63 protein-coding genes, 3 tRNA genes and 4 pseudogenes (1 of these 70 cut by a window edge) are annotated in these 54,762 nt (G+C 49.9%); 38 read left to right on the top strand and 32 right to left on the bottom strand.

Annotation, left to right across the window (positions count from 1 at the left end; genetic code table 11):
* Positions 1-235 precede the first annotated feature (235 nt).
* A complete protein-coding gene (gene pipB / locus F4V61_RS04505) occupies positions 236-1,237 on the bottom strand; it encodes an SPI-2 type III secretion system effector PipB (RefSeq protein WP_080161214.1) in 1,002 nt (333 codons plus the stop codon).
* Between the two features lie 635 nt (positions 1,238-1,872).
* Between pipB and cspE the strand changes: the two genes are divergently transcribed.
* The 3 genes from cspE to F4V61_RS22760 all read left to right on the top strand — a co-directional run bounded on the left by cspE (position 1,873) and on the right by F4V61_RS22760 (position 2,773).
* Positions 1,873-2,085, top strand: a complete 213-nt coding sequence (gene cspE / locus F4V61_RS04500) for a transcription antiterminator/RNA stability regulator CspE (RefSeq protein WP_000208505.1) — start codon at positions 1,873-1,875, stop codon at positions 2,083-2,085.
* A gap of 10 nt (positions 2,086-2,095) precedes the next feature.
* A complete protein-coding gene (locus F4V61_RS04495; RefSeq protein WP_072159185.1) occupies positions 2,096-2,284 on the top strand; it encodes a cold-shock protein in 189 nt (62 codons plus the stop codon).
* A 300-nt stretch (positions 2,285-2,584) separates the two neighbouring features.
* Complete coding sequence (locus F4V61_RS22760; RefSeq protein WP_079828200.1) at positions 2,585-2,773, top strand: helix-turn-helix domain-containing protein; 189 nt, start codon at positions 2,585-2,587, stop codon at positions 2,771-2,773.
* Here the strand turns inward: F4V61_RS22760 and F4V61_RS04485 are convergent.
* Positions 2,742-3,602, bottom strand: a pseudogene (locus F4V61_RS04485) (porin); the annotation flags it as partial. The gene F4V61_RS22760 and the pseudogene F4V61_RS04485 sit on opposite strands and share 32 nt — an antisense overlap.
* A gap of 597 nt (positions 3,603-4,199) precedes the next feature.
* Between F4V61_RS04485 and drpB the strand changes: the two are divergent.
* The 4 genes and pseudogenes from drpB (at position 4,200) to F4V61_RS04465 (ending at position 7,237) form a co-directional block, all read left to right on the top strand.
* Positions 4,200-4,511: a cell division protein DrpB gene (drpB, locus tag F4V61_RS04480; RefSeq protein ID WP_072159169.1), complete on the top strand. Its 312-nt coding sequence runs from the start codon at positions 4,200-4,202 to the stop codon at positions 4,509-4,511.
* Between the two features lie 79 nt (positions 4,512-4,590).
* Positions 4,591-5,282: pseudogene (locus tag F4V61_RS04475) on the top strand (phosphohydrolase).
* 73 nt (positions 5,283-5,355) lie between these two features.
* The gene (locus tag F4V61_RS04470; protein WP_079828203.1) at positions 5,356-6,786 is read left to right on the top strand and encodes a DNA cytosine methyltransferase; all 1,431 of its coding nucleotides are present in this window, start codon (positions 5,356-5,358) and stop codon (positions 6,784-6,786) included.
* On the top strand, positions 6,767-7,237 hold the full coding sequence (locus tag F4V61_RS04465) for a very short patch repair endonuclease (protein ID WP_000786010.1): 471 nt from the start codon (positions 6,767-6,769) through the stop codon (positions 7,235-7,237). Before F4V61_RS04470 ends, F4V61_RS04465 begins: the two co-directional genes overlap by 20 nt.
* Here the strand turns inward: F4V61_RS04465 and yedA are convergent.
* On the bottom strand, positions 7,226-8,146 hold the full coding sequence (gene yedA / locus F4V61_RS04460) for a drug/metabolite exporter YedA (RefSeq protein ID WP_079781879.1): 921 nt from the start codon (positions 8,144-8,146) through the stop codon (positions 7,226-7,228). The two genes, F4V61_RS04465 and yedA, sit on opposite strands and share 12 nt — an antisense overlap.
* Positions 8,147-8,315: 169 nt before the next feature.
* Between yedA and F4V61_RS04455 the strand changes: the two genes are divergently transcribed.
* The 3 genes from F4V61_RS04455 to dgcQ all read left to right on the top strand — a co-directional run bounded on the left by F4V61_RS04455 (position 8,316) and on the right by dgcQ (position 11,372).
* On the top strand, positions 8,316-9,233 hold the full coding sequence (locus tag F4V61_RS04455; RefSeq protein WP_103143130.1) for a DUF808 domain-containing protein: 918 nt from the start codon (positions 8,316-8,318) through the stop codon (positions 9,231-9,233).
* A 76-nt stretch (positions 9,234-9,309) separates the two neighbouring features.
* Positions 9,310-9,495, top strand: a complete 186-nt coding sequence (locus F4V61_RS04450; protein WP_000232161.1) for a YodC family protein — start codon at positions 9,310-9,312, stop codon at positions 9,493-9,495.
* 164 nt (positions 9,496-9,659) lie between these two features.
* Entirely contained in the window at positions 9,660-11,372 is a 1,713-nt protein-coding gene (gene dgcQ, locus F4V61_RS04445; protein ID WP_058819313.1) for a cellulose biosynthesis regulator diguanylate cyclase DgcQ, read from the top strand.
* Here the strand turns inward: dgcQ and F4V61_RS04440 are convergent.
* A complete protein-coding gene (locus F4V61_RS04440) occupies positions 11,351-12,166 on the bottom strand; it encodes a mannosyl-3-phosphoglycerate phosphatase-related protein (protein WP_000948780.1) in 816 nt (271 codons plus the stop codon). The genes dgcQ and F4V61_RS04440 overlap by 22 nt on opposite strands.
* Before the next feature lie 308 nt (positions 12,167-12,474).
* Complete coding sequence (gene yodD / locus F4V61_RS04435) at positions 12,475-12,702, bottom strand: YodD family peroxide/acid resistance protein (protein ID WP_000844801.1); 228 nt, start codon at positions 12,700-12,702, stop codon at positions 12,475-12,477.
* A gap of 128 nt (positions 12,703-12,830) precedes the next feature.
* Here yodD and dsrB point away from each other — a divergent pair, with 128 nt between their 5' ends.
* A complete protein-coding gene (dsrB, locus tag F4V61_RS04430; RefSeq protein WP_000867214.1) occupies positions 12,831-13,025 on the top strand; it encodes a protein DsrB in 195 nt (64 codons plus the stop codon).
* 38 nt (positions 13,026-13,063) lie between these two features.
* Here dsrB and rcsA read toward each other — a convergent pair whose 3' ends face one another.
* The 14 genes from rcsA to fliF all read right to left on the bottom strand — a co-directional run bounded on the left by rcsA (position 13,064) and on the right by fliF (position 24,561).
* The gene (gene rcsA / locus F4V61_RS04425) at positions 13,064-13,687 is read right to left on the bottom strand and encodes a transcriptional regulator RcsA (protein WP_080161213.1); all 624 of its coding nucleotides are present in this window, start codon (positions 13,685-13,687) and stop codon (positions 13,064-13,066) included.
* Positions 13,688-13,969: 282 nt separating this feature from the next.
* A complete protein-coding gene (fliR, locus tag F4V61_RS04420; protein WP_058345050.1) occupies positions 13,970-14,764 on the bottom strand; it encodes a flagellar biosynthetic protein FliR in 795 nt (264 codons plus the stop codon).
* Positions 14,765-14,772: 8 nt separating this feature from the next.
* On the bottom strand, positions 14,773-15,042 hold the full coding sequence (fliQ, locus tag F4V61_RS04415) for a flagellar biosynthesis protein FliQ (RefSeq protein ID WP_058345049.1): 270 nt from the start codon (positions 15,040-15,042) through the stop codon (positions 14,773-14,775).
* A gap of 9 nt (positions 15,043-15,051) precedes the next feature.
* On the bottom strand, positions 15,052-15,789 hold the full coding sequence (fliP, locus tag F4V61_RS04410; RefSeq protein WP_001253411.1) for a flagellar type III secretion system pore protein FliP: 738 nt from the start codon (positions 15,787-15,789) through the stop codon (positions 15,052-15,054).
* A complete protein-coding gene (gene fliO, locus F4V61_RS04405; protein WP_000978517.1) occupies positions 15,789-16,166 on the bottom strand; it encodes a flagellar biosynthetic protein FliO in 378 nt (125 codons plus the stop codon). Before fliO ends, fliP begins: the two co-directional genes overlap by 1 nt.
* Positions 16,166-16,579 carry a flagellar motor switch protein FliN gene (fliN, locus tag F4V61_RS04400; protein ID WP_001282114.1) on the bottom strand — a complete coding sequence of 138 codons (414 nt, stop codon included), beginning with the start codon at positions 16,577-16,579 and terminating at the stop codon, positions 16,166-16,168. The genes fliO and fliN overlap by 1 nt, the downstream gene beginning before the upstream one ends.
* Complete coding sequence (gene fliM / locus F4V61_RS04395) at positions 16,576-17,580, bottom strand: flagellar motor switch protein FliM (RefSeq protein WP_000502809.1); 1,005 nt, start codon at positions 17,578-17,580, stop codon at positions 16,576-16,578. Before fliM ends, fliN begins: the two co-directional genes overlap by 4 nt.
* A 4-nt stretch (positions 17,581-17,584) precedes the next feature.
* Positions 17,585-18,052 (bottom strand): flagellar basal body-associated protein FliL, encoded by a 468-nt coding sequence (gene fliL, locus F4V61_RS04390; protein ID WP_058819310.1) that lies wholly within the window; start codon positions 18,050-18,052, stop codon positions 17,585-17,587.
* A 104-nt stretch (positions 18,053-18,156) separates the two neighbouring features.
* A complete protein-coding gene (gene fliK, locus F4V61_RS04385; RefSeq protein ID WP_080161212.1) occupies positions 18,157-19,359 on the bottom strand; it encodes a flagellar hook length control protein FliK in 1,203 nt (400 codons plus the stop codon).
* Complete coding sequence (fliJ, locus tag F4V61_RS04380) at positions 19,356-19,799, bottom strand: flagellar export protein FliJ (protein ID WP_058345045.1); 444 nt, start codon at positions 19,797-19,799, stop codon at positions 19,356-19,358. The genes fliK and fliJ overlap by 4 nt, the downstream gene beginning before the upstream one ends.
* Positions 19,800-19,820: 21 nt before the next feature.
* A complete protein-coding gene (gene fliI / locus F4V61_RS04375) occupies positions 19,821-21,191 on the bottom strand; it encodes a flagellar protein export ATPase FliI (RefSeq protein WP_000213255.1) in 1,371 nt (456 codons plus the stop codon).
* Complete coding sequence (fliH, locus tag F4V61_RS04370; protein WP_058819308.1) at positions 21,191-21,898, bottom strand: flagellar assembly protein FliH; 708 nt, start codon at positions 21,896-21,898, stop codon at positions 21,191-21,193. Before fliH ends, fliI begins: the two co-directional genes overlap by 1 nt.
* Positions 21,891-22,886, bottom strand: coding sequence for a flagellar motor switch protein FliG (gene fliG, locus F4V61_RS04365; RefSeq protein ID WP_000067734.1), 996 nt, complete (start codon positions 22,884-22,886; stop codon positions 21,891-21,893). Before fliG ends, fliH begins: the two co-directional genes overlap by 8 nt.
* Positions 22,879-24,561, bottom strand: coding sequence for a flagellar basal-body MS-ring/collar protein FliF (fliF, locus tag F4V61_RS04360; RefSeq protein WP_038395707.1), 1,683 nt, complete (start codon positions 24,559-24,561; stop codon positions 22,879-22,881). Before fliF ends, fliG begins: the two co-directional genes overlap by 8 nt.
* 216 nt (positions 24,562-24,777) lie before the next feature.
* Between fliF and fliE the strand changes: the two genes are divergently transcribed.
* Positions 24,778-25,092, top strand: a complete 315-nt coding sequence (gene fliE / locus F4V61_RS04355) for a flagellar hook-basal body complex protein FliE (protein WP_038395709.1) — start codon at positions 24,778-24,780, stop codon at positions 25,090-25,092.
* A gap of 156 nt (positions 25,093-25,248) precedes the next feature.
* On the opposite strand, the gene F4V61_RS04350 is transcribed toward fliE, so the two are convergent.
* From F4V61_RS04350 to yedE, 3 genes are all read right to left on the bottom strand, one after another.
* Complete coding sequence (locus F4V61_RS04350; protein WP_080161211.1) at positions 25,249-25,602, bottom strand: hypothetical protein; 354 nt, start codon at positions 25,600-25,602, stop codon at positions 25,249-25,251.
* A 300-nt stretch (positions 25,603-25,902) separates the two neighbouring features.
* A complete protein-coding gene (yedF, locus tag F4V61_RS04345; protein ID WP_000790504.1) occupies positions 25,903-26,136 on the bottom strand; it encodes a sulfurtransferase-like selenium metabolism protein YedF in 234 nt (77 codons plus the stop codon).
* Entirely contained in the window at positions 26,133-27,338 is a 1,206-nt protein-coding gene (gene yedE, locus F4V61_RS04340) for a selenium metabolism membrane protein YedE/FdhT (protein ID WP_079829456.1), read from the bottom strand. The genes yedF and yedE overlap by 4 nt, the downstream gene beginning before the upstream one ends.
* A gap of 185 nt (positions 27,339-27,523) precedes the next feature.
* On the opposite strand from yedE, the gene yedD reads away from it, so the two are divergent.
* Positions 27,524-27,937 carry a lipoprotein YedD gene (gene yedD / locus F4V61_RS04335; protein ID WP_038395715.1) on the top strand — a complete coding sequence of 138 codons (414 nt, stop codon included), beginning with the start codon at positions 27,524-27,526 and terminating at the stop codon, positions 27,935-27,937.
* A 160-nt stretch (positions 27,938-28,097) separates the two neighbouring features.
* Here the strand turns inward: yedD and F4V61_RS04330 are convergent.
* The 4 genes and pseudogenes from F4V61_RS04330 to fliD all read right to left on the bottom strand — a co-directional run.
* Positions 28,098-28,542, bottom strand: a pseudogene (locus tag F4V61_RS04330) (alpha-amylase); the annotation flags it as partial.
* Between the two features lie 120 nt (positions 28,543-28,662).
* Entirely contained in the window at positions 28,663-29,031 is a 369-nt protein-coding gene (gene fliT / locus F4V61_RS04325) for a flagella biosynthesis regulatory protein FliT (RefSeq protein WP_000204901.1), read from the bottom strand.
* Positions 29,031-29,438, bottom strand: coding sequence for a flagellar export chaperone FliS (fliS, locus tag F4V61_RS04320; protein ID WP_000287766.1), 408 nt, complete (start codon positions 29,436-29,438; stop codon positions 29,031-29,033). The genes fliT and fliS overlap by 1 nt, the downstream gene beginning before the upstream one ends.
* A gap of 14 nt (positions 29,439-29,452) precedes the next feature.
* Positions 29,453-30,856, bottom strand: a complete 1,404-nt coding sequence (fliD, locus tag F4V61_RS04315; RefSeq protein WP_000146084.1) for a flagellar filament capping protein FliD — start codon at positions 30,854-30,856, stop codon at positions 29,453-29,455.
* Positions 30,857-31,111: 255 nt separating this feature from the next.
* Between fliD and F4V61_RS04310 the strand changes: the two genes are divergently transcribed.
* The 9 genes from F4V61_RS04310 to sdiA all read left to right on the top strand — a co-directional run bounded on the left by F4V61_RS04310 (position 31,112) and on the right by sdiA (position 39,675).
* A complete protein-coding gene (locus tag F4V61_RS04310) occupies positions 31,112-32,386 on the top strand; it encodes a flagellin FliC (protein WP_000079812.1) in 1,275 nt (424 codons plus the stop codon).
* Positions 32,387-32,464: 78 nt separating this feature from the next.
* Entirely contained in the window at positions 32,465-33,670 is a 1,206-nt protein-coding gene (fliB, locus tag F4V61_RS04305) for a flagellin lysine-N-methylase (RefSeq protein WP_000659249.1), read from the top strand.
* Positions 33,671-33,866: 196 nt separating this feature from the next.
* A complete protein-coding gene (locus tag F4V61_RS04300; RefSeq protein ID WP_024131838.1) occupies positions 33,867-34,586 on the top strand; it encodes an RNA polymerase sigma factor FliA in 720 nt (239 codons plus the stop codon).
* Positions 34,587-34,644: 58 nt separating this feature from the next.
* Positions 34,645-35,196, top strand: coding sequence for a flagella biosynthesis regulatory protein FliZ (gene fliZ / locus F4V61_RS04295; RefSeq protein WP_000218084.1), 552 nt, complete (start codon positions 34,645-34,647; stop codon positions 35,194-35,196).
* A gap of 146 nt (positions 35,197-35,342) precedes the next feature.
* Positions 35,343-36,143, top strand: a complete 801-nt coding sequence (tcyJ, locus tag F4V61_RS04290) for a cystine ABC transporter substrate-binding protein (protein WP_079828226.1) — start codon at positions 35,343-35,345, stop codon at positions 36,141-36,143.
* A gap of 153 nt (positions 36,144-36,296) precedes the next feature.
* Positions 36,297-37,283 (top strand): D-cysteine desulfhydrase, encoded by a 987-nt coding sequence (dcyD, locus tag F4V61_RS04285; RefSeq protein WP_001128183.1) that lies wholly within the window; start codon positions 36,297-36,299, stop codon positions 37,281-37,283.
* Positions 37,284-37,303: 20 nt separating this feature from the next.
* Complete coding sequence (gene tcyL / locus F4V61_RS04280) at positions 37,304-37,972, top strand: cystine ABC transporter permease (protein WP_001158236.1); 669 nt, start codon at positions 37,304-37,306, stop codon at positions 37,970-37,972.
* Positions 37,969-38,721 carry an L-cystine ABC transporter ATP-binding protein TcyN gene (gene tcyN / locus F4V61_RS04275; protein WP_058345035.1) on the top strand — a complete coding sequence of 251 codons (753 nt, stop codon included), beginning with the start codon at positions 37,969-37,971 and terminating at the stop codon, positions 38,719-38,721. The genes tcyL and tcyN overlap by 4 nt, the downstream gene beginning before the upstream one ends.
* Positions 38,722-38,952: 231 nt before the next feature.
* Complete coding sequence (gene sdiA / locus F4V61_RS04270; RefSeq protein ID WP_024131839.1) at positions 38,953-39,675, top strand: transcriptional regulator SdiA; 723 nt, start codon at positions 38,953-38,955, stop codon at positions 39,673-39,675.
* Positions 39,676-39,741: 66 nt separating this feature from the next.
* Here the strand turns inward: sdiA and F4V61_RS04265 are convergent, their stop codons facing one another.
* Positions 39,742-39,966 (bottom strand): DUF2594 family protein, encoded by a 225-nt coding sequence (locus F4V61_RS04265; RefSeq protein WP_000106485.1) that lies wholly within the window; start codon positions 39,964-39,966, stop codon positions 39,742-39,744.
* Positions 39,967-39,985: 19 nt separating this feature from the next.
* Positions 39,986-40,072 (bottom strand): hypothetical protein, encoded by an 87-nt coding sequence (locus tag F4V61_RS22755; protein ID WP_430624691.1) that lies wholly within the window; start codon positions 40,070-40,072, stop codon positions 39,986-39,988.
* A gap of 356 nt (positions 40,073-40,428) precedes the next feature.
* On the opposite strand from F4V61_RS22755, the gene uvrY reads away from it, so the two are divergent.
* The 10 genes from uvrY to F4V61_RS04210 all read left to right on the top strand — a co-directional run bounded on the left by uvrY (position 40,429) and on the right by F4V61_RS04210 (position 47,843).
* Positions 40,429-41,085, top strand: a complete 657-nt coding sequence (gene uvrY / locus F4V61_RS04255; protein ID WP_000611322.1) for a UvrY/SirA/GacA family response regulator transcription factor — start codon at positions 40,429-40,431, stop codon at positions 41,083-41,085.
* The gene (gene uvrC, locus F4V61_RS04250) at positions 41,082-42,914 is read left to right on the top strand and encodes an excinuclease ABC subunit UvrC (protein WP_080161210.1); all 1,833 of its coding nucleotides are present in this window, start codon (positions 41,082-41,084) and stop codon (positions 42,912-42,914) included. The genes uvrY and uvrC overlap by 4 nt, the downstream gene beginning before the upstream one ends.
* Positions 42,915-42,970: 56 nt before the next feature.
* Positions 42,971-43,519 (top strand): CDP-diacylglycerol--glycerol-3-phosphate 3-phosphatidyltransferase, encoded by a 549-nt coding sequence (gene pgsA / locus F4V61_RS04245; RefSeq protein WP_001160193.1) that lies wholly within the window; start codon positions 42,971-42,973, stop codon positions 43,517-43,519.
* Between the two features lie 151 nt (positions 43,520-43,670).
* Positions 43,671-43,746 (top strand) — tRNA-Gly (locus F4V61_RS04240).
* A 52-nt stretch (positions 43,747-43,798) separates the two neighbouring features.
* Positions 43,799-43,872, top strand: a tRNA-Cys gene (locus F4V61_RS04235).
* A 13-nt stretch (positions 43,873-43,885) separates the two neighbouring features.
* Positions 43,886-43,972 (top strand) — tRNA-Leu (locus F4V61_RS04230).
* 276 nt (positions 43,973-44,248) lie between these two features.
* The gene (locus tag F4V61_RS22285; RefSeq protein ID WP_012210045.1) at positions 44,249-44,554 is read left to right on the top strand and encodes a hypothetical protein; all 306 of its coding nucleotides are present in this window, start codon (positions 44,249-44,251) and stop codon (positions 44,552-44,554) included.
* 214 nt (positions 44,555-44,768) lie between these two features.
* Positions 44,769-46,208 (top strand): SH3 domain-containing C40 family peptidase, encoded by a 1,440-nt coding sequence (locus F4V61_RS04220; protein WP_170243767.1) that lies wholly within the window; start codon positions 44,769-44,771, stop codon positions 46,206-46,208.
* A 202-nt stretch (positions 46,209-46,410) separates the two neighbouring features.
* The gene (locus F4V61_RS04215) at positions 46,411-46,737 is read left to right on the top strand and encodes a hypothetical protein (protein ID WP_038395733.1); all 327 of its coding nucleotides are present in this window, start codon (positions 46,411-46,413) and stop codon (positions 46,735-46,737) included.
* Between the two features lie 440 nt (positions 46,738-47,177).
* A complete protein-coding gene (locus F4V61_RS04210; protein ID WP_000781530.1) occupies positions 47,178-47,843 on the top strand; it encodes a YecA family protein in 666 nt (221 codons plus the stop codon).
* 74 nt (positions 47,844-47,917) lie between these two features.
* Here the strand turns inward: F4V61_RS04210 and tyrP are convergent, their stop codons facing one another.
* Positions 47,918-49,129, bottom strand: coding sequence for a tyrosine transporter TyrP (tyrP, locus tag F4V61_RS04205; protein WP_024131842.1), 1,212 nt, complete (start codon positions 49,127-49,129; stop codon positions 47,918-47,920).
* Positions 49,130-49,355: 226 nt separating this feature from the next.
* On the opposite strand from tyrP, the gene F4V61_RS04200 reads away from it, so the two are divergent.
* Positions 49,356-49,595: a YecH family metal-binding protein gene (locus tag F4V61_RS04200; protein ID WP_058819298.1), complete on the top strand. Its 240-nt coding sequence runs from the start codon at positions 49,356-49,358 to the stop codon at positions 49,593-49,595.
* Between the two features lie 44 nt (positions 49,596-49,639).
* On the opposite strand, the gene ftnA is transcribed toward F4V61_RS04200, so the two are convergent.
* Together ftnA and F4V61_RS04190 are read right to left on the bottom strand one after the other, a co-directional pair.
* Positions 49,640-50,137 carry a non-heme ferritin gene (ftnA, locus tag F4V61_RS04195; protein ID WP_038395737.1) on the bottom strand — a complete coding sequence of 166 codons (498 nt, stop codon included), beginning with the start codon at positions 50,135-50,137 and terminating at the stop codon, positions 49,640-49,642.
* A gap of 348 nt (positions 50,138-50,485) precedes the next feature.
* A complete protein-coding gene (locus tag F4V61_RS04190) occupies positions 50,486-50,821 on the bottom strand; it encodes a YecR-like lipofamily protein (RefSeq protein ID WP_058819297.1) in 336 nt (111 codons plus the stop codon).
* A 255-nt stretch (positions 50,822-51,076) separates the two neighbouring features.
* Here F4V61_RS04190 and F4V61_RS04185 point away from each other — a divergent pair, with 255 nt between their 5' ends.
* Together F4V61_RS04185 and F4V61_RS04180 are read left to right on the top strand one after the other, a co-directional pair.
* Complete coding sequence (locus tag F4V61_RS04185) at positions 51,077-51,715, top strand: RpiB/LacA/LacB family sugar-phosphate isomerase (RefSeq protein ID WP_000684801.1); 639 nt, start codon at positions 51,077-51,079, stop codon at positions 51,713-51,715.
* A gap of 167 nt (positions 51,716-51,882) precedes the next feature.
* Positions 51,883-52,134 carry a DUF2766 family protein gene (locus tag F4V61_RS04180; RefSeq protein ID WP_000019958.1) on the top strand — a complete coding sequence of 84 codons (252 nt, stop codon included), beginning with the start codon at positions 51,883-51,885 and terminating at the stop codon, positions 52,132-52,134.
* Between the two features lie 86 nt (positions 52,135-52,220).
* Here the strand turns inward: F4V61_RS04180 and F4V61_RS04175 are convergent, their stop codons facing one another.
* Entirely contained in the window at positions 52,221-52,724 is a 504-nt protein-coding gene (locus F4V61_RS04175) for a non-heme ferritin-like protein (protein WP_000741711.1), read from the bottom strand.
* Positions 52,725-53,270: 546 nt separating this feature from the next.
* Here F4V61_RS04175 and F4V61_RS04170 point away from each other — a divergent pair.
* From F4V61_RS04170 to otsB, 3 genes and pseudogenes are all read left to right on the top strand, one after another.
* A complete protein-coding gene (locus F4V61_RS04170) occupies positions 53,271-53,828 on the top strand; it encodes a DJ-1/PfpI family protein (protein WP_000754787.1) in 558 nt (185 codons plus the stop codon).
* 82 nt (positions 53,829-53,910) lie between these two features.
* A pseudogene (gene araH / locus F4V61_RS04165) lies at positions 53,911-54,189 on the top strand (L-arabinose ABC transporter permease AraH); the annotation flags it as partial.
* A gap of 162 nt (positions 54,190-54,351) precedes the next feature.
* Positions 54,352-54,762 carry the 5' portion of a trehalose-phosphatase gene (gene otsB, locus F4V61_RS04160; protein WP_000840118.1) on the top strand. It continues 393 nt past the right edge of the window, so only the first 411 of its 804 coding nucleotides appear in the window; its start codon is at positions 54,352-54,354; its stop codon lies beyond the right edge, outside the window.

Here is a 54,762-nt window from a genome sequence, read left to right as displayed (position 1 = left end):
CGGTACCCCTCCGGGATATTTTCAGTCAAAGATCTTACTCTGCTGCTCGCTTATATCAATAAGGTAAAAATACGCTGAAAATGTTATTTATAATGAACCTTAAGTGTTGGATATTTATTTAATAAAAGAAAAAGTATTTTTCTGTTTCAATACTCTTCGCTTATAAAATCCTTTGCAAGGAAATAATGAATAATATGTTTATATTATCATGGAGTGCTTCTGAAGTCATCGGCTATCACACCCAACCCGACTGGTAGGTTGGAGGAGAATACTGGATATCAGGAGAATCTTGAACGCCTCTCGAGTTAGTAGCTTCCAGTTGTTTTCTGAAAATTGTAAAAGGATTCTCATCATCATCAACAAAAGCAGCAGAGGCAGAGGGAGCAGTATCTCTTGCATCTTTTATATTGATGCCAGTTAAATTTGTATTGGTTAAGGTTGCACGGGACATGTTAGCACCATGAAGGGTGGTATACTCTAGCACTGCGTTAGTCAGGTTTGCGCCAATCATAGTTGCGCCCGTCAGGGTTGTCTGTTTCACCCGTGCGCGAGTCAGGTCTGTGTCATTCAGGTTTGCGTCGGTCATGTTTGCGAAACTTATAGTTGCACTGGATAGGTTTGCGCCACAGAAAGTTGCATTACATAAAAATACACTATCCAATTTTGCTCCACAAAGCTTTGCCCCAGTGAAATTTGCACCAGAAGCATCCATTTCTGACAAATCTTCACCCTGTAGATCTTTATACGACAGGTCTACTCCACACAGGTTCATAAATCCATCCGGGGTTAAAAGTGCATTCTCCACCTTCAGAGGTATATTATGTGCCTGCATCAGTACAAGCATTCGGCATATATTCCAAAATTCCTTGCTATAAACCTGACCTGTTACAGTCTTCCCATTTTTGGTTACTTCAATGACTTTGGAGTCTATACCAGAGTCGGATGGGGCTCCACGTGAGAAACATGTAGTGCATCCATTGATATCCTCAAGAAATATTTTTGCTCCACTAGTAAAATCATTTTTGTTTATATGTAATAACGCCGATGTCAGTTTTTTCATTACCTCCTGATAGTGCATTTCATGGCTTCTCCTTACTCCGCCAAAGGTAAAAAAATTCATAATCCATTGGCACAGGCCTTGCGGTGTTGTAGCCTCTTTTATTGCCGCTTTCGTACCGGCTCCGGCCGCACACAAATATCTTGCAATGTCTTCTGGTTTTGGTTGAATTATTGGCATTTTTATTACCTGTCGGAGTTGTGAGCTAACGTTACGTTCTTTAATTTAGGAGGTAATAACAAAAAGGATATAAGGTGTTTTTTGTATTATGAATTTCATTGAAAGGGAAGGGGTAAGATCATTTGGTATGTCACGCTTGGTATAGTGTGGTATATGCACTGGAGCTCTTTCTTACCATCATCATCTTCTGAGTTCCTAAAAACAGGAGGTGTCGCCGTTGAAAAACTTTCCACTTCGCAATGGTGCGCATGTATCCGGTTTACGGCATCAGGAGAGTGGCATATTTATTGTCCGGGTATGTAGGCGTTGTGAGACGTAACTGACTATCAATAGATATTATATGAAGATTATTTACGCCAGGTTGCATCAGCAACAGCGGGTATAGATAAAAAACGTAAGACAATCAGCGTGATAATACTAAAAAGCAATTAATATTTTTTAAACAAAACTAAAGCTTGCTATATTTAGTTAACCGTGCGTTAATGGTTGTGCGGTTTGATACAAACTTATCTGAAGCAGTGATTGTAATATTTCTCATCATTTGTCACTCTTGAGAACTTCTTTAGGTTTTTTTCTCTCTGATAATTTTTTTCAGGCCATTCTGCCCAAGAGCTAATTAAAAAGGTAACAATATTATGACGACGAAAATTACTGGTTTAGTAAAATGGTTTAATCCTGAAAAGGGCTTTGGTTTCATTACACCTAAAGATGGCAGTAAAGATGTGTTTGTACATTTTTCTGCAATCCAAAGTAATGATTTCCGCACGCTTAATGAAAATCAGGAAGTTGAGTTTTCAGTAGAGCAGGGGCCAAAAGGTCCATCAGCAGTCGACGTTGTGGCACTTTAAGGCAACTAATATCACTAATAAAATTCACTTCAGATGTCCATGTTGCCATGGTTCGCAATACAGAACATCGACATTCGATGTTACTGAGCAAAATCCGTTTGGCGCGAAATGTATTTTTTGTAAGTCAACCATGATCACCTTTGATAATGTTGCTCTGTATATGTGCTCAGGACAGATTCCGCCAGATTTTAGAAAATAAATCACATTAGCTCCTTACAGGAGCTTTTTTATGCCCGGATGATTATGTTAAGAAAAAAACATGGAAGCCTACATCTATCATCCATGGTGGCATTCTTCTTCTCCTTTCTCTGATAAAAGTTATTTCTCTTTCAGACAGCCTATAAAAGGAGTGAGGTCGTCCTCTCTATCAGATGAAGAGGTGTCAGCCTATCTTTACGTCGTTATCCGTTATTTAATTCTCACCATTATAATAACAAGCCCGCACTTATGGACTGTAGCCTAAAAGTTGGACATCAAACTAACTAAGGCGCAGGTTTTTATGAGTAGTCCTAAATTTTCACTTGAGCTACGGCTTGCTGCCGTACAACATTATCTTTCCGGTAAAATTGGTTTTGATGAGGTCGCCGTACACTTTGGTGTCGGGCGGACGGCCCTGCGCAGATGGGGTGCCGCTTATGAGCTTCATGGACCTAATGGACTTCCTGACCGCCTAAATCTTTACCCTTAGACCGCAGACAGGTGACGAACGCAGGCCGAAATCGAACTGATACTGTGCGACAACTTCAACGTTCTGGGTTTTGTTATCGAGGCCGCCGACATCTTCGCCATCGCTGTTACCATAGTAGGTCATGTTGCGGGTTTCAGAATACATGGCCGCCAGGTAAACGTTATAGGCGCCGTATTTCGCGCCTACGGTCCAGGCTTCAGCGGTTTCGCCACCCGCATAGTTATTGCGCTTATTCAAGTCGTCGCCATAACCACGAGCAACCTGGTTGTCTGTACGGTCAGAGGAGGAGTAGGCTGCGCCCAGACTTAACCCTAAGTCATACGTGGTCGATATCCCGAAACCGTCGCCATTTTCACGCGCCAGTTTGCGACTACCGCCGTTACCCGTACCTTCACCAGCACTGCCATTTTCATTATTACCTTGGTACTGCAACGCGAAGTTCAAACAGTCCACCAGACTGAAGAAGTCGGTGTTGCGGTAGGTAGCGACGCCGTTGGTTCTGCCCAGCATCTAGACATCGGTCTGGGTATAAGTGTCGCCGCCGAACTCCGGCAGCATATCGGTCGAGCCTTCAACGTCGTAGATGACGCCATAGTTACGACCGTAATCGAAAGAGCCGTAATCGACGAATTTCAGACCGGCAAAGCCCAGACGAGCACAGGAGTTTGCGCCTTCACCTTCAGTGGTGTTCGCCTGAACGTTGTATTCTCACTGACCATAGCCGGTCAGCATATCGTTGATCTGCGTTTTGCCTTTTAAGGCCAAAACGAACGTAGGAGTGGTCGCCATCGCTGCCTGTATCGTCAGAAAAGTAACGCAGGCCATCCACTTATTACAATTTTATACTTCCCTACTAATTTTAATACATTTAAAAAGCAAAATGCAATAAGTATATATAAAATATTTTAATTTATTGCTATTTGGTTTTTTATAATGCAGGTGCATGGGGTGTAAAGAATGCATATTCCATAATTATCATTTTTAACAAAAAGTTATGTGTTTTGCTTTGAGTATTCTTATTGTGAATATAATTTGTTTTTTATATGTATTGTATGTTCCGATTATGAAAAATAATAAAAAAAACCGGCATAAATGCCGGCAATGTGAGTAATAGTAAAATAAATGATAGAAGGCTAATAACTGGATCATTGTGACATTTAATGTCAATAAAATAAAACGGTATCGATGTGGGTAAAAATAAGTTGTTATGGTTATATATTAATTATTTATCAGGTTACTGCTCACTCAATATTATGTTATTTAACAATTGGTTCAGCGCCCGGGGCAACATTATCTGAGAGAAAATTATTTGTGTAATGAATAACAAGAGCAGGTGCAGAAGGTTTTTCATTGTCGAAATGTGATAAATATCACATTATAATGTAATTAATGTCATTCGACTTACATCACAAAAACGGAGTAAAGTTTGAGTACCAGGGAGGAGAAAGCCACCCGTAGCATGGGCGGTAAATTAGCGTTATGGGTTTTTTATACCTTTTGCGTCTACTTCATCTGGGTGATGGCGCGTTACGTCTGGCTGATATCCGTCATACAAGTCGAGCCTGTTCTCGGCCCAAATGGCGCGCCAGTCAGCGTAACGGAAAAGTGGCTTAACGCGCTATCTCTGGGCGTCGTCTGGCTTATTCTGGGGAGTATTGCCTGGTACACCCGGCCTCGCAAAGGCCTAACTTTCCCCTCCGACACGAAGCCAGAAATGCGCAATCAAGCAGGGATGTAAAAGTGGCGACGGATATGCCAGCATAGCGGATCCTATGCTCAGGCATGTAAAAAAATGGTCTGCTATAAAGAGAGGGCGTATGGATTCAGGATACTGGCAATTACAGTTTGAAGACTGGCTACGTCACCACCACCAGCAGGATGCCGCCCATGACATCTACCATTTCCGTCGTGTCTGAACAACTGCGCAAACGCTTGGTGAAAGCAGCCCGTTGACTGGCTGGTGGTTCTATCGGCATGTTATTTCCATGACATTGTCAGCCGGGCGAAAAATCATCCGCAGCGGCATCGCTCTTCCATGTTAGCTGCGGCAGAAACCCGACGTATTTTTCTGCGGGATTTTCCTGACTTTCCCGCAGAAAAACTGGCGGGCATTTGTCATGCTATCGAAGCGCATAGTTTCAGCGCAAACATTGTGCCCACCACGCCAGAGGCAAAAATCGTGCAGGATGCAGACAGGCTGGAAGCTTTGGGCGCCATTGGGTTAGCGCGGGTCTTCGCGGTTTCCGGCGCGCTGGGCGTCGCGTTGTTTGATGCCGACGATCCCTTTGCCGACAGACGACCTCTTAACGATAAGCAATTCACGCTTGACTATTTTCAAACCAAACTGATGAAACTGCCGCTGACAATGCAGACTGAACGGGGTAGATACCTGGCGCAGGGTAATGCGAATTTTCTGGTGTCGTACATGGCGAAACTGAGCGCTTAACTGAAAGGCGATTACGAAACACGGGATCAGGCAGTCATTCACACTTTTGCAGCGCATCAGTAACCCCTGTCGTTGAAACGTAAACCGCGTCATTTTATGTTAGTCTGTCACCAATTATTTTTGGCCGGTTAAATGTATGCAGGAAAATCTTTCAGTAACACACGCCCGGAACTTCATCGCCGACGGCGCAGGAAGTGAGGTCCAGGCGATGTTGAGTCAATTGCTGGAAATCTACGATGTTAAAACGCTGGTGGCGCACCTTAACGGCTTGGGCGAACATCACTGGAGCCCGGCCATCTTAAAGCGTGTAATGATGAACACAGCGTGGCATCGTTTGAGCGACAATGAATTCGCTAGTCTAAAAACGCTGTTGCCGACGCCGCCAGCGCACCACCCTCATTATGCCTTTCGTTTTATCGATTTATTTGCTGGCATCGGTGGTATTCGCCGCGGATTTGAAGCGATAGGTGGGCAGTGCGTGTTTACCAGCGAATGGAATAAGCACGCGGTACGTACATATAAAGCGAACTATTTTTGCGATCCGCTAGAACATCGCTTCAATGAAGATATCCGCGATATCACGTTGAGCCACCGGGAAGGGGTCGGCGATGATGAGGCGGCGGAACATATTCGTCAGTATATTCCGCAACATGACGTCCTGCTGGCGGGCTTTCCCTGTCAGCCATTTTCTCTGGCGGGCGTCTCCAAGAAAAATGCGCTGGGTCGCGCCCACGGCTTTGCCTGCGAAACGCAGGGGACGTTATTTTTTGATGTAGTGAGAATTATCGACGCCCGTCGCCCCGCACTGTTTGTGCTGGAAAACGTGAAAAATCTTAAAAGTCACGACCAGGGCAACACCTTCCGCATTATTATGCAAACGCTCGATGAGCTGGGATATGACGTGGCGGATGCCGCTGACAATGGTCCGGACGATCCGAAGATTATCGACGGGCAGCATTTTCTTCCCCAGCATCGGGAACGCATTGTGTTGGTGGGGTTCCGCCGTGATTTGAACCTGAAAACCGATTTTACGTTGCGCAATATCGCCCGCTGTTATCCTCCGCGCCGTCCGGCGCTGGCGGAACTGTTGGAGCCCGTCGTCGAAGCCAAATATATCCTGACGCCGGTGCTGTGGAAATATTTATATTGCTACGCGAAAAAGCACCAGGCGCGAGGAAATGGTTTTGGCTATGGTATGGTTTATCCTGACAATCCAGAAAGTGTGGCGCGCACGTTATCTGCTCGCTACTACAAAGATGGCGCTGAAATTCTGATCGATCGTGGCTGGGACATGGCGAAAGGCGAGGTGAATTTCGACGATGCTGGCAATCAACAGCATCGTCCGCGCCGACTCACGCCGAGAGAGTGCGCGCGTTTAATGGGATTTGAGACGCCGCAAACGTACCAGTTCAGGATACCCGTCTCGGATACTCAGGCCTATCGCCAGTTTGGCAATTCCGTGGTGGTGCCGGTATTTGCCGCGGTAGCAAAGCTACTGGAGACTAAAATTCACCAGGCGGTAGCGTTGCGTCAGAGAGAGGCGGTAGATGGCGGACGTTCACGATAAAGCCACGCGCAGTAAAAATATGCGCGCGATAGCGACCCGCGATACGGCCATTGAAAAACGCCTTGCCAGCCTGTTAACTTCGCAGGGAATTACGTTTCATACTCAGGACGCAACATTACCGGGCAAGCCGGATTTTGTGGTGAATGACTATGATTGTGTGATTTTTACTCACGGCTGCTTTTGGCACCATCATCACTGTTATCTGTTCAACGTACCGGCCACGCGTACGGCTTTCTGGCTGGAAAAAATCGGTAAGAATGTTGAGCGCGACGAGCGCGATATTCAGCGTTTACAGGCGCTTGGCTGGCGGGTACTGATTGTGTGGGAGTGCGCCTTGCGCGGACGAGCGAAATTGAGTGACGCGGCGCTGGCGGAGCGCCTGGAAGAGTGGATCTGCGGCGGCGGCGCCAGCGCGCAGATCGACACCCAGGGTATTCATCTACTGTCGTGAACCTTCCGTTTTACACGGCGTGACCACCGCTCCGGCTGGAAACAGGTACTTACCCAGCGTCACCATTACCACGGCAAACACAATCACGCCCAGGGCTGCCCATTCAACGGGTGATAGCTTCTCGCCGCCTAATCCTGTGCCAAGTAACACGGCGACCACCGGATTTACATAGGCATAGCTGGTTGCCAGCGCCGGGCTGACATTGCGAATCAGATACATATAGGCATTAATGGCGATGATTGAACCAAACAGCGCCAGGTAGCCGACGGCCATAAAACCCGATAAGCCAGGCAGTGTGGTGATTTTTTCGCCGGAAAGAAACGCCGCGCAAAGTAATATTACACCCGCCGCCAGCATTTCAATCGCGCCTGCCATCATGCCTGTGGGGAGAGCGATGCGCGAACCGTAAACGGAACCAAACGCCCAGCTCATCGAACCTATCAGGATCAACATCGCGCCCCACGGATTGCCGCTCAAGTTGCCGCCGCTGTTCAGTAGAATAATTCCGGCAAGGCCAATGGCAATACCTGCCCATTCTAATTTGCGCGTTTTAATACCAAAAAAGTAGCTAAAACACAGCGTAAACAGTGGGACGGTGGCGACCACGACTGCAGCAATGCCCGATGGCACGTTTTGATGCTCGGCCACCGTGACCAGACCGTTACCTACCGCCAATAGCAATAGACCAATAAGCACGGCATTGACGGTCTGGCGCAACGGCGGAAGTTTTTCGCCGCGTAGCAGCAAAAACGCCATGAGCACAATACCCGCCGAGAGAAAACGTATGCCTGCCATCATTAGCGGTGGCCAACTTTCAACGCCTATTCGGATAACAAAATAGGTAGACCCCCAAATGATGTACAAGGCAAAAAGCGCGCCAAAAAGAGGTAATAACTGCCGGAAACGCATAAACTCTCACAGTGAAATAACAAGGGTGGATACAGTAAACGTCAAAACTATTACGCTGGCGAGCATTATCATTGTCCTTTTTGAATAAAAAGGCATTGACCCGCGCCGTCGGTTTCAGCATTGCGCGTTTTGCTACATACTTAACGTTTCAGAAGAAAAGACAGAGGGAATCATTTTGGCAGGAAGTAGCTTACTGACATTGCTCGACGATATTGCCACGCTGCTGGACGATATTTCGGTAATGGGCAAACTGGCCGCGAAAAAAACCGCAGGCGTACTGGGGGACGATCTATCGCTCAATGCGCAGCAGGTGACCGGTGTTCGCGCCAACCGCGAGCTGCCAGTCGTATGGAGCGTGGCGAAAGGGTCATTAATCAACAAGGTTATTCTGGTGCCGCTGGCGCTGCTGATAAGCGCATTTATCCCGTGGGCCATTACGCCTTTGTTAATGTTAGGCGGCGCGTTTCTCTGCTTTGAAGGGGTAGAAAAAGTCCTTCATACTTTTGAAGCGCGAAAACACAAAGAAGACCCGGCGGAGCGGCAAAAACGTCTTGAGACTCTGGCGGCGCAAGATCCTTTGGCCTTTGAAAAAGATAAAGTGAAAGGGGCGGTACGTACCGATTTTATTCTTTCTGCTGAGATTGTGGCAATTACGTTGGGGATAGTCGCGCAGGCGCCGCTGCTTAATCAGGTGCTGGTGCTGGCAGGGATTGCGTTGGTCGTGACCATTGGCGTGTATGGCCTGGTCGGTATTATCGTAAAACTGGATGATATGGGTTACTGGCTGGCAGAAAAGCGCAGCGTGCTGGCGCAGAGTGTCGGTAAAGGATTACTGATTATCGCGCCCTGGTTAATGAAAGCGTTATCCATTGTCGGTACGCTGGCGATGTTTTTAGTCGGCGGCGGGATTGTCGTACACGGTATTGCGCCGCTACACCATGCCATCGAACATTTTGCGCAGCAGCAGGGTACTTTCATGGCGCATACGCTTCCAGGCCTGCTGAATCTCGTGCTCGGTTTTATTATCGGTGCCATTGTGGTAGCACTGGTGAAAAGCGTGGCGAAAATTCGCGGTGTTTCGCACTGATTTTCTACAATGAATTATGCAAAATTGTTTATCCTCGTCTAAGGTGAAAACGTTTCATCTGATACAGGAGGCAGGTATGGTCTTTTCTGTCAGTGAGGAAGTTACTGTGAAAGAGGGTGGACCCCGGATGATCGTCACCGGTTATTCCAGTGGAATGGTAGAATGTCGCTGGTATGACGGTTTTGGCGTAAAGCGGGAGGCATTCCATGAGAATGAGCTCGTGCCAGGCAAGGAAAGGCGCGTGCGGGACGAAGCCCGATGACAAAACGCCCGGTTAACACCGGGCGTTTTGCTGTGGAGAAAGAGAGTCACCATACTGCGACATGCTGCTATCAGGTTATGCCAGAATTAAGCGGTATCCCTTAATGATGTCTGACGACCGTAAGCCATCAGGGGGCATTGTATAAATAACCAGGAGTTACCAGGGTGCCGCACGAAACACTATTAGAAAATCAAGGCTGGTTTAAAAAGCTGGCGCGGCGTTTTGGTCCCGGTCATGTCGTCAATACCTGCTTTTTGATCGTTATGCTTTTCTCGACGCTACTTACCTGGCGGGAAGCGATAATACTGAAAGACGCGTATGTTGCCAGCCAGCGCAATCATCTGGGAAGCGTCGCTAATGCCCTTGACCGACAACTGCAATTTAATATGGATAGGTTGATCTTTTTACGTAACGGCATGCATGAAGCGCTGGTGGTGCCGCTGACTTTTTCTGCATTGCAAAGTGCTGTAATGCAGTTTGAGCAACGACGCGCCAGGCGTTTCTGGCAACTGGAGCTGGATAAGCGGCGGACATTGCCGCTATATGGCGTTTCCGATCAATTTGTCGCCCGGACGACGCTTCTTTCGCGGGATAATAGCGACCTGGCAAATGAATTAACCGCTACGCTGGAGCTGGGGTACCTGGCGCGTCTGGCGCGTTCATCCGCTATGCTGACGCTGGAAGCTATGTATGTTTCTCGCTCAGGGTTTTATCTCTCAACCCTTCCGACGGCATACGGCAGCGATATCGTATCCCGTTACTATCAGTACGTGACTCAGCCCTGGTTTACCGAGCAAAGCCAACGGCGTAACCCACAGCGTGGCGTACGGTGGTTTACCTCCACACGGCCCTATTTTTCTGATGAGCAACAAAAAGTGACGGCCAGTTTGCCGCTGGATCATGATAATTACTGGTATGGCGTACTGGCAATGGAAATTCCCGTCGCATCATTACAGCGGTTCCTGCGCGATGTGGCCGAAAAGGATATTGAAGGGGAGTATCAGCTATATGATAACCGTCTCCGTTTGTTGGCAGATTCCACGCCAGAACAACAAACCGCCAATATGTTGAATGACCGTGAGCGCACCTTACTGGCGCATGAAATAGAAAAAGATACCGAGGGCGGACTGCGGTTAGGAACGCGTTATGTGAGCTGGGAACGGCTGGACCATTTTGATGGCGTATTGCTGCGCGTACATACATTTCGCGAAGGTATACAGGGGAATTTCGGCAGTATTAGTATCGCGCTGACGCTGTTATGGGGTCTCTTTACTGCAATGCTGCTGATATCCTGGGGCGTTATTCGACATATGGTCAGAAACATGTTTGTTCTGCAAAGTTCGCTACAATGGCAGGCATGGCACGATCCGCTGACGCGTCTCTATAACCGTGGCGCACTGTTTGAAAAAGCGTCTCGGCTGGCACAGCGCTACCGGGAATTCCGGAAGCCTTTTTCTGTGATACAACTGGATTTAGATTATTTTAAAAGCGTAAATGATCGCTTTGGTCATCAGGCCGGCGATCGCGTGCTCTCCCATGCCGCGGGACTCATTGGCAGCACCATTCGATCGCACGATATTGCCGGACGGGTAGGGGGCGAAGAGTTTTGTATCGTCCTGCCCGATGCGACGAAAGCGCAAGCGCTGCAAATTGCCGAACGCATACGCCAGCGCATTAATGATAAAGAAATTCTGGTGACGAAAAGCACGACGCTTCGTATCAGCGCATCAATGGGGATCAGCAGCGCGGAGGAATACGGTGACTATGACTTTGAGCAGTTGCAGTCGCTGGCCGACAAACGGCTTTATTACGCGAAACAGTCCGGACGTAACCGTATTTGCGACAGCGGCGCGACTCAGGAATGGGAAAAGAAATAGTCCATGCCTTCGCGCCAGCCATCCGGCCCCTCGTTCTGGCTGCGGTAGACGCGCTGTGGATCGTTATTACGCAGATGTACGCCCTCCCGGTTAAGCCCTTTAACGACAACGGCATAATCCATCACATCCAGTAAGGGCGCATCGTTGGGACCGTCTCCCAGTCCGAACGTCAGGGGACGTGTGTGCCACTGCTGACGATACGCTTCAATTAGCCAGTTGGCGGCCTGATCTTTACCGGCGGAGGCGTCCAGAACGTGCCAGAAACGGGCGCCAGGCACAAATTGCAATCCCAGTTCATTTAAGCGGGCGACAAACTGCGCCATGCGTTCGTCGCTATCGCGCCAGATCAGTGATACCGAAGCTTCATGCAGACGGGTTAGCGCAGACTGAGCCCGGTTTAGCCCCGTCCATTCGCTTATCACCTGATCGTCAACGTCATCAAAAGTGGTGAACTTAAACTGTTCTTTTTCTCGCAATTTATGCAGGACGAGGCGGATTTCGCTGTGAGAAATGCCCGCTATCAGACGGGGATAATGGGGATGGTTTTCCCAGTGAACGTCCAATTGGACCACGGCGCCGTTTTCCGCAATTAGCGGCAGTCCCTGTAGATTTAACATCGTCTGGATCTGGAGCATTTCAGCTGCGGTTTTACTGCTACAGAGGATCACTGGTACGCCGCTTTCATGCAGGCGCGTAAGCCAGGCGGCCGCGGGCTGCCACTCAAAGGTGTGGCTGTTCAACAACGTGCCGTCCAGATCGGTAAAAATCAGCAAGGGGTCATGGATTGAGAGCATTTTTTCCTCATTTCCGTTGCAACGGCGGGCTTATTTCTAGGAAAAATCCTAAAGCACACCCGAAAGAAGTAGAACACTAACCGGAACCGATCCCGTCGCTTCCAGACAACACATGCGTTGTCACAACTTTGGCACCAAACCATTAACGATATTAACCATTCGTTTTAAAAATATTTACTTGTCATGCAAAAAAATTGCAGATAAGGTAAATCTCACATCAGATTTCCTGGTGTAACGAATTTTCAAGTGCTTCTTGCATAAGCAAGTTTGATCCCGACCCGTAGGGCCGGGATTTTTTTCGGCCATTTTTAACGGTTTACTTCCGCTACACTAAAATCATGAATATCCAGTTCGAATGCTTCGGCTAATTCATGCCATGTGTGATATTCCCGTCCGTCTACGCTCACTCGCTCAGGATCCTCCTGGCTACGCTGAACCTCGCTTTCGCTGATTTCATTGATTGCCGCCAGTAGCGCATCAACATCGACACTCACTTCGCGCTTTGCCGTATCACTGTACTCTTTTGCCGTTTTCATCTTCACTACCTCGCTGGTTCCTGACAGCCTAAGTATAGACCGTTGAGAAAACCAGCAAACACGCCTACAAGGCGCTGCCAGACGCGGAAAATTGTTCTACACTGGCACAAAGCGACAGGAGGAAAAGGATGAAGGTGAATGATCGGGTAACAGTTAAAACGGACGGCGGTCCCCGTCGGCCTGGCGTGGTTCTGGCAGTGGAAGAGTTTAGTGAAGGCATAATGTACCTGGTTTCGTTGGAAGATTACCCGCTCGGCATCTGGTTCTTCAACGAGTCAGGTCATCAGGACGGCATTTTCGTCGAGAAGGCGGAGCAGGACTAATTGGGCCGGACTGGAGGTGTATTGCCAGTCCGGATGTCTCAGCGCATATTAACAAAAATGCCGTTAGTGACGTTATCAGTCAGCCGCACTACGTGATAAATCACTTGTTTATTATGCGTTTTTATCTTTCGTTTAATATTCCCCTTATGAGAGGATACTGTTTTTGCTTTAATATTCATTCTGTCAGAAATCTGAATTGTTCCCTGACCTTCCATCCACATTCGCAACATGCTGGATTCAGTTCGACTTAAAGATAATGTTGGTAAATTTATCGTTCCTGACACACCAGACTCTTTTTTAAGAATATCGCCAAGAACAGTATCCAGGGAGTCAGGTTTAATTGATTTTGAGCTAATCAATAAGTTTTTTCTTACTAATAAATATTCATCAAAGTGTACGTTAGCAATAGCCATAAAAACAATAAATAACGTGTCGGGATATTGATTAATGATTTGCTTTATTTGTTGACTGTCTGAAGGTGTATGAATAAAACAGTCCTCATTAATAAACACCACCGAAGGTTGATGTGCGCTACAAGCGACAGCGAGTTCGTCAACGGTTTCGATGTCGTTGATTTCCCTTTTTTTCACCCCTCTGCTGACCAAATACCCGCTCAACCCTAGCCGGGTGTAACTGCATAAATCCATAATAATCGTTGACATGGCATACCCTCACTCAATGCGTAACGATAATTCCCCTTACCTGAATAACTCACCATAATCAGACGGAAACACAAATAGTCACCTTAGACACGCTTACGCCGTTTTTCAGGCGAACTTACTATCCCGTAAAGTTGCATATAATTTGCCAGGAATCATCTTAAAGTAATGTGAATGTTGCGTTATGTGAGTAAAGTAAAAACAAATAAGGGGCAGCGGATATATCCTGGTGGATGTTTTCTTTAAATTTACTTTCGGATAAACCTTAGTAAAACAGGATAAAGACTATGGGTTATTATTTACGGGCATCTCGCTAACAATATCAGCAAGTAAATTGAAAATTTCGCTAAATAAATGTTCGCAAAACGGTGCAATTAATGGCATTAGCGCGGCCATCAACATAATGCCGACAGTGAGCGTAAGCGGGAAACCGATAACAAATATTGAAAGCTGCGGCGCCATGCGGTTTAGTAGCCCAAGCGCCAGATTGAGCGTAAGCAGGAGGGTTATGATCGGCAATGCCAGCATCAGTCCGTTTAAGAAAATAAGCCCTCCGGCCCTGGCAAGCGCCATAAATGCATTACTGTTAACCGGGTTGCTACCAATGGGAAGGGTGTGGAAGGTATCGACCAGCAGCGAAATAAGCCACAAATGGCCATTAAAGGTGAGAAACAGCAGCATGGCGAGCATATCCATAATACGCGCCAGGACCGGCATATTAAGATGGCTGCCTGGGTCGACGAAAGTGGCAAAGGAAAGCCCCATTTGCAAACCGATAAATTCACCCGCGGTACGCACCGCCGCAAAGGCGAACTGCATAGTAAATCCCAGCGCAATGCCGATCAGAATTTGTTGCATCGCCAGCCATAAAGCGGCAATAGAAAAAAGCGGCGTATCGTTTGCCGGTAGCGACGGCGCGATAACGAGGGTAATCATCATGCCCAGTCCCAGCTTTACCCGCTTGGGAATAGCGCGCTCGCTAAGAATCGGCGCGGTTGAAATCAGCGCCAGTACGCGCAACAAGGGCCAGAAATAGAGATTCAGCCAGTATAGCCATTGCTCGCTTGTGACCTGTATCATCCCTCTGTTTATCCGATGATATAAGGTAAATTGCTGAACAGAGCGCGTACATAATCCAGCAGCAGGTTGAGCATCCACGGGCCGGCAACGATAATTGCAATAAATACGGCGACGATTTTAGGGATAAACGACAGCGTCATTTCATTAATCTGGGTCGCGGCCTGCAAAATGCTGATAATGAGGCCGGTAATCAGCGCGACGAGTAACAGCGGCGCAGCCAGGGCGAGGGCGACTTTCATCGCCTCGGTGCCCATCATCATGACGGATTCTGGAGTCATTTTGCGCCTCTAACTGTAAAAGCTTTGGGCCAGCGACCCCACGAGCAATTGCCAACCATCGACCAGCACAAACAGCATCAGCTTAAACGGCAGGGCGATTGTCGCGGGCGGCACCATCATCATCCCTAACGCCATCAGTACGCTGGCGATCACCAGGTCGATAATCAAAAAAGGGATGAAAATCGTAAAACCTATCTGAAACGCCGTCTTTAATTCGCTGGTGACATAGGCGGGCAGGAGAATACGCATCGGCACGGCTTCCGGCCCCTGTAACGGGCCGCTATTAGCCAGACGGGCAAACAGCGCCAGATCGGCTTCGCGGGTTTGGCGCAGCATGAACGCCCGTAACGGTTGAGCGCCTTTATCCAGCGCTTCCTGCATGGAAATTTTCTGCTCGCTAAACGGCTGGTAGGCATCCACGTAAATCTTGTCAATGACGGGCGACATAATAAAAAAAGTCAAAAACAACGCCAGTCCGAGTAGAACCTGATTTGGCGGCGCCGAGGGGGTGCCCAGCGCATTACGTAACAGGCCGAAGACAATGATAATGCGGGTGAAACTGGTCATCATCAGTAAAATCGCCGGCAGGAACGTCAGCGAGGTGATGAAGACCAGGGTCTGGACGGATAATGACCAGCTTTGGCCTCCGCCCGCTAATGGTTGGCTGATGAGCCCCGGCAGTTGCGCAGCGGCGGCGGGGCTAAAAAGCCACAGACCCGCCAGCGAAAGGAATAACAAACGGCGCATCAGGATCTCCCGGAACGCTTGAGTAAGCTCTTCATCATGTTCTGGAAATCCGCCGGCGGGACCACAGGCGTTTCCGTGTCGCTCTCCGCGGGAGGGAGGGTGTGCAGCAGGTTAATCTGCGAGGCGGTTACGCCCAGTACCAGACGCGCATTTTCGACCTCAACAATCACCACGCGTTCGCGCGGGCCAAGCGAGGCGCAGGCTGACACCTTGAGCCCACGCGCGCTATTTCTTTTTGGGGCGAATCCCATACGCTTAATCACCCAGGTCGCCGCCAGAATGAGCGCAATAATGCCAATTAATGCGCCGCTCACCTCAATTAGCGGCGATCCGGTTGGCGCGGCGGGTTGAGAAACCGTGGCCTGTGTCTTCATCATTAACGACTCAAACGACGCATACGCTCGGATGGCGTAATAATATCGGTAATACGTACGCCGTATTTATCCGCCACAACGACCACTTCACCCTGAGCAATCAGGTAGCCGTTAATCAGGATATCCAGCGGCTCGCCCGCCAGCCCGTCCAGCGCGACGACCGACCCCTGCGTCAGGCGCAGTAGCTCTTTAATGGTCATTCGCGTGCGGCCCAGTTCTACGGTCAGTTTGACCGGGATATCCATAATCAGATCGATATCCTGCATGGCGCCGCTGACGTCACCGCCGCCAAGCTGTTGGAAAACCGCGTCGGCGGTACTTTTATTGGTGGTCGCTTTTTGCTCGTTTAACGCGTCAGCCCACAGATCATCCAATGCGCCAGTATTCTCATCGGACGGATTATTCATGTCACTCATTTGGGCTGTTCCTCATTCAGCGAATTCAAAATTGGGTTGATCAAATGTTCTACGCGTAGCGCATACTGTCCGTTTACGGTGCCATATTGGCTGGTGAGTACCGGCACGCCGTCCACATGAGCAATAATGCGGTCGGGTTTTTCAATCGGCAGTACATCGCCGGGTTTCAGCTTCAAAATCTGGGAAAGACGCAACGGAATGTCGGCAAAATTCGCCACCAGCTCCAGTTCGGAGTGCTGAACCTGGCGTACCAGGTTATCGCGCCAGTTCTGATCTTCGTGGCGTGAGTTTTCCAGGGGCGGGTTCACCAGCAGCTCACGCAGCGGCTCGATCATGCTAAATGGCAGGCAGATGTTAAATTCACCAGTCAGATTGCCGATCTCCACATGAAACGGCGTATTGACGACAATATCGTTCGGCGAGGTGGTGATATTGGTAAATTTCACCTGCATTTCGGAACGAACATACTCCACTTCCAGCGGATTAATGGCTTTCCAGGCGTCGCTGTAGCCTTCCAGCGCCAGTTTCAACATCCGGTTGATGACGCGCTGTTCCGTATGGGTAAACTCGCGGCCTTCGACTTTGGTCGGGAAGCGACCGTCGCCGCCGAATAGGTTATCGACGGCAATAAACACCAGACTCGGCGAGAACACCACCAGCCCGGTGCCGCGTAACGGTTTCAGGTGGATCAGGTTCAGGTTGGTCGGTACCGGCAGGTTACGCGCAAATTCGTGATACGGCTGAATACGTATGGCGCCCACGGTAATATCCGGGCTGCGGCGCAGCAGGTTAAATAATCCCATCCGGAACTGGCGTGCAAAACGTTCATTAATGATCTCCAGCGCCTGCAAGCGTTCACGCACGACGCGACGCTGTGTATTGGGATCGTAAGGGCGAATATCGCTATCGCTTGCGATACCGGGCGTGGGGTCGTCTTTGGTGTCGCTGTCGCCGTTCAACAGCGCGTCAATTTCAGCCTGAGAAAGAATACTATCGCCCATATCGTTACCGCAGAATAAAAGCTGTATAAAGCACGTCGGTGACGACTTGTCCTGGTTGACCGGCAACGAGCGGCGCGGACAGCGTCTCTTTAATGGCGGCAATCAGTTTTTGTTTGCCTGCTTCCGTTGAGAGCTCGGCGGCATTCTGACGGGAAAACAGCAACAGCAGACGGCTGCGCACTTCCGGCAGATATTCATTCAATCGCGCGCGTGTCGCTTCGTCTTTCAGACGCAGGGTCACGCCGATATACAGCACGCGATCCGCATCGCCCAGATTGACGGTAAACGTATCCATCGCAAAAAATACCGGCGCAGGCGGCGGAGCCGGTTCCGCTTTAGCGTTCGTGGTCGGTTGCTGCTGCATACGCCAGTAGCTATAACCTGCGGTCGCGCAGGCGGCGAGGGTAATCAACACCAGCAAAGGTATCCAAATCGAGCGTTTGCTCTTTTTGTTAATCGCGGAGTCAGTCATCTGATACGGGCTTCCTGTTTCGGTACTGCTTATGGGCTGATTATCCCGTGTCCTGTCCACGACAAAGCGTGGAAAAGACGCGGATAATCATGCTACCTCTGGCGTTAGGCGAAGATATCCACTGCGCCATTGCCGTACGCGGCGACCTGAAGCGAGGCAGGCGCCGCTATCGCCAGGTCATCTTCAGCGCTAAATGTGTCCGCCCGTGGAGCGCGAGCAGGCGGTTGTTGCTGCGACGAAGACTGCTGTTGTCCGGCAAAGCTTTCGCTACTGATACTGCTTTGTCCCAACTGAATCCCGCTTTCTGCCAACTGGGTCCGCAACATCGGCAAGGCGGCTTCCAGCGCGGCGCGGACATGGCTATGCGGCGACACCATCTGGAGCTGCGCCTGATTGTCATCCAGCTTGAGAGAAATATGTACCTGACCTAACTCTTCCGGATGCAGTCGCAGTTGCGCGCTTTGTTGTCCCTGACGCGTAAATAACGTGACCTGCTGACTCAAGGTCTGCTGCCATTCATGGCTGCCTAACGGCGCGCTGAGCACCGGGGCTGAGGCGACAGGTAGCGGTTGCGCTGTGGCGCTACTGAGCGTCGGCATTGCCGCGCCATGCGTGACTGGCGCGGGCGGGCTATCAACCGCCACTTTCGCGCTGGTCGCGGCGGCAGCGACCACCAGCGGCGTCAGTGATGGACCCTTGGCGCGATCGTCGCTGACGCGCGCAAGCGACGCCTCGGTTTTCCCTTTTTCATGATCGCTAAAAGAGAGCGTATGTGTCTCTTCTTGCGGCGCCGATCTCATATCGCCGCGTAACAGTGACGGCAAGGCGATGTGATTTTCAGCCGGCGTCGCGACAGGTTGTCCGGGCAGCATGGCGAGTAAGGCGCTCAGACTGGCGAGATCCTCATCGCTCAGCGCGGGTGTTTTCTCATCATGCTGGGCCGTTTTATTCAATGCGGCCAGAGCACTGGTTTTTAACGATGGCGTTAGCGTAGACAGGAGATGTTGCGCTTGTGTCAGATCCGTAAGCGTTTCATCCGTCGCATTCGCTTTTTGCGCCAGCAGGTCGGCAAGCTTCGCCGACTGACCCGGTTCGCCATGTTGGGTCAGTAACCCTTTCGACAACTTGCTGCCTGCCGCCTGTAAATCGGCAAGCGTGATGCGGGCGTCTTTGCTCTGGGCGCCGTCTGCGCCTAACGCGTCCGCCAGTAGCGCCAGAAAGTCCTTGGCTGAATCGGTGGTTTTTCCTGACGTCAGACCCGCGGTCATGTCGGTATCGGTGGTGATCAGTTGGGGCAGGGTGATCATTCGGGTTTCCTCATTGCTGCACGCTGAGCAAATTCATCCATCTTTTTCTGATCCATGCGGTTTTCAGCTAACAGCGCTGCCGCGGTTTGTCGAGCCTGTAAGGTTTGCCAGGCCTGAAGGCGCTGCTTTTTTTCACGCCAGCTCTTCAGCGCCAGGTCGACTTTTTGCGTCCACAGGGTAAGCTGCAGACGATGCTGTTCTATCGCCTTTTCCAGTGTCTGAATAAACTGCTGATAGTTAATCCAGCGATTACTGGCGATACCTTTGCCCATATCGGTGTTCAGATTACTGCGATACTCATTCTGATAATCGATCAGCATTTTGAGCTGTTCTTCCGCCTGTTGGCAGCCGCGACGCATTTCTCCCAGTAAACGCGCCGCATCATCCACCTCTTTTTCGGCCAGATCTTTGAGTGTTTCCAGAGCGCCATGCTGTGCCATGATCGTCGCCTTCCTGCTTTATCACACCGTCGGGAAAATCAAATCGAGCGCCTGGAGAGAGTTCTCCCAGTCGGCCCGTTCAAAAATGCCTTGCTGTAAAAACGCTTCTAATTGCGGCCATAAGGTAATGGCTTTATCGAGCATCGGATCACTGCCTTTGGCATAGGCGCCGACGCTGACCAGATCGCGGTTACGCTGGAAACTGGAAAGCAATTGTTTAAATAGCCGTACCCGCGCATAGTGCTGCTCGGTAATGAGCGCAGTCATCGCGCGGCTGATTGACGCCTCAATATCAATTGCCGGATAGTGCCCGGCCTCCGCCAGACGGCGAGATAAGACAATATGCCCGTCGAGAATGGCGCGTGCCGAGTCGGCAATCGGATCTTGTTGGTCGTCCCCCTCGGTCAGCACGGTATAAAACGCGGTGATAGAGCCGCCGCCGTGAATACCATTACCGGCACGCTCGACCAGCGCCGGCAGCTTTGCAAACACCGAGGGCGGATAACCTTTCGTGGCAGGCGGTTCGCCGATTGCCAGCGCAATTTCACGCTGCGCCATCGCATAGCGAGTCAGCGAATCCATAATCAGCAACACATGCTGTCCGCGATCGCGAAAGTCTTCGGCGATGCGAGTCGCATAGGCGGCACCCTGCATCCGTAGCAGCGGCGAGACATCGGCCGGAGCGGCAATGACGACCGAACGCGCGCGACCATCGGGACCAAGAATATTTTCGATGAAATCTTTAACTTCGCGGCCCCGCTCGCCGATAAGTCCTACGACAATCACGTCCGCCCGCGTATAGCGCGCCATCATGCCAAGCAGAACCGACTTACCGACGCCGGAACCGGCAAATAGCCCCATACGCTGACCGCGCCCTACGGTTAGCAACGCGTTGATAGCGCGCACGCCGGTATCCAATACATGTTCGATTGGCGTTCGCTGTAGCGGGTTAAACGGCGGCGTGATTAACGCGCCAGTTTCCGTCGTATCCGGCGCAGGCAGTCCGTCGAGCGGTTTACCGCCGCCATCCAGCACCCGACCAAGTAGGGCCGGGCCGAGCGGCAACTGTTTTCCGCTTTGCAGACCGTCGCCATGGCCGTTACGGGCATAAACACGGGCACCGGGCAGAATACCTTCTACCTCTTCCAGCGGCATTAAAAATAGACGTTGGCCGTTAAAACCTACCACTTCCGATTCCACTTCTTTGGTTTCAGGGCCGTCCTGGCGTTCAATAATGCAGGTTGCGCCCAGCGGAAGCTGGAGACCAGTGGCCTCCAGTACCAGACCGGTGGCGCGGGTTAAACGTCCGTAACGACGCACCGCCGGCAACAACGCTATTTTTGCTTCAAAGTTGTCGAGCGCGGTAAGCCAGCGGGTCAAACGTGTGGTCATCAGAGCACTCCCGGCGCCGCCAGGCGACACAACTCTTGCCAGCGCGTGGCGACGCTGGCGTCCAGATCGCCCTCATCGGCTGAGACTTTACATCCGCCGTGATGCAATGTCGGATCGCCACGCAACCGCCAGCCGTGAAGGCTGAGCGTGGCGCCCAGCATCTCTTCCACCCGCTGTAAGTCGTCCGGATGCACGCGCAACTGCGGTTTGCCGCTAAAGAGCGGCTCTTGCTGCAACAATTGTTGGATCTGCTTAATCAGCGCGGAGTTGTCTACCGCCGGCGTTTGGCCGATGACCTGACGCGCGGCCTCCAGGGCCATTTGCATCAGCCGTGAGGCGATCACGCTATCGAGCGCGTCAAGCGTATTCTGAAACTCGCTCACCAACTGCTGCATATGGGCATGAATCGGTGCCTGCTGCGTTTGCGCTTGTGCTTGCCCCTGCTCCAGCCCCTGCGCTAAGCCTTCCTGATATCCCTGCGCGTGTCCTTTTTGCCGTCCCTCTGCCAGCCCGGCGTTATAACCTTGTTCATGGGCCTGTATTTTTAGCTGCGCCATCTCCTGCTCCAGCTGTTGTTCGGCAGTGAGTTCAGGTTCCGGCGCGTCTTCTGTCAAGATGACGTTGTCAGCTTCAACCGGCATAAACGCTTCTGGCGGCGGGGCGAGATCGTCGGGAGTCCAGACTTGCCACGGCAATTCATTAGACATAGGTATCCTCGCCGCTGCCAATCACCATTTCGCCGGTTTCCGCCAGACGACGCACAATAAGCAGAATCGCTTTCTGTTCGTTTTCCACCTGAGACAGACGAACCGGGCCACGGTTGGCAAGGTCGTCGCGCAGGATATCGGCGGCGCGCTGGGACATATTGCGCAGGAACTTCTCGCGTAATGGCGGTTCGGCGCCTTTCAGGGCGATCAGTAGCGACTCGGAATCCACTTCCTGCAGCAGACGCTGGATGCTGCGATCGTCCACATCCACCAGATTTTCGAACAGGAACATCTCGTCGATAATTTTCTGCGCCAGTTCGCCGTCGAATTCGCGCACAGCGGTAATAACCGCTTCTTCCTGCTGCGTTTTCATCAGGTTGATAATTTCCGCCGCGGTTCTCACGCCGCCCATTTTGCTGCGTTTCAGGTTCTGACCGTCGAGCAGGCCATTCAGCACTTCGGTCAGCTCCGCCAGCGCCGCGGGCTGTACGCCGCCAAACGTCGCGATACGCAGCATCACATCATGACGCAGGCGCTCGTCAAACAGCGCCAGAATATCGGCGGCCTGGCCACGTTTGAGGTGGACCAGAATGGTAGCGATAATCTGCGGGTGCTCGTCGCGAATCAGGTCGGCAGCACTCTGCGGCTCCATAAAATTGAGCGTTTCGATACCGCTGGTGGTATCGCGCGTTTCCAGAATATCTTCCAGCAGGCTGGAAGCTCGCTCCTCGCCCAGCGCTTTTACCAGCACGGAACGCAGATATTCGTTGGCGTTGATATTCAGCGCGGCGAACTGCTCCGCTTCCTGCTCAAACTCTGACAGCACGTCCGTCAGTTGTTTGTTGGAGATTTGACGCACGTTAGCCATCGCCGTACTCAGCGCCTGCACTTCGCGGGTGGAGAGGTGCTTAAACACCTCTGCCGCCCGGTCCTCGCCAATGGTCATCAACAAAATGACGCTTTTATCGGTACCGCTAAGATTACTCATGATCGTTACTCATCCACTGGCGAATGACCAGCGCCACCACGCGCGGATCGTTGTCTGACATTTCGCGAATACGCTGGCTCATCACCTCGGCACCCAGACGCTGGTTAGCCCGACGTTGCTGGAGCTGCTCGTCTTTGCTGAGGCGTACTTCCACGGCTTCTTCGGTTTCCTGACGAACCTGCGCCTGTTCCTGCGCCGCTTTCGCCTCTTCAACGCGGCGGGTCAACTGCGGACGTACCGCTTTGCGCCACAGAATCCAGGCCACCAACAGCACCAGTAACCAGCGGCCTGCTGCGAACAACTGATCGATAAAGGATTGCTGCTGCCAGAAGGGCAGTTCGCCGCCGGTTTCATCCACTGCGCTAAACGGTGAATTCACCACGTTTAGCGTATCACCGCGTTTATCGGAAAAGCCCATCGCTTCGCGGGTTAAATCTTCGATCTGTTTCATCTGATCGGCGGTCAGCGGTAGCGGTTTGCCATCCGCCAGCGTTTTGTAATTCACCACGACGGCTACTGAGAGACGCTCAATATCCCCGACATTCATTTTGGTGTGGCGAATAGTACGGTCCACCTCGTAGTTGCTGGTTTCATTGCGCTGCGTATTACGCGGACCAGTGCTGTTACTGTTCGTACTGGTACTGGTTTGTGCCGTATTCTGCGCGTTTTGCTGATTGCCCGGCGGCGTGGCGATCGGCGCCTCGTTAGGCGGCGCGGGTTGGTTCGACAGCGCGCCAGGCACGCCGCCGGGATAACCCGCGCCTATTTGTTCGCTAATATTCAACTGACGTGAACGCAGGGTGGCCTTCGACGCATCGCCGTTCGGGCTGTAGTGCTCTTCCGTTTGTTCTTTATTGGCAAAATCCAGTTGGGCGGTCACCTGAGCGTGAACATTACCGTTACCGACGATAGGCGACAAAATGGCTTCGATACGGCGCTGAATGCGGCTTTCCACATCATTAGCGAATTTTAATTGCGCGTCATTAAGGTCGCGACCGCTGGTATTGGATTGTGTGAGCAGATGTCCAGATTGATCGACCAGCGTGACATTTCCTGGCGGCAAACCGGCGACAGCGCTGGAAACCAGATGTACCACGGCGCTAATTTGTCCTTCATCCAGCGCCCGGCCCGGTTCCAGTGTGACGGTGACGGAGGCGGAAGGGGATTTTTGTTCCCGCACAAAAAGCGATGGTTTCGGCATCGCCAGGTGGACGCGGGCGCTTTTTACCGGGCCCAGCGTTTCGATCGTCCGGGCCAGTTCACCTTCCAGCGCGCGCTGATAATTCACCTGCTCGCTGAACTGACTGATGCCGAATTTTTCCTGATCAAGCAGTTCAAAGCCTACCGCGCCGCCTTTGGGCAGCCCCTGTTGCGCCAGACGCAGACGCAGTTCATGCACTTTGTCGGCAGGCACTTCAATCGCGCCGCTGCCATTGGCAAAGCGATAAGGGATATTCATCTGGGTCAGTTGTGCGACGATCGCACCGCCATCCTGATCGGAAAGGTTGCTGAACAGCGTGCGGTAATCGGGCGTTTTGGCCCATAGTACCATCGCAACGATAATCGCCACGGCGGCAGAACCCGCCACAATTAACGGAATTCGGGGATTCGCGCGTAGGCGATTAAGCCACTCGAGAGGTTTAGGTTGGGTTGCAGTCGATGCAGTCGCACTCATCTCGCACCTCGTGACTGATCGTGGACGGCGTTTTTTGCAAAGTGGAACAAGACTCACTCCCGGGTCAGCAAACTCGAAAAATTGACGGTCTCATTATTTGCGGTTTCGAATTTTTCTATGCGCTAAAAACCGAGGTTTTTTAGCGTTATTTAACGCCTTTATCTTATTGACAAACTGGTAATCTCTGTTGTGTAAAAAGTCATCCAGGGGAATAGCATGGCAGCAATACAGGGGATTGAAGGGGTCATCAGCCAGTTACAGGCGACAGCGGTGGGCGCGCGCGGTCAAGAAACGCAATCGCAGCCGACCGTGAGTTTTGCCGGTCAGCTACATGCTGCGCTGGATCGTATTAGCGACAGACAGACGGAGGCGCGCGTTCAGGCTGAAAAGTTCACTCTGGGTGAGCCGGGCATTGCGCTTAATGATGTGATGGCTGATATGCAAAAAGCGTCCGTCTCCATGCAAATGGGGATTCAGGTGCGCAACAAGCTGGTGGCTGCGTATCAGGAAGTGATGAGCATGCAAGTTTAGGTCATGGCTGGCAGCACATCAGCAGCGAATCCCCAGGCGCTTACATAAGTAAGTGGCTGGGGGCGCGCGGAAAGGCAACGTCATGCAGCTTGCATTATTTATAATATAAAATAGAAATTGCGTCATTAATTGGGTTTAGTATTTTAGGAAGCGTACTCATTTCACCGATAAGCGGGTTGCACAGTGTTGCAGGGACTTATTAAAAATAGGACGCGCTTGTTTACTGACGCCATACATTCCTACTGTTCGTTCTGACGCTGTTGTCATTGAGTTTGCAATCCAGAATGTTCCTGCAATATGTGCGCCGTTGCGATAATACACGGTAAATTCTTTATTAATGCCTGGAATATCTGTTTCATGGAGATCCAGTATATACCCATACGGGGACAGATTATCAGCGAGACAGCGGGCAATGACGCTCGGATATGCATTGATTACTGTGACGGGTGAGTAACAGGCGGCGGCAGGACAGACGGTTCCAATAATGGAGATGAAAATAATTTTTATCATTTTTTTGGCTTCTGCTGTGCATAAATAAATGTCACCTGATGATGTCAGTGAGTAAAGATATAAATACCTGATGGTTTTTGATGGCGTAGACGGAAAATAATAATTATTATTTTATGTTTCGGCCAAAATAGTCATGGGTTTTTCATCATCTCAGACAAAATTAAAACGGTATACGTTATATAATAGATTTATGCCACGGCGCACAAGACGACCTTGTCTGATTTCTTTTATGCGTTTTAGATTTTTGCCTGTTATGTCGTAAAAAGGTCTCCCGCCGTAACGTACAGCGGGAGTATGCGCTTATTTTTGAATCAGATAACGAATTGTCGGGCCATCCTGCTGAATATCCAGCACCGTATAGCCATGATTGCGCGCATCCAGCGGAATATTATTAATGGATTGCGGACAGTCGCTCACCACTTCCAGAATCTCACCTTTTTTTAGCTGCGGCATCGCTTCCAGCGTCGCCACGGCAGGGTACGGACAGGGTTCGCCAACCATATCAAGACGGTAATCAGGGACGATATTTTTCATGCGGATTCCTTAGCGAGAGTTAACCCGGCGCGGCGGAAGAAACGTTTTTCCCAACCGATGATTAACATCAGCGCGGCAAATAACAACAGATACGTGACCAGCAGCCCCCCCAGCGGACCGAAGGTACTCAACAGGTTAACTTTCTCCCAGTTGGTTGCCAGCGCGGGCGCGAAATCATCCCAGTAGTAAGCCAGGATGGTCGAACCGATGACATTACCGAGGCCCACCCACCAGTAATGCACCTGTCCCTCTACGGCGCGGTACATCCAGCCGGTTTCGCAGCCGCCCGCCAGCACGATGCCAAAACCGAACAGCAGTCCGCCAATGACCGCATTCGGGCCAGCCCACATAATTTTAGGTGCAACGCCTAACTGCACGTAGCTGAAAATACCAATGGCGCTGACCGCCATGCCGAAAATAATCGCTTTCGCCATATGGGCGCGCCCGGAGATCCACAGATCGCGAAAGGCCGAGGTAAAGCAGATTTGCGCGCGCTCGATCAGCAGCCCAAATCCGACGCCGAACAGCATCGCCAGCCCCAGTTTCGGCTGATGCATTGCCGTTAATAACGCCCAGCCAATCATGCCGATAAAGACCAGCATACCGAGCCTGAAACGCCGTCTTGCCTGAGCCGGTTTCTGCGTCAGTGGGGAAGCCGCAGAGACCTTTTGCATTTTCACCGGTATGCGAAATATCGGCAGCAACGTAAAGCGGGCGCCGAACCAGGAACCGATAGCGGTCGCCAGCGCAAAGAACCACGCGTGTAGGGAGAACTGCGGGATTCCGGTAAAAAAGGCGGCCAGGTTACACCCCATCGCCAGACGCGCGCCGAAGCCAGCGATAATGCCTCCGACCACCGCCTGCACGATACGGATTCGGCTGCGCGGCATACGCAGTTTTACGTTGTTGGCCCACAGCGCCGCGGCGAAACAGCCGCCGAACATGCCGAGGATCATCATTCCGTCGATACGCGTTAGCGGCGTACCTTCCAGATGAATCAGCTTGTAGTAGCCCCACTGTTCGGCATGAATGCCAAAAAGCTGCAAAATTTGCCCGCCCCAGCGGGTAAATTCGCCCGTCACGGCCCAGAAAGTGCCGGTGATGCCAAAATAGTAGGTAGAGAGAATACCGGCTGCGATCACCGCAGGGGCCGGCGCCCAGAATTTAATTAACCAGGTTTTCCTGAAGTGTTGCCATGACATGTGTTTAGCCTCTGAACTCAGAAGGTGTGAAACAAGAAGTGCGCATACTACACCGTTCGCAGAATTTGCCCACACCTAATAAGCGGTAATACCGACTGGATCAAATTGCGGCCAGCGCCTGGAAAGACTGGCGGTGCCAGGGCTTTAATGCCACAATTCCTCTTTCTTCTGATGCAGGATGAATGATGAAAAAAGTAGCGATCGCTGGCGTATTGCTGGTTCTGGCCGGATGTGCCGAGGTGGAAAACTATAATGATGTGGTGAAAACGCCCGCGCCGGCCGGGCTGGAAGGGTATTGGCAGTCAAAAGGCCCGCAACGTAAGCTGGTGAGCCCTGAAGCTATCGCCAGCCTTGTGGTGACTAAAGAGGGCGATACGCTGGACTGTCGTCAGTGGCAGCGCGTTATTGCTCTGCCGGGCAAGCTGACCATGTTCTCCGATGATTTAACCAATGTTACGGTTAAGCGTGAGCTTTATGAGATTGAGCGCGACGGGAATACCCTGGAATATGATGGTATGACGCTGCAACGGGTTGATCGCCCAACGCCGGAGTGCGCCGCCGCGTTAGAAAAAACGCCACTGCCGACGCCGCTGCCGTAATTTCGCTTCCCGGCAGTGTTCTGCCGCCGGGAGCGTTAATCACACGTCCTCAATGTTCCATACGCTAACGCTGTCTCCATTGTAGAAAAAAGTCGCTGCGTTTTGCTCATTAGTTACAACATACTCATGCCGATTTCCCTGAAAATCACGCCAGGTCTGGTTTCACGGCGTCCAGGTGAAAGCCGTCGCATGCCCCAGAGTGCTCAATCTTGAATCTCTTCCGTAACCGCGTGATTGCGAAAATCGCTATTTTCGCCCATCAAATAGTCGAAATTACCCATCTCATTATCGACCTGATCGTTCCATCCATCGCCGGTATAGTCGTTGAAGATCTTAACAATACCGTCTTCGTCGGGATTTTCGATGTGATCAATGCCGCTGAAACAGTGGTAGTCCCAAATAAAGTTGGAATACTGACCCGCGCGGGCAGGGAAGGTGTAGCGTGTCCAGCCTTCGCATTCAATGATATTGTCATTGATTTGCGTGCGGTCATCCTGACTTACGCGCTGAACGCGAATACGTTCTTTTTCGTCCGCGCCCATTTTGTGGTTCACGACTACATCGAGCAGCACCGCAATGTTATTTTTTTTGAGCGCGTCGATCGCCGTCGGGATAATACCAGTGGATGTACTGCAATAACGTGGGGTTTTTCATCTTCCGCGCTCCAGAAGTCGTTTAGCCGACCTCTGGAGTATGGAGGGATTTTCATGCGAGACGGGAAAATATTATGAGGCGCCAGGCGCGTCTGGTACGAGTAACATACCGGAAAGACGGCCATAAGCGTTGTTGAGCGATTTTTGGCGGGTGGATTGTCCGATCAAACCACTAAGTTCATCCAGCCGCTGTTGCAGCAGCCCTTTGAGGCGCTGTTCATTATCCAGCGTTTGTTTGATGTATCCGGCGACCATATCCTGAATACTTCGCGTAATGCCCGGTGGAGTTTGCTTTTCCATCACCGTTTCAATACTTTGCAGATAGGAGACCTCTTGTTGTAGTAAGAGCTCCCATTCACCTCGCTGCGCAAGTTCAAGCAGCGATTGGCTGAGCAGCGCTATACGCTGCCAACGGTTGATAAACTCCACGGTTGAGGTCATTAACGAGACTCCTGGAAAGATGCTTTCGGTGAAATCTGCTTCCAGGCTTCTGCAATATTGCTGAGTAACCCTTCCACTTCTTCGATGGCCTGGGCGTCGTTACGCAAGTTAGCCTGCAGTAAACGACGAATCATATAGTCGTATAGATCGGAAAGGTTCGTCGCAATCTCACCGCCTTTTTCCCGATCGAGACCGGCTTTCAGACCGTTATCGATAATATTGATGGCTTTGCTTAACGCTTCACCTTTCGCGACAACATCACCTTGTTCTAAAAACAGGCGAGCGCGCACCAGGGCGCTATTCGCGCCATCAAACAACATTTCAATCAACTGGTGCGGGCTGGCGCTCATCACGGCGCTTTCCACGCTGACTTGCGCATAAGCTTTGATACCGCTCGCGGTGTACATGGTAACCTCTGTTATCAGGACTTGTTCATAGCAGTAAACTGCTGGCTTAGATAAGTACTGGTGTTATTCAGTTTATTCATCATGGTATCCAGCTGCGAAAACTGGGCTTTGTAACGGGCAACGGTGTCATCAATACTGGCGCTAACAGCCAGATATTGTTTAGTCAGCTTTTTCAGCGTGGCGTTAATGCTATCCTGAGCATTGTCTATAATACCGTCATCCGCCAGATAACTTTTCACTTCGGTGGCAATTTTGGTAGTGATGCCCGTTTCTTTTCCATCGCCCACTAATAACTCGCGTACAGAGGCGGTATTTTCATCCAGCGCTTTTTTAAGCTTAGTGTCGTCAATTTTTAGTTTGCCAGTCGTACCGTCAGATGAAATGCCAATTTCATTAAGCGTTTTAAATGCGCCAGTACTACCGCCATTAGCAAACTGGGCGCGAATTCCTGTTTGAATTGTACGTACTACGCTATCGCCTATCAGCGCGCCATTGTCTTTATCCTGAGTTTCCGCGCCGGGGTCTACTTCTTTATATTTGGTTAGCGTATTGAATGTATCAATAAGAGAATTATAGGCATCGACCCAGCCTTTAATCGCTTCAGTCGCTTTTTCATTACTCTTGGTAACGGTGACCCGCGCGTCGGTGACTTTTTTAGTTAGCTCAAGTGTAACCCCCTGAGGTGCATCGGTAATTTTGTTACCTGGACGTTCTATATCAATACCGTTCATCGTTAGTTTTGCATTCTGTGCGCTGACTAACTCTTCCATCTCTCCAGTACCAGTATTACTATCATAGGCCAGCAAATCGTTTAGTTTGCTATCTCCTTCCACGGAGACGGTCATTTTATTATCCAGTCCCTCGGCGGCCGTCAAAACTAAGCGATATTCCCCTTCTTTAACCTTAACAATACTGGCTGAAATGCCGCTATCTTTATCGTTAATCGCTTTGCTGATGTCATCTAGCGAGGTTTGATCTTTATTAAGAGTAATCTCCAGCGGCTCTTTACGACCAGGCTGTTCTATTTTAATGGTACGTGTAGCAGCGGCGTCACCCAATGCTTCTTTCGTTGAGGCTATTTTCGTCGTCGTGCTTAACGTCTGAGCCTGGGCCAATTGCGACACGCTAATCGTGTAAATCCCTGGCGCGGCGCCTGCTTCAGTGGATACTTTCAGATCTTCAGTGCTGCTGGTGACGTTACTGCTTCTAAACAGTTCAGCTTTGTTTAACGCGCTATTCGCGGTCTGGAATTTTTCCAGGGCGCTTTTCAAGGTACCGTATGCGGTTAAGCGAGCGGTATTATCGGTTTGTTGCTGAGTGATCGGGTTTAAGCGCTTTTTCTCAGCAATAGTCAGGTTTGTCAGCAACGTATCTAGTGGTAAGCCTGAGCCAACGCCCAATGATGAAAATGAAGCCATGCCTGATTCCTTTTGATTGCAAACAGTAGTTAAGCGCGTTATCGGCAATCTGGAGGCAAAGTTTAATGATAATTTTGCAAAAATAATGCGCGGAATAATGATGCATAAAGCGGCTATTTCGCAGGCTAAGAAAAAAATTGGGGGAAGTGAAAAATTTTCTAAAGTTCGAAATTCAGGTGCCGATACAAGGGTTACGGTGAGAAACCGTGGGCAACAGCCCAATAACATCAAGTTGTAATTGATAAGGAAAAGATCATGGCACAAGTCATTAATACAAACAGCCTGTCGCTGTTGACCCAGAATAACCTGAACAAATCCCAGTCCGCTCTGGGCACCGCTATCGAGCGTCTCTCTTCCGGTCTGCGTATCAACAGCGCGAAAGACGATGCGGCAGGTCAGGCGATTGCTAACCGTTTTACGTCTAACATTAAAGGTCTGTCTCAGGCTTCCCGTAACGCTAACGACGGTATCTCCATCGCGCAGACTACCGAAGGCGCATTGAACGAAATCAACAACAACCTGCAGCGTGTGCGCGAACTGTCTGTCCAGGCAGCAAACGGCTCGAACTCTGGTTCAGATCTTAAATCCATCCAGGATGAAATCGATCAGCGCCTGAACGAAATTAACCGTGTCGCGGAACAAACCGATTTTAACGGGAAAAAAGTATTAAGCCAGGATGGACAGCTGACCATTCAGGTTGGGGCGAATGACGGTGAAACTATCACAATCGATCTTCAGAAAATCGATAAAACCGAGCTGGGCTTAGATAAATTAGATGTAACTAAAGGAATCGCAACCACTGTAAGCTCTGGAGCTTCGGTAGTTGGTGATGTAAAAATTGCGGCAGCTGATTTCGATAACGCAAAAACAACTGGTGGTCCGGCTGCGGATAAATTATCTCTGACAAAAGATGATAAAGGTAATTACTTTGTCAAAGATGATACTACTACTGGGGCGGCTAAATACTATGCAGCTACCGTAGATACGACAACGGGTAAAATTAGTTTTGATTCGGATAAAGATGTAACTGCAACTGCGGGGACTCCGCCAGCAGTAACTACCTTATCACGCGAAGTGAAATTTGATGGAGCAGATTTAAAAGCCGATCAATCTTTAGTGAAATATAAAGATGATAAGGGTAAAGATCTCTATGCTATCCAAACTTTGGATAAAGACGGAAATGCAAGTTTTAAATCTGTAACATTTTCCTCTGACGGTAAAACTACGGAGGGTACTGCCGTAGCCTTGGCTGCAAACGTTGATCCGCTGGCAAAAATCGATGATGCGCTTAAAACCGTTGACGCATTCCGTAGCCAGTTGGGTGCGGTGCAGAACCGTTTTGAATCTGCCATCACTAACCTGGGCAACACGGTAAATAACCTGTCTTCTGCACGTAGCCGTATCGAAGATTCCGACTATGCGACCGAAGTTTCCAACATGTCTCGCGCGCAGATTCTGCAGCAGGCCGGTACTTCCGTTCTGGCGCAGGCTAACCAGGTTCCGCAAAACGTCCTCTCTTTACTGCGTTAATCCGGCGATTGAGTCACCGACACGTGGTACACAATCAAGGCAGCGAAAGCTGCCTTTTTTAATTCCGGAGCCTGTGCAATGAAAGAAATTACCGTCACTGAACCTGCCTTTGTCACCCGCTTTTCCTGTTCTGGCTCGGCCTGTCGCGACCACTGTTGTAAGGGCTGGAGGATTGCGTTGGATAAAGCGACGGTTAAAAAGTATCTTTCCAGTAAAGATATCGCTATCCGTACTATCGCCAAAGACAATATAATTTTAGTGAAGAAAGACGTATCTGACTGGGGGGTGATTAAATTACCTTCTGCATTGGGTAGCTGTCCGTATCTGGATGAAGATCGCTTATGTTTGGTACAAAAGAAAATGGGGGCAAAAGCATTAAGCCGGACATGTACTATCTTCCCACGGGTATATCATACTTATAAAAACGAGGTGCGATATTCTTTAAGCCTTGCCTGCCCAGAAGTGACAGCGCATATTTTAAACGATGCTGATGCGGTAGCACTCAATGAAAAGACGATCATTCAGCAGAAGTACAATACCGCGCCGCTATTCTCCCCACAGCAAAAACTACTTAACTTGTTTTGCCTGAGTTTGATTAACCATACGGCCAGCAATACGGATGTGGCATTGTATGCGTTGATCAAGTTTGTGATGTACGCGCAGAGGTTTCCCAGGATTGATGACGCTGCATTGAGGGAGCTTGAGCAAGTGTATGGCACGTTAGTTTCCCAGTTGCAGTCCGGCTCGTTAACTCAGGAACTCACTAATATTACGCCGGATAAGAAATTTAAAACATCCCTGGTACTGTTGATGCAGGATTACTTCAGAGCGCTTCCTCCGAGCAGAGGAAGTTATGTCCTGGATCACTACATCCAGTGTCTTCTGCGGGGGCTGACGGCGGAAAAGGGCGTTTCAATGGAGCAGAAGGTCAGCGATATTGAGGCCTCGTTCGTGCGCTGTTTACAGGCGGATGAGCAGCAGGGAGGTTGGGCCTTCAGGAATATCATTCTCTATAAAATTTGGGAAAATAATTTCCCCAACCAGCCGAATGTCGACCCGTTACGCGCGCTGTATATTATCGTGGCGGAATATGCGTTTATTAAGCTATTAACGGCGGCCAGCGCGCATGAGCGTGGGCGGCTTGAGTGGGATGACGTGACCAATATTGTGTATAGTTTTCACTCACGCAGCCAGCATAATAGCGAGGTGGCGAAGAATTTTCATCGCCACATAGAAATGGTGCGTACTGGCGACGATCTGTCGATGATTCATCTTCTGACATAATTTTGTTCGGGGTGGGCTCTTGCGCATCCCGTTTATTTTATCTGGCTGATTTTATTCTGCTCTTTTATCCGCTAAAAAGGCGCTACAGGTTACATAAGTGAAATAACCCTTCTTTTATAGTCTTATTCTCCCGATAGAACCCTCTGCAGAAACGGATAATCATGCCGATAACTCATTTAACGCAGGGCTGTTTATCGTGAATTCACTGTATACCGCTGAAGGTGTAATGGATAAACACTCGCTGTGGCAGCGTTATGTACCGCTGGTGCGTCACGAAGCATTGCGCCTGCAGGTGCGATTGCCGGCGAGCGTGGAACTGGACGATCTGCTACAAGCGGGCGGCATCGGGTTATTAAATGCGGTCGACCGATATGACGCTTTGCAAGGAACGGCATTTACCACTTACGCAGTGCAGCGTATTCGTGGGGCGATGCTGGATGAATTACGCAGCCGCGATTGGGTGCCGCGTAGTGTCCGGCGTAATGCCCGCGAAGTGGCGCAGGCGATGGGACAACTGGAACAGGAACTGGGGCGTAATGCGACGGAAACCGAAGTGGCGGAACGTCTTGGCATTCCTGTTGAAGAGTATCGCCAGATGTTGCTCGACACCAATAACAGCCAACTCTTCTCTTACGATGAGTGGCGGGAAGAGCATGGCGATAGCATCGAACTGGTGACTGAAGAGCATCAAAAGGAAAACCCGTTACACCAGCTACTGGAGAGCGACCTGCGACAGCGGGTAATGGGCGCGATTGAATCGCTGCCGGAACGCGAGCAACTGGTGTTAACGCTGTATTACCAGGAAGAGCTCAATCTGAAAGAGATTGGCGCGGTACTGGAAGTCGGAGAGTCGCGGGTCAGCCAGTTGCATAGTCAGGCCATCAAACGATTACGCACCAAACTGGGTAAGTTATAGGTAGCGAGTGATCGCGCCCGAAAAGTGCCGCACAACGTATAGACTACCAGGAGTTCTCATGACGGTGCAGCAACCTAAAAGGCGGCCTCTGAGCCGCTATCTTAAAGACTTTAAACACAGCCAGACGCATTGCGCGCATTGTCACAAATTGCTCGATCGCATTACGCTGGTTCGCCGTGGCAAGATTGTTAATAAAATCGCCATTTCACAGTTGGATATGCTACTTGACGACGCTGCCTGGCAGCGGGAACAAAAAGAGTGGGTGGCGCTGTGTCGCTTTTGCGGTGATTTGCACTGCAAAAAACAGAGCGATTTTTTCGATATTATTGGTTTCAAACAGTATTTGTTTGAACAAACCGAGATGAGTCATGGCACGGTGCGGGAATATGTGGTGCGTCTGCGGCGCCTTGGCAATTATCTCAGCGAGCAAAACATCTCCCCCGATCTGTTGCAGGACGGTTTTCTCGACGAAAGCCTGGCGCCATGGTTGCCGGAAACCAGCACCAATAATTACCGTATCGCACTGCGTAAGTACCAGCAATATAAAGCGCATAAACAGATTGCGTCCAGACAGAAATCCCCCTTTACCGCCAGTTCTGATATATATTAAAAAAGAATAAGATGTAGCAGAGTTGTGTTGGTGAATTGCGGCAAACCTTCTACATTAGGCTGGGTCCTCCACAGGTTCGCGAGACGTGACGATGCGCCATGGCGGGACACAGTCTATGGTCATTAACGGCAATATTCGGGGTTACTATGAAATTAGCACTGCTGGGACGTCAGGCACTGATGGGAGTAATGGCTGTGGCGCTGGTTGCGGGAATGAGCGCAAAGAGCTTTGCCGATGAGGGTTTGCTGAATAAAGTTAGAGAACGCGGCACGCTGCTGGTAGGCCTGGAAGGTACCTATCCGCCGTTTAGCTTTCAGGGCGGCGACGGCAAATTAACCGGTTTTGAAGTGGATTTCGCCGAGGCGTTGGCAAAACATCTGGGTGTTAAAGCGTCGCTGAAACCGACCAAATGGGACGGAATGCTGGCGTCGCTGGATTCTAAACGTATTGATGTGGTGATAAACCAGGTCACGATTTCAGATGTCCGCAAGAAAAAATATGATTTCTCTACGCCTTATACTGTCTCCGGCGTTCAGGCGCTGGTGAAAAAAGGGAATGAAGGTACGATCAAAACGGCTGCCGAACTGCAGGGCAAAAAAGTAGGCGTCGGGCTGGGTACTAACTATGAAGAGTGGCTACGTCAACATGTTCAGGGCGTGGATATCCGTACCTACGACGATGATCCTACGAAATACCAGGATCTGCGCGTAGGCCGTATTGACGCGATTTTAGTCGATCGTCTGGCGGCGCTGGATCTGGTGAAAAAAACCAAAGGGACGCTGGCTGTCACCGGTGATGCGTTTTCGCGTCAGGAGTCCGGCGTTGCGTTACGTAAAGGCAACGAAGATTTGCTTAAAGCGGTAGATAACGCCATTGCGGAAATGCAAAAAGATGGCACCTTAAAAGCGATCTCCGAAAAATGGTTTGGCGCTGACGTAACCCAATAATCTTCGATACTGCCCGGTAGGCTGAGTGCTGTCGGGCAATACCAACCTCATACCATGTCCGCAAACGGAGGCGCGTTCATCGGCGCCTTTTTTATTTCCGGCGTATCAACGTGCATAATAAAAAGAATACACTACAACACTATCGGAGACTTAATGCCGCTACATCACTTAACGCGCTTTCCACGTCTGGAGTTTATCGGCGCACCTACCCCGCTCGAATACCTGCCGCGATTGTCGGATTATCTTGGGCGTGAGATTTACATTAAGCGCGATGACGTTACGCCTATTGCGATGGGCGGCAATAAACTGCGCAAGCTGGAGTTTCTGGTGGCCGACGCGCTGCGGGAAGGAGCAGATACGTTGGTAACAGCCGGGGCGATTCAGTCGAACCATGTCCGTCAGACGGCGGCGGTCGCGGCCAAACTGGGACTGCATTGTGTCGCCTTGCTGGAAAATCCAATCGGCACCGCCGCAGAAAATTACCTGACGAATGGTAATCGCCTGTTATTGGATTTATTTAATACGCAAATTGAAATGTGCGATGCGCTAACCGATCCGGACGCGCAGCTTCAAACGCTGGCGACGCGTATTGAAGCGCAAGGGTTCAGGCCATATGTAATTCCTGTCGGCGGCTCCAGCGCGCTGGGCGCAATGGGATACGTAGAAAGCGCCCTGGAAATCGCGCAGCAGTGTGAAGAGGTCGTAGGACTCTCTTCGGTGGTGGTGGCCTCCGGTAGCGCCGGAACGCACGCCGGGTTAGCCGTTGGACTGGAACACCTGATGCCTGACATCGAACTGATTGGTGTGACCGTTTCACGTTCTGTCTCCGGGCAGAAACCAAAAGTGGTGGCCTTGCAGCAGGCTATTGCCGGTAAGCTGGCGCTGACCGCGACGGCGGATATTCATTTATGGGATGACTATTTTGCCCCAGGTTACGGCGTGCCGAATGACGCGGGGATGGAGGCGGTGAAACTGCTGGCTCGCCTGGAGGGGGTGCTGCTGGACCCGGTATATACCGGCAAAGCGATGGCGGGTTTGATAGACGGCATCAGCCAGAAACGTTTTAAAGATGAAGGGCCAATTCTCTTTATTCACACCGGTGGGGCGCCTGCTCTGTTTGCCTACCATCCTCATGTGTAACCTCCAGGTAATCAACGCGAATGCAAGAAAGTATCCAACTGGTTATTGAATCACTGCCGTATTTGCTTAAAGGCGCTGTGTTTACCCTGCAACTGAGTATTGGCGGTATGTTTTTTGGTCTGCTGCTGGGGTTTGTGCTGGCGCTGATGCGGATGTCGCCGCTATGGCCGGTTCGCTGGCTGGCGCGCTTTTATATCTCGATTTTTCGCGGCACGCCGCTTATCGCACAGCTATTTATGATCTATTACGGTCTGCCGCAATTTGGTATTGAGCTGGATCCTATCCCGGCAGCGATGATTGGTTTATCGCTCAATACTGCGGCTTATACGTCTGAGACGCTGCGTGCGGCGATTTCGGCTATCGACAAGGGGCAATGGGAAGCAGCGGCGAGTATTGGTATGACGCCGTGGCAGACGCTACACCGCGCTATTTTGCCACAGGCCGCTCGCGTCGCGCTTCCGCCGTTGAGTAACAGCTTTATCAGTTTGGTGAAAGATACGTCGCTCGCCGCGACGATTCAGGTGCCTGAGCTGTTCCGCCAGGCGCAGTTAATTACCTCGCGAACGCTGGAGGTGTTTACCATGTATCTGGCCGCGTCGTTAATATACTGGGTAATGGCGACCGTTTTATCGGCGCTGCAAAACTATTTTGAAAACCAGCTTAACCGCCAGGAGAGAGAGCCAAAATGAGTGCGATCGAAGTCACCAACCTGGTCAAAAAATTTCACGGTCAAACGGTGCTGCACGGTATCGACCTTAAGGTGAAGACCGGAGAAGTCGTCGCCATTATCGGCCCAAGCGGCTCAGGGAAGACAACCTTATTACGCAGCATTAACCTGCTGGAACAACCGGAAGCGGGCACCATTAAAGTGGGCGATATTGTCATTGATACCGCCCGCTCATTAAGCCAGCAAAAAGGGCTGATTCGCCAGTTGCGCCAGCATGTCGGCTTTGTCTTTCAGAGTTTTAATCTGTTCCCGCATCGTACAGTGCTGGAAAATATCATTGAAGGTCCGGTGATAGTGAAGGGGGAGCCGAAAGCCGACGCGACGGCGCTGGCGCGGGAACTGTTAGCCAAAGTCGGGTTGGCCGGAAAAGAGACCAGCTATCCGCGCCGCCTGTCGGGCGGGCAACAGCAGCGCGTGGCGATTGCGCGCGCGCTGGCGATGCGCCCGGAAGTGATTCTGTTTGATGAACCCACTTCGGCGCTTGATCCTGAATTAGTCGGCGAGGTACTCAATACGATTCGCCAACTGGCGCAGGAAAAACGCACGATGGTGATTATCACTCACGAAATGAGCTTTGCGCGCGACGTGGCTGACCGGGCAATATTTATGGATCAGGGACGAATCGTTGAGCAGGGGCCTGCGAAAACCATATTCGCCGATCCTCAACATCCGCGTACCCGCCAGTTTCTTGAGAAATTTTTAATGAAATAATGCTTTTTTAGCGCTCGCTCGAATTTACCGCGCTTCTGGCGAGCGTAATGAACACTTATCAACTAATCCTGCCAGAATATTAACGACTTCCTCAGGCTCAAGCATAAAAACTGTAATACTGCTCAAGTATTCTGCGATCTATCTGTTATTTTTTATATATAAACGCTATTTATGTGATAACTTGAACCATACATAATAATGATTATCAATATCAAAGGTGTGATCATAAAAATGCAGGAAAATGATTTCTTCACCTGGCGACGCGCAATGCTGTTACGTTTTCAGGAGATGGCGACAGCAGAGGGTGTTTATACTGAATTACAGTATCAGACACAGCGGCTGGAATTTGATTATTATTCGCTGTGTGTTCGTCACCCCGTTCCCTTTACCCGACCTAAAATATCGCTCCGTACCACTTATCCTCAGGCTTGGGTAACGCATTACCAAGCCGAAAACTATATTGCGATCGATCCGGTATTAAAGCCAGAAAATTTCAGGGAGGGCCATTTACATTGGGATAACGTGCTATTTCACGAGGCGCAGGCGATGTGGGATGCAGCCCAGCGTTTCGGATTACGCAGGGGAGTAACCCAGAGTGTGATGTTGCCGAATCGGGCGGTGGGCTTTTTGTCGGTCTCTCGTGGCAGTCTGGGCTGCTCCTCGTTTACCTACGATGAAGTGGAACTCAGGTTGCAACTGCTGGCACGGGAGAGTCTTTCGGCGTTGACAAGACTGGAAGACGACATAGTAATGGTGCCGGAGATGCGTTTCAGTAAACGTGAGAAAGAGATTCTGAAGTGGACGGCGGAGGGTAAAACCTCATCGGAGATAGCCATTATTCTGTCGATTTCTGAAAATACCGTTAACTTTCATCAGAAAAACATGCAGAAGAAATTCAATGCGCCGAATAAAACGCAGATTGCCTGTTACGCTGCGGCGACAGGTTTGATATGACGCGTTGACGGTTCTTTGCGCCAGAAGCGAAACCGGCTGAAAGCGACGCTTACAGCCGTTTTTTTACTACTGGCGGTAAGCCTGTTTAATTTGCTTAACCGTACTGGCAAATACTGCTGCTTGTGCTTTATCATCCATCTGCGCGATCTGTTTTTCCATTTTAAGAATCACGCGCCCTGCATCGGCCTGGCCCATCGCCTGCAGCATCAGCGTTAACATGGCTTTCAGGCAGTTGACTTCAGTAGCCAGTTCTTGATTATTCTCAGCGGTGGAAAAATCAGGCGTACTCATTTATTTTCCTCGTTATGTTTCAGTGAAAATGTGCGATAGCAGATGTTAAGGCGGCGGAGTATACCATAAGCTGCGCTAAAAATAGCAGTGGTTGTTTTTTGATCAAAAGGCTGAAGGTTTACCCATAAAATAAACGTTGCCGCGTGATGCATATATTTCCTTCATTCTTTGTTTATTCTGCGTATTTCACTCGTTAATTATTGTTACAAAGTTGGTTTCTTAATTAGGGTTTAGACAGCGGAACGTGAAATTTTTGTCACCATTATGAAATAACTCACCAGGGCATCGCCGTCCGAAGGGCTACAGCGCTGGTTTTTTCCACGCGACGTACAACATAATTTCCAAAAACGAGAGCAAAATCGAATACCCGGCGTTTTTTTACGTTTCAAAGTTGAGATAAAACCAGCTAATATAAGGACGATTAACTATCAGTAGCGTTATCCCTATTCTGGAGATATTCCTTTGATCAACGTTCTTCTTGTTGATGACCACGAACTGGTGCGCGCAGGGATACGACGCATTCTTGAAGATATAAAGGGCATTAAAGTTGTCGGTGAAGCGTGCTGCGGAGAAGATGCGGTAAAATGGTGCCGTACTAACGCCGTTGACGTCGTGCTGATGGATATGAATATGCCCGGTATCGGCGGCCTTGAGGCGACGCGCAAAATTGCCCGATCGACAGCGGATATCAAAGTAATCATGCTGACCGTCCATACGGAGAACCCGTTGCCCGCTAAAGTGATGCAGGCTGGCGCAGCTGGCTATCTCAGTAAAGGTGCCGCGCCCCAGGAGGTGGTGAATGCTATTCGTTCGGTGTATACCGGACAACGCTATATCGCCTCCGATATTGCCCAGCAGATGGCGCTCAGTCAGATTGAGCCTGCAAAAACAGAAACACCGTTCGCCAGTTTGTCTGAACGCGAGTTGCAGATTATGCTGATGATCACCAAGGGTCAGAAGGTCAATGAGATTTCAGAACAACTGAATCTCAGTCCTAAAACGGTGAACAGCTATCGCTATCGTATGTTCAGTAAATTAAACATTCATGGTGATGTTGAGCTGACTCACCTGGCAATCCGCCATGGCCTGTGTAATGCGGAGACGTTAACAAGCCAGTGAGTGAAATGTTTGACGCAAAGGCGTTCCTGAAAACCGTTACCAGCCAACCTGGCGTCTATCGTATGTATGATGCCGGAGGTACGGTTATTTATGTGGGTAAAGCGAAAGACCTGAAAAAGCGTCTTTCCAGTTACTTTCGTAGCAACCTGGCTTCGCGTAAAACCGAAGCGTTAGTCGCGCAAATTCAACAAATTGATGTTACGGTAACGCATACCGAAACGGAAGCGTTGTTGCTTGAACATAATTACATCAAGTTGTATCAACCGCGTTACAATGTTTTGTTGCGTGATGATAAATCCTATCCTTTTATTTTTCTGAGCGGCGATACGCATCCGCGTCTGGCGATGCACCGTGGCGCCAAGCATGCGAAAGGTGAGTATTTTGGCCCGTTTCCTAATGGCTATGCCGTGCGGGAAACGCTGGCGCTGTTACAGAAAATTTTCCCTGTCCGTCAGTGCGAAAACAGTGTCTATCGCAACCGCTCGCGTCCTTGCCTGCAATACCAGATTGGCCGGTGCTTAGGCCCATGCGTTGCAGGACTGGTCAGCGAGGAGGAGTACGCGCAGCAGGTGGAATATGTCCGGTTATTTTTGTCCGGCAAGGACGACCAGGTTTTAACGCAGTTGATTGCCCGGATGGAAAAGGCCAGCCAGGAGCTGGCCTTTGAAGAGGCGGCGCGTATTCGCGATCAGATCCAAGCGGTACGCCGGGTCACGGAGAGGCAGTTTGTCTCCAATTCGGGCGACGATCTCGACGTTATCGGCGTGGCTTTTGATGCCGGTATGGCCTGTGTGCATGTGCTGTTTATTCGGCAGGGTAAGGTGCTGGGCAGTCGCAGCTATTTTCCAAAAGTGCCTGGCGGTACGGAACTGGGTGAAGTGGTAGAAACCTTTGTCGGGCAGTTTTACCTGCAAGGCAGCCAGATGCGTACTTTACCGGGCGAGATACTACTCGATTTTAATCTGAGCGATAAAATGCTACTGGCCGACTCGCTGTCGGAGCTTGCGGGACGGCGTATTTATGTCCAGACGAAACCGCGCGGCGATCGCGCCCGTTACCTCAAACTGGCGCGAACCAATGCGGCGACGGCCTTAACCACCAAACTCTCACAGCAGTCCACCGTCACGCAGCGTTTGACCGCGCTGGCGACAGTGTTAAAACTTCCTGCGGTCAAGCGGATGGAATGTTTTGACATCAGCCATACGATGGGGGAGCAAACGGTCGCATCCTGTGTGGTATTTGATGCTAACGGGCCGATACGCGCTGAGTATCGTCGTTATAATATCGCGGGTATTACGCCGGGCGATGATTACGCGGCGATGAATCAAGTGTTACGTCGACGTTATGGTAAAGCCATAGAAGAAAGTAAGATACCGGACGTTATTCTGATTGACGGCGGAAAAGGGCAGCTCGCCCAGGCGAAAGCCGTTTTCGCTGAAATGGATGTTCCCTGGGATAAGCATCGCCCATTGCTGCTTGGCGTCGCCAAAGGCGCAGACAGAAAGGCCGGGCTGGAAACGCTCTTTTTTGAACCGGAAGGCGAAGGGTTTTGCCTGCCGCCGGACTCGCCAGCGCTGCATGTCATTCAGCATATTCGCGATGAGTCGCACGATCACGCGATCGGCGGGCACCGTAAAAAACGTGCGAAGGTAAAAAACACCAGTACGCTGGAAACTATTGAAGGCGTTGGGCCTAAACGTCGTCAAATGTTGCTGAAATATATGGGCGGTTTGCAAGGGCTACGTAACGCCAGCGTAGAAGAAATTGCAAAAGTGCCGGGTATTTCGCAAGGTCTCGCAGAAAAGATCTTCTGGTCGTTGAAACATTGAGGCCACTGTAGCAACATAGGGGTAATTTCACTGACAACAGATAGTTACCCGTCACTATGCAATTTAATATCCCTACGTTGCTCACGCTGTTTCGCGTCATCCTGATCCCATTTTTTGTCGTGGTGTTTTATTTACCGTTCGCCTGGGCGCCTATGGTCAGCGCGCTGATTTTCTGTATTGCCGCTATTACCGATTGGTTTGACGGTTTTCTGGCGCGACGCTGGAACCAGAGTACGCGTTTCGGCGCCTTCCTCGACCCTGTCGCTGACAAGGTGCTGGTGGCGATCGCCATGGTACTGGTTACCGAGCATTATCATAGCTGGTGGGTGACGTTACCTGCGGCGACGATGATAGCCCGCGAAATTATTATCTCTGCATTGCGTGAATGGATGGCAGAGTTGGGCAAACGCAGTAGCGTAGCGGTCTCCTGGATCGGTAAAGTCAAAACTACCGCGCAAATGGTGGCGCTGGCGTGGCTCTTGTGGCGTCCGAATTTGTGGGTAGAGTATGCGGGTATCGCACTTTTCTTTGTCGCCGCAGTGCTAACGTTGTGGTCAATGTTGCAATATTTGAGCGCTGCACGTGGAGATTTGCTTGATCAGTGATCGTTTCGCCGCAAATTTCAGCAAACGATCGTGAGTGACGAAAAATATCGTTGACTCAGTGCGTCAGGTAAGTAGAATGCAACGCATCGAACGGCAGTACTGATTGCCAGACGATAACAAAATCAAGTGATTAACAAAGTTACTTAGTTATGCGGGAATAGCTCAGTTGGTAGAGCACGACCTTGCCAAGGTCGGGGTCGCGAGTTCGAGTCTCGTTTCCCGCTCCAGTTTAAAAGCCTTTGCATAAGGCGGATACTGGCTGAAGGATATGAAAAGTTTGGCGCGTTAACAAAGCGGTTATGTAGCGGATTGCAAATCCGTCTAGTCCGGTTCGACTCCGGAACGCGCCTCCAATTTTTTTCCCGAGCCCGGATGGTGGAATCGGTAGACACAAGGGATTTAAAATCCCTCGGCGTTCGCGCTGTGCGGGTTCAAGTCCCGCTCCGGGTACCATGGGAAAGATAAGAATAATCAAAGCAATAAGCAGTGTCGTGAAACCACCTACGGGTGGTTTTTTTGTGTCTTTAGCATATACGTCAGCTGGGAGTGTAAACTCTCCAGCGCTATTCATAGTAAAAAATACCTGTAGCGGCATTTCTGTCAGTACAGCAGTTATCGTTTTACCGACCTACAGGGTTCATGCCTGGTAAATACTAAATACTGGGTAAATCAGCCTGTAAAATTCATTAATCTGTATAAAAAATACTGGTATGTTTTATTCCTGCTTATATGAAGAAGGTAGATATGCCAGTGAAATATACCGATAATGCAAAATTATTTATTAGCTTCATTAGTATTGGGATTGTAGGATGCGCTTTACTACTCTTTTTTATTGTGTATGAGCCTGATACGAAAATCGTAACCTACTTTCTTCCGGATGAGTATTCCTCTTTTACGTGTAATGCGCGTAATTTTATCGGCTACGTCGATGCTAATGATTTTGCACAATATATAAAAATAATAGGATCGACACGCTACAGTATGTATTGTCTGAAAAAAATGGAGACTGGTCAGTGGAGTGTTTATGCAAATTAAACGAGTATATGATTGTGCAAACGATGCTTTTTAAGCAATATAATTAAAGGTAAATAGCAGGCGAATAGTCATCATAAGATAATGCGATCTGCATCACACTTTAATCACGTTTTGTAATTATGTCTTAATAACAGGTCAACTACAGATAATTTTAGGTTTTCGTAAATGGCGGTTTTGGTCAGTCTCTCTTTTGTGCTTTCCCTACTTTACGGAGATGATGATGCAAAACAAAGCTTGGGCCGTTTTATTGATGCCATTGTGCCTTACAGCCTGCCACCAGATGACCTATCGACCAACGGCCAAAGGTGAAATTTCCGAAAAGGACTATATTGATCCAACAAAAACGCGCTTTCCGTTAGCGGATTATTCACAGTCCGTCGATAAATGGATACCTCCGGACTCGGCTGATTTCGCTATTCCGGTTATTGATAGTACTACCCAACAACGCTACTTTAGCGCACTTAAATCCCATTATTTCGGAATGGATAATGAATCGCACTCGCCGTGGAATGCTGTTTATATAACAGGGTTGCTGAAAAAAAATGCAGGCCAGGTCCGGGATGCCAGTATTAAGCAGTTCCTTAGCGACGGCAGTACTTATTGGGGGGAAAATTTCAGACTTTATTCTTCACGCTGGAAAGAGGGGGTAAGAGGGAATGCTGACACGAGAATTGACAATATATATCATGCCTCCCGACGAGGTATTATGGTCAGAGAGAGTTTAGCCAGAGCTCTGCCAACGGACGATCCGTTATTTAACGATCCACGTCGAGCGGGCGAGGGGTACCCTTTCGATAACTTACAAATGTCTTCGCTGCGCCCCGGCACGCCTGTCTATACACTGACGGAAAGCAAAGACCAGCGCTGGCAATATGTTGTTTCACCGACGGTAACAGGCTGGGTTCATAGCGAAGATATTGCCAGTGTGGATCAGACATTTGTGAAGCAGTGGGTTTCGCTCGCTTATAAGCAACTGGGGGCATTTATCAGCGCGCCGGTTTCTGTCCATACCGCAGGCGTCTATTATTTTACCGGACGACCGGGCACCATTTTACCGTTCCGGTATAAACGGGCAGGGCTTTTCCTGATCGCAGCGCCCGTTCGCGACAGCAACGGCCGCGCGTCTATCCATTGGGTCTGGCTAAGCGACAAAGCGTTTACAGCTATGCCGTGGAAAATGACGCCGGAAAATATCGCAGTGCTAATGAAATCAATGGGCGGTGCCCCCTATGGCTGGGGAAATTTTAATTTTTATAATGATTGTTCAGCCGAAATCCGCAGTCTGTTGATGCCGTTTGGTATATTCCTGCCCAGGCATTCAACCGCGCAGGTAGAGGCTGCTGAACGAGTCGTTGATCTCAGCAATAAAAGTATCCAAATGCGGATCGATTATCTTACCAGATACGGTAAACCTTTTACTACGCTGGTTTATATTCCAGGGCATATTATGCTGTATATCGGCAACACAACCATGAATGGGCAGGTGGTGCCGGTCACTTACCAAAATATCTGGGGGTTGCGCCCGAATCATGCCAATAGCCGAAGCATTATAGGCGAGGCGGTATTTTTCCCTCTACTCCGTTTTTATCCTGAAAATCCTGAACTGGTATCGCTGGCTGGTAAAGTTCAGTTTAAACTTGGTTATATAGAATAGGTTGACAAGCTGTATTATCGCCGAAGACGTGAGTAAGGCAACTGTGTGCGGTGGATATAAAGATGGTATCCCTGTACACTGTGTCTGAAAAAGTTATGCTCTATAGTGCGGGCTGTTTATTTGACATACTATCCTGGATGTGGTCATGTTCCTGACACATTGAAGTGAGAGTTATTGTCAACGGTATCTGGCTGGAGGCTGGGTGGTAAAAAGACGTAGTTTATTGCATTTTAATAACCGTACCCGGTCGCAGCGCGATCTTGGGGAGCTGGTCAGTAAAGTTTTTGAGAAAGCGGTGAAAAAAGAACCGCAACCTCTATACACGTTTAGTCTGCCGTTGTTGAGTGTGCAGGATGAGATCCGTGCCTACTGTAAAAAGAAAAATATCAAAATAGGGTACGATACTCTGTTTATGGAAATAACTTTTTCTTCTGACAGAGAAGCGGTAGACGAACTCATCAAATACTTTTTTACTGAAAATAAGCTCTATTTAAGAGGGCGATTTTATTTGTCTGCGGCGGCGGTATAAGTAAGCATGAGTATAATATAGCGAGAAACATTCAGAATGCCTGTCCCGTTTTGCGTGCCGAAAGTGTAGCGATTATTACCCTGAGTAAAGGATGTCGGCTTTCAATAAGGGTTAAGGTGTTTTACTCATATATGACAGTGGTGCCCACTTTGCGATGAGGAATAGATGCAGGGAGGCCTCTCATCGACGGAGAGTGCGTGGGCAATGACCGCCCGGGGGGCGCTAACGCCGGTTCACATGTCTGGCTTTAGTGTGGCTTTGGGCGCTTCTTATTGGAAAAACTGCTTCCCGATTCGCCTTTTGTGCATTAACTTCCGGAATCCTCCTCATTTCGTGTTAATCTGGCCTCTGATGGTTGCCATCCAAACTGCCTGCAAAAATTATTTTATCCGCTGCAACAAGAGAACCACAGACGGAAGTTATTACTGAGGAAAAGCGTTATGAAAATGGAACCATTAAACGAGAGCGACCTGGAATGGCTGGATGATGTGCTGACGAAATACAATACCGATCATGCCATTCTGGATGTCGCGGAGCTGGACGGTTTGATTACTGCGGTACTGAGTTCTCCGCATCCAATCGAGCCGGAACAGTGGCTGGTTGCGATATGGGGTGGACCCGCGTATGTACCGCGCTGGACATCTGAAAAAGAAATGACGCGATTTATGGACCTGGTGTTCCAGCACATGGCGGACACAGCCGCCCGGCTTGAAGACTATCCAGAACAGTTCGAGCCGCTGTTTGGCCTGCGAGAAGTGGATGGCCATGAACTAACGATTGTTGAAGAATGGTGCTTTGGTTATATGCGTGGAGTGTCGCTGTCCGACTGGTCTGATTTGCCGGATACGTTAAAACCGGCGCTGGAGGCGATTGCATTACACGGCACTGAAGAAAACTTTAACCTGCTGGATAAAATGAGTCCGGAAGCGTTCGATAAAAGTGTTGACGCTATCCGTATCGCGGCGCTTGAGCTGCATGCCTGGTGGATGGCGCATCCGCAGACTACGCCGCGACAGATGCCGGCAAAAGCAGAGGTGAAAGTGGGACGTAACGATCCTTGTCCATGCGGGAGCGGCAAAAAATTTAAGCAGTGCTGCCTCCATTAATTCCCTGTAAACGACCATCGCGTGATGATTATCGGGGCTGGATAGAGGCCGGGCCCGATAACCCTTTCTGGGTATTAACCTGGTTCGGGCAGGAATCCCATTGCGATCGTAAACTGGACGCCGATTACGACAATGCCGCAGATAAACACCAGCGCCAGCGCCGGGGTGCCGCCTGCCACACGATATCCCGCCTGAGGGTTGTGTTTACGGCATTGCCAGACCAGCATGGCCGGGATTAGCAGAGCCAGCACTGCCAGCGCCACGCCGGCATAGCCTAATGCCATCACAAATCCGCGTGGGTAGAAAAGTGCAAACGCCAGCGGCGGCAGAAAGGTAATCAGCCCGGTTTGCATACGCCCAGACACCGTACTGCGACGCTGGAATAGATCGGCCAGATAATCAAATAATCCTAGCGCTACGCCCAGAAAAGAGGTCGCCAGCGCCAGATCGGCGAACAGGTGGACCGCCAGTTCGACATGTGGCGAAGCGACCACTTCTCTGAGCGCCTGCAGCAGACCATTTAACCCGGCATGGCTGGCCAGTAGCCCTCTGAATGTCGGCGAATCGATGCTTCCCAGCGTGGCGAGTTGCCAAAAAATATAGGCCACTAACGGAATGCCGCTGCCCGTTATAAAGACCCCGCGCAGCCTGCGAATGTTGCCGTTCATATAACTCACAATACTCGGCACGCTTCCGTGAAAACCAAAGGAGGTAAAAATAACCGGTATTGCGGATAATGCCAGCCCCTGCTGTAAAGGAAGCGTAAGAAGATTTACTTTATGAATATGTGGTGTTAGCAACGCAAGCATGATGACCAGAAAAATGATCTTCGCGCTAAACAGAAAACGGTTAAAAAGATCGACCAGCGAGGTACCCACACACACCACACCACCGGCAACAAAGGTGAATAGCAGTACACCGGCGGCAGGAGAGAGCGTGGCGCTGACCCAGTTGTTAATACTGGACGCCAGCAACTCTCCGGCCCCGGAGATGTAGGCGGCGGTGAGCGCATACATTAAGAACAGCATGCTGAATCCCGTAAGCCACTGTCCGTAACGCCCAAGGTAGCGCTTTGCCAACGAGCCCAGTCCGGTATCCGCTGGAACGTGTTGATACACCTCAAGTAACAGTAGCGCGGTATAACACATCAGCGCCCATAGTCCAATCAACAATCCCAGCGTGACGCCGAAACCAACGCCAGCTGCTGCCAGCGGCATTGCCAGCATCCCGGCGCCGATAGTGGTGCCTGCCACGATAAAAATACTGCCCAGAGTTCTGTTTTTCACGCTTTTCACTACCCCGGTAACAAAGAACGGTGATATCCGCGGCGCAGGGTAAGGCATTACGCTATTTTCGTCAAATGGTCGTTACAATCAACGTACAATAAACTTTACGCTTATATAAATAAAATCTGATATGGGAGGAGGCGCGCGCAACCATCGCAAACCTGCGCTAGCGCAAAGTCGTTCGCACAAGTACACATTAAGCTACGGGTTTTATTCAGGAGGGATTATGGATTCTATTCATGGTCATGAGGTGCTCAATATGATGATTGACTCTGGCGAGCAGTATACGCATACCTCGCTGGAAGCGGCAATTAAAGCGCGCTTTGGCGAGCGGGCGCGATTTCACACCTGTTCAGCGTCAGATATGACGGCGGCGGAACTGGTCGCGTTTCTGGCGGCGAAAGGAAAGTTTATTGCCGTGGATGGCGGTTTTTCAACGCATGAGAGTAAGATCTGCCGCCATTAATATGTACAGTGAGAGTACATCTCACCGTACAGGAAAGCGTCGGATTAATTTTGCGTATCCAGCGTTGAAAGTTCTTTATCAATGAAATAAAGTCCTTCGCCGCTTTTTCCTGCCAACGTTAACTTATCAATAATAGATTTGAATAATTTTTCTTCTTCGTGCTGTTCTGCAACATACCACTGTAAGAAGTTAAATGTCGGATAATCCTGGCTGGCCATTGCGGCATGAGCCAGTTCATTAATTTTCTGCGTAATAAGCTGCTCATGCTCATAGGTTGCGCGGAACAGTTCATCCAGTGAGGTGTACTCAGCGAAGGGCGAAGAAACGGTATTAATACGTGGCAGGCTTCCGGTGTCGGTAAGGTAATCGAACAGGCGTTGCATATGCGTCATCTCTTCTTGCGCATGGCGACGAAGAAATGCGGCTGCCCCTTCGAAACTGTGATAGCTACACCACGCGCTCATTTGTTGATAGAGCAATGAAGAGTACAACTCCAGATTCATTTGCTCATTCAGCTTGTCGATCATTTCTGTTTTCAGCATTGTTCCGCTCCACAAATAGCAAAAGATATACAGTGATGTGGCGCCACTATAATTTGTTATTTTATTATTTGCAAAAGGTAAAATATTAAATTTAATTATTAAAAATACGAATGGGAATAAAACGCATTAACGCCTCTATATACTCTAAATAATGCAAGTTGCAGGCAGTCGACGACACAGCTGATCCCCGGGCGCTTATATAAGCGTCCGGGGAGCGAGATAAGCCAACACACATACAGCCTGAAGAATAGCGAGCATAAAAGTAAAGAAAGCCAGCACCCAGAGGCTGGCAATAGCGACCAGACGCTATCCTCCATTGTGCGTGGTGCTTAAGCTAAACCAGCCACCTTAATAATAAAGCGGCATTATTTGCGGGACGGCTACGCCCCGACATTGCCAGGAGAGGATAAATCGGGTGTTCAAACACAAAGAGCCAGCATAAATGCTACAGGTTCCTACCGGCTGACCAAACGAGACAGCATCAGCATACCCCATTTGCTGGCATTCTCGTGTCGCGGTCCCGTGAGAAACATAGTCATCTGTCTGTGAGGTAAAAAATAGCGGCTGGTTATACGTCAGGCGCACAATGCCGCTTATCGGGCTGGCTTCGCTGACCTGCGCTTGTCGAGTAATGGTACATCCCGTCAGGGCTAGCAGTAAAAGAGTAAAAATAAGAGGCTTCATAAAATCGCTCCGATAGTTCGGTATCACACCATGCTACCTCGTGCTTTTCATCATCAATGGCTGGAATAACTTACGGATTCGCCCTGATTAGAGGTAACGGCAGGAGATTTACGGCGGGCACCAAAAATTTGTGAGCCTCTTTTTATTTTTCGAAACTTAGTTTCATTAAATTTGAAATTGTGTTTGTAAGGGTGTAGTGTGGGCGAAATGTCATGATTTACGCAGGCGCGACTGCCTGCATTCAGGAGGAACACCATGAAAATTGCACTAATGATGGAAAATAGCCAGGCCAGCAAAAACGCTATCATTTATAACGAGCTTAGCGCCGTCGCCGATGAAAAGGGATTTCCCGTCTTTAACGTCGGCATGTGCGACGAAAATGACCATCATCTGACGTACATTCATTTAGGTATTATGGCGAGTATTCTGCTTAATTCAAAAGCTGTTGATTTTGTGGTTACTGGCTGTGGTACCGGTCAGGGCGCGCTCATGTCGCTAAATATTCATCCTGGCGTCATTTGTGGTTATTGCATCGATCCGGCAGATGCTTTTTTGTTTGCGCAGATCAACAACGGCAATGCGTTGTCCCTGCCATTTGCGAAAGGCTTTGGCTGGGGCGCTGAGCTGAACGTGCGTTTTATCTTTGAAAAAGCGTTTACCGGCCGTAAAGGCGAGGGCTATCCGCCTGAACGCAAAGCGCCGCAGGTACGCAATGCGGGCATTTTGAATCAGGTTAAGGCTGCGGTTGTCAAAGAGAATTATCTGGATACACTACGGGCTATCGATCCTGAACTGGTTAAAACAGCGGTTTCAGGGCCGCGTTTCCAGGAATGTTTTTTTGAAAACGGCCAGAATAAAGAGATTGAAGTGTTTGTACGTGAGATTCTGGAGTAATGCCTGCCCGATAAGACAGGGCGTTTCGCTCCTCTCGCCAGGCATGATGTGCAAATAAAAAATCTGTGGCGACAGGTTTCATCTTTGGCATGCAGACCAGAAACGGTGTTGCTACCGTTTCTGGCGATGAATGGTTACTATGACGTCCTGACTATAAGGAGTTCATAATGTCCCATACACTTAATGCCGACCAGGAACTGGTTTCTGACGTTGTCGCTTGTCAGTTGGTTATCAAGCAGATTCTGGATGTAATCGATGTGATTGCGCCCGTAGAAGTACGCGAAAAAATGGCCAGTCAGTTGAAAAATATCGACTTTTCAAACCATCCAGCTGCCGCTGATCCGGTTACAATGCGCGCCATCCAAAAAGCGATAGCGCTGATCGAACTGAAGTTTACGCCCCAGGGCGAGTCTCATTAACAACCTCTTACTGCAGGCCGGATACGCCGCTTCGCGTTGTTATCCGGCTTAATAACGTCTCAATATCGCCGTTCGGGTAGCCGTTATCAGTGAGGCTGATAGGTCACGACGTTAAGGAGATGCTGATCGGTTTGCGCCAGGCATAGCCCTGCTTGTTTAGCGCTGCGAACTTCTTCGAGAATGGTTTGTAAAAGTACGCCATCCTGTTGCTGCTCTTTTTCCAGTGTATGGAGAAAATCAAGCGTTGAGACATCATTCAGCGCTTTCGCCTCGTTCGCAAGACGTGACAGCGTGCTGGCCCGTTGCTGGTAATCCTCGAGAGTTCTCTGGAACAGATCTTCCAGAGAACTTAGCTCATCACCAGGAACGTCAATGGCTTTGACGATAGGGGTGGCGCCAGCGCTTTTCATAAAATTAAACATGCGCATCATTTGCGTCACGTTGCATTGCGCCTGGGTACGAAGAAAGGTGGCGGTGCCTGTTAAACTGTGTTCAGAACACCATTCGCTTAGATGGAGGTAAAGATTTGATGCGTAAAACTCAAGGTTCATTTGCGTGTTGAGTTTTTGAACCATTCCTACTGCTGCCATAACAATATCCTTATTTCCAGAAAGTGTTGATGTGCATGACGGACAAAAATGCAACGCGCCATTGTCTACTTTCACATCCACGCACAATAAATACTTTTAGCAGAAGAACTCCGTTCCGCCAGTCCCTTATACGATCTAATTTCCTGTTTATTGATAGGTAATGAGAATAGCGCGTTAATAAAAATAAGAAAATCCTTAAATGCACTTGTTTATCTTTTTTTACATTTTCAGTAGCGGGACTTTCCAGTGATAATGTTTTTTGTTGTGTTTGTGTAATTATAACTGGTTGAAAATAATTATACATCATCACCATTCGCTTTGTGAAACATTGTTTCAAATCATAAAAAAGGCGTTTAAATCATGGTAATCTCAATAAGATAAACATTATCTGATCTGGCTGTCACATGTAAGAACGGTTGATAGCAAATTCACCTTTTTTATAAAAAAGGATTTTGCGGCAGATCATTTTTAATGTCATAAATCACACGGGCTCATTATTCGGTTGAGCACGGTTTTGATGGTTGACACGTTAACAAGGAGTAGGCAATGAAAAAGGTCGCAGTGCTGCTGGCGCCAGGATTTGAAGAGGCAGAGGCCATTGTTACTATTGATATTCTGCGGCGTTTGCATATTGATGTAGAAACGCTGGCGTGTGCTGAATCACGAGCGGTGGTGAGTTACCATGATATTCCCATGGTTGCGGACAACACGCTGAGTGAACGCCAGCAGGCGCTTTTCGATGCGGTAGTTCTGCCGGGCGGTCCGCAGGGTAGCGCCAATCTGGCCGATAATCCGGCGGTGATCGCTTTCGTTGCGCGTCATGACGCGGCAGGTAAATTAATTTGTCCTATCTGTTCCGCTGCGGCAAGGGTACTGGGCGCCCACGGATTGCTGAAGGGGCGTCGTTATGTTTGTTCCGGCGAACTGTGGAAAGCGGTTCAGGAAGGAATCTATGTGGATGCGCCCGTTGTTGAAGACGGCAATTTAATCAGCGGCAAAGGTTTGGGGCATGTCTTTGATTTCGCGCTAACCCTTGCCGCCAGACTGCTGGAAGATGACGCGTCGGTTCGCGAACAAGCCGACCATATTTATTATCCCTGGTAATCGTTATTCGCCCGGGGCTGTCGTATCCGGTTTTGAGGTGATAAAAATTGCTGTTCCGGACGGGGAAATAACGTTAAATGCTATCATTCAGGTTTCGCATCTAACCAGTGCTCAGCCAATGACCTCCCTGGGGTATGAGTTAATCGTGATGTCTGCGTGCGTATTAGGGGGCGTTTTCCTGCAAGGCGGCATCGGAAAAATCTCATATGTGGTGGCGGGCGTATTGATATTAGGAACGGTGGAGAACGCGATGAGCCTGCTCACTATTTCTCCTTTTGCGCAGTATGTGGTTCGCGGCTTAATCGTTCTGGCAGCAGTCATCTTCGACCGTTATAAGCAAAAATCGAAGCGTACGATTTGATGAATTAACATTCAACTGAACAGTATAGCTCCACGCCATCGCCAGCCGCTACCTCGGCTGGTGATGGCCGTTCTAAATGGCGAGCAGCGTCACACTGTCTATACTTACATGGTTAATGAGACCGTTTGTGAGTCTCACTATGATGATAAGGAGGAGACCAGGGTGGCAGAACCGTTAACCGTATCCCCCGAACTCACTGCGAACTATGCGTATTTTTTTGACCTTGATGGCACACTGGCAGAGATAAAGCCTCATCCCGATCAGGTAGTCGTACCGCATAAAATCCTTCAGTTGTTAGACCGTCTTGCGGCGCACAACGCAGGGGCACTGGCATTGATTTCAGGGCGCTCAATGACCGAGCTGGATGCTTTGGCGAAACCCTTTCGCTTTCCGCTTGCTGGCGTTCACGGAGCAGAGCGTCGTGACATCAATGGTAAAACCTATGTCGTGAGCCTTCCTGAATCGGTAGTCCGTCAGGTGGAGGAATTATTACGTTCGACGCTAGCGGAGTTGCCAGGGGCGGAACTGGAGACGAAGGGCATGGCGTTTGCGCTGCACTACCGTCAGGCTCCG

This window comes from Salmonella enterica subsp. arizonae (assembly GCF_008692845.1).
GTDB lineage: Bacteria > Pseudomonadota > Gammaproteobacteria > Enterobacterales > Enterobacteriaceae > Salmonella > Salmonella arizonae.
Note: the sequence above shows the minus strand (reverse complement) of the source record. Positions and strands in the feature narration are given on the sequence as shown.

What these genes read in the sequence shown, in the direction of transcription:
- F4V61_RS22285 (WP_012210045.1), top strand. Translation starts at nt 44,249, where the DNA reads ATGAAGAAGGTAGATATGCCAGTGAAATATACCGATAATGCAAAATTA.
- F4V61_RS04350 (WP_080161211.1), bottom strand. Translation starts at nt 25,602, where the DNA reads ATGATAAAAATTATTTTCATCTCCATTATTGGAACCGTCTGTCCTGCC.
- F4V61_RS04450 (WP_000232161.1), top strand. Translation starts at nt 9,310, where the DNA reads ATGGTCTTTTCTGTCAGTGAGGAAGTTACTGTGAAAGAGGGTGGACCC.
- fliF (WP_038395707.1), bottom strand. Translation starts at nt 24,561, where the DNA reads ATGAGTGCGACTGCATCGACTGCAACCCAACCTAAACCTCTCGAGTGG.
- dsrB (WP_000867214.1), top strand. Translation starts at nt 12,831, where the DNA reads ATGAAGGTGAATGATCGGGTAACAGTTAAAACGGACGGCGGTCCCCGT.
- F4V61_RS04440 (WP_000948780.1), bottom strand. Translation starts at nt 12,166, where the DNA reads ATGCTCTCAATCCATGACCCCTTGCTGATTTTTACCGATCTGGACGGC.
- F4V61_RS04210 (WP_000781530.1), top strand. Translation starts at nt 47,178, where the DNA reads ATGAAAATGGAACCATTAAACGAGAGCGACCTGGAATGGCTGGATGAT.
- fliL (WP_058819310.1), bottom strand. Translation starts at nt 18,052, where the DNA reads ATGACTGACTCCGCGATTAACAAAAAGAGCAAACGCTCGATTTGGATA.
- F4V61_RS04200 (WP_058819298.1), top strand. Translation starts at nt 49,356, where the DNA reads ATGGATTCTATTCATGGTCATGAGGTGCTCAATATGATGATTGACTCT.
- pgsA (WP_001160193.1), top strand. Translation starts at nt 42,971, where the DNA reads ATGCAATTTAATATCCCTACGTTGCTCACGCTGTTTCGCGTCATCCTG.
- tcyJ (WP_079828226.1), top strand. Translation starts at nt 35,343, where the DNA reads ATGAAATTAGCACTGCTGGGACGTCAGGCACTGATGGGAGTAATGGCT.
- fliD (WP_000146084.1), bottom strand. Translation starts at nt 30,856, where the DNA reads ATGGCTTCATTTTCATCATTGGGCGTTGGCTCAGGCTTACCACTAGAT.
- tcyN (WP_058345035.1), top strand. Translation starts at nt 37,969, where the DNA reads ATGAGTGCGATCGAAGTCACCAACCTGGTCAAAAAATTTCACGGTCAA.
- yodD (WP_000844801.1), bottom strand. Translation starts at nt 12,702, where the DNA reads ATGAAAACGGCAAAAGAGTACAGTGATACGGCAAAGCGCGAAGTGAGT.
- tcyL (WP_001158236.1), top strand. Translation starts at nt 37,304, where the DNA reads ATGCAAGAAAGTATCCAACTGGTTATTGAATCACTGCCGTATTTGCTT.
- dcyD (WP_001128183.1), top strand. Translation starts at nt 36,297, where the DNA reads ATGCCGCTACATCACTTAACGCGCTTTCCACGTCTGGAGTTTATCGGC.
- F4V61_RS04190 (WP_058819297.1), bottom strand. Translation starts at nt 50,821, where the DNA reads ATGAAGCCTCTTATTTTTACTCTTTTACTGCTAGCCCTGACGGGATGT.
- yedF (WP_000790504.1), bottom strand. Translation starts at nt 26,136, where the DNA reads ATGAAAAATATCGTCCCTGATTACCGTCTTGATATGGTTGGCGAACCC.
- fliG (WP_000067734.1), bottom strand. Translation starts at nt 22,886, where the DNA reads ATGAGTAATCTTAGCGGTACCGATAAAAGCGTCATTTTGTTGATGACC.
- fliI (WP_000213255.1), bottom strand. Translation starts at nt 21,191, where the DNA reads ATGACCACACGTTTGACCCGCTGGCTTACCGCGCTCGACAACTTTGAA.
- F4V61_RS22760 (WP_079828200.1), top strand. Translation starts at nt 2,585, where the DNA reads ATGAGTAGTCCTAAATTTTCACTTGAGCTACGGCTTGCTGCCGTACAA.
- F4V61_RS04220 (WP_170243767.1), top strand. Translation starts at nt 44,769, where the DNA reads ATGATGATGCAAAACAAAGCTTGGGCCGTTTTATTGATGCCATTGTGC.
- cspE (WP_000208505.1), top strand. Translation starts at nt 1,873, where the DNA reads ATGACGACGAAAATTACTGGTTTAGTAAAATGGTTTAATCCTGAAAAG.
- fliE (WP_038395709.1), top strand. Translation starts at nt 24,778, where the DNA reads ATGGCAGCAATACAGGGGATTGAAGGGGTCATCAGCCAGTTACAGGCG.
- fliB (WP_000659249.1), top strand. Translation starts at nt 32,465, where the DNA reads ATGAAAGAAATTACCGTCACTGAACCTGCCTTTGTCACCCGCTTTTCC.
- fliN (WP_001282114.1), bottom strand. Translation starts at nt 16,579, where the DNA reads ATGAGTGACATGAATAATCCGTCCGATGAGAATACTGGCGCATTGGAT.
- fliS (WP_000287766.1), bottom strand. Translation starts at nt 29,438, where the DNA reads ATGTACACCGCGAGCGGTATCAAAGCTTATGCGCAAGTCAGCGTGGAA.
- fliZ (WP_000218084.1), top strand. Translation starts at nt 34,645, where the DNA reads ATGACGGTGCAGCAACCTAAAAGGCGGCCTCTGAGCCGCTATCTTAAA.
- fliR (WP_058345050.1), bottom strand. Translation starts at nt 14,764, where the DNA reads ATGATACAGGTCACAAGCGAGCAATGGCTATACTGGCTGAATCTCTAT.
- F4V61_RS04175 (WP_000741711.1), bottom strand. Translation starts at nt 52,724, where the DNA reads ATGGCAGCAGTAGGAATGGTTCAAAAACTCAACACGCAAATGAACCTT.
- F4V61_RS04180 (WP_000019958.1), top strand. Translation starts at nt 51,883, where the DNA reads ATGTCCCATACACTTAATGCCGACCAGGAACTGGTTTCTGACGTTGTC.
- pipB (WP_080161214.1), bottom strand. Translation starts at nt 1,237, where the DNA reads ATGCCAATAATTCAACCAAAACCAGAAGACATTGCAAGATATTTGTGT.
- F4V61_RS04465 (WP_000786010.1), top strand. Translation starts at nt 6,767, where the DNA reads ATGGCGGACGTTCACGATAAAGCCACGCGCAGTAAAAATATGCGCGCG.
- fliO (WP_000978517.1), bottom strand. Translation starts at nt 16,166, where the DNA reads ATGATGAAGACACAGGCCACGGTTTCTCAACCCGCCGCGCCAACCGGA.
- ftnA (WP_038395737.1), bottom strand. Translation starts at nt 50,137, where the DNA reads ATGCTGAAAACAGAAATGATCGACAAGCTGAATGAGCAAATGAATCTG.
- fliJ (WP_058345045.1), bottom strand. Translation starts at nt 19,799, where the DNA reads ATGGCACAGCATGGCGCTCTGGAAACACTCAAAGATCTGGCCGAAAAA.
- fliM (WP_000502809.1), bottom strand. Translation starts at nt 17,580, where the DNA reads ATGGGCGATAGTATTCTTTCTCAGGCTGAAATTGACGCGCTGTTGAAC.
- F4V61_RS04310 (WP_000079812.1), top strand. Translation starts at nt 31,112, where the DNA reads ATGGCACAAGTCATTAATACAAACAGCCTGTCGCTGTTGACCCAGAAT.
- fliT (WP_000204901.1), bottom strand. Translation starts at nt 29,031, where the DNA reads ATGACCTCAACCGTGGAGTTTATCAACCGTTGGCAGCGTATAGCGCTG.
- fliK (WP_080161212.1), bottom strand. Translation starts at nt 19,359, where the DNA reads ATGATCACCCTGCCCCAACTGATCACCACCGATACCGACATGACCGCG.
- F4V61_RS04185 (WP_000684801.1), top strand. Translation starts at nt 51,077, where the DNA reads ATGAAAATTGCACTAATGATGGAAAATAGCCAGGCCAGCAAAAACGCT.
- yedA (WP_079781879.1), bottom strand. Translation starts at nt 8,146, where the DNA reads ATGCGTTTCCGGCAGTTATTACCTCTTTTTGGCGCGCTTTTTGCCTTG.
- fliH (WP_058819308.1), bottom strand. Translation starts at nt 21,898, where the DNA reads ATGTCTAATGAATTGCCGTGGCAAGTCTGGACTCCCGACGATCTCGCC.
- fliP (WP_001253411.1), bottom strand. Translation starts at nt 15,789, where the DNA reads ATGCGCCGTTTGTTATTCCTTTCGCTGGCGGGTCTGTGGCTTTTTAGC.
- yedE (WP_079829456.1), bottom strand. Translation starts at nt 27,338, where the DNA reads ATGTCATGGCAACACTTCAGGAAAACCTGGTTAATTAAATTCTGGGCG.
- yedD (WP_038395715.1), top strand. Translation starts at nt 27,524, where the DNA reads ATGAAAAAAGTAGCGATCGCTGGCGTATTGCTGGTTCTGGCCGGATGT.
- F4V61_RS04170 (WP_000754787.1), top strand. Translation starts at nt 53,271, where the DNA reads ATGAAAAAGGTCGCAGTGCTGCTGGCGCCAGGATTTGAAGAGGCAGAG.
- F4V61_RS04470 (WP_079828203.1), top strand. Translation starts at nt 5,356, where the DNA reads ATGCAGGAAAATCTTTCAGTAACACACGCCCGGAACTTCATCGCCGAC.
- sdiA (WP_024131839.1), top strand. Translation starts at nt 38,953, where the DNA reads ATGCAGGAAAATGATTTCTTCACCTGGCGACGCGCAATGCTGTTACGT.
- rcsA (WP_080161213.1), bottom strand. Translation starts at nt 13,687, where the DNA reads ATGTCAACGATTATTATGGATTTATGCAGTTACACCCGGCTAGGGTTG.
- fliQ (WP_058345049.1), bottom strand. Translation starts at nt 15,042, where the DNA reads ATGACTCCAGAATCCGTCATGATGATGGGCACCGAGGCGATGAAAGTC.
- F4V61_RS04265 (WP_000106485.1), bottom strand. Translation starts at nt 39,966, where the DNA reads ATGAGTACGCCTGATTTTTCCACCGCTGAGAATAATCAAGAACTGGCT.